Annotated in this window: 39 protein-coding genes and 7 pseudogenes; 23 read left to right on the forward strand and 23 right to left on the reverse strand. The window is 69.3% G+C overall.

Annotated features, from left to right (window positions below):
* Positions 1-184 (forward strand): transposase (locus ACZ7FF_RS42480; RefSeq protein WP_470819795.1); only part of this gene is annotated, 184 nt, incomplete at its 5' end.
* A 194-nt stretch (positions 185-378) separates the two neighbouring features.
* Here ACZ7FF_RS42480 and ACZ7FF_RS42485 read toward each other — a convergent pair.
* From ACZ7FF_RS42485 to ACZ7FF_RS42505, 5 genes and pseudogenes are all read right to left on the reverse strand, one after another.
* Positions 379-1,440 carry an amidase domain-containing protein gene (locus ACZ7FF_RS42485; protein ID WP_470819797.1) on the reverse strand — a complete coding sequence of 354 codons (1,062 nt, stop codon included), beginning with the start codon at positions 1,438-1,440 and terminating at the stop codon, positions 379-381.
* Between the two features lie 2 nt (positions 1,441-1,442).
* Positions 1,443-2,453, reverse strand: coding sequence for a hypothetical protein (locus ACZ7FF_RS42490; protein ID WP_470819798.1), 1,011 nt, complete (start codon positions 2,451-2,453; stop codon positions 1,443-1,445).
* Between the two features lie 10 nt (positions 2,454-2,463).
* Entirely contained in the window at positions 2,464-6,048 is a 3,585-nt protein-coding gene (locus tag ACZ7FF_RS42495; protein WP_470819799.1) for an IPT/TIG domain-containing protein, read from the reverse strand.
* A 33-nt stretch (positions 6,049-6,081) separates the two neighbouring features.
* Positions 6,082-6,207 (reverse strand): annotated as a pseudogene (locus tag ACZ7FF_RS42500) (effector-associated constant component EACC1); the annotation flags it as partial.
* A 297-nt stretch (positions 6,208-6,504) separates the two neighbouring features.
* Complete coding sequence (locus tag ACZ7FF_RS42505; RefSeq protein ID WP_470819801.1) at positions 6,505-6,831, reverse strand: helicase associated domain-containing protein; 327 nt, start codon at positions 6,829-6,831, stop codon at positions 6,505-6,507.
* On the opposite strand from ACZ7FF_RS42505, the gene ACZ7FF_RS42510 reads away from it, so the two are divergent.
* Entirely contained in the window at positions 6,830-7,702 is an 873-nt protein-coding gene (locus tag ACZ7FF_RS42510; protein ID WP_470819803.1) for a zinc finger domain-containing protein, read from the forward strand. The genes ACZ7FF_RS42505 and ACZ7FF_RS42510 overlap by 2 nt on opposite strands.
* Before the next feature lie 510 nt (positions 7,703-8,212).
* On the opposite strand, the gene ACZ7FF_RS42515 is transcribed toward ACZ7FF_RS42510, so the two are convergent.
* The 7 genes and pseudogenes from ACZ7FF_RS42515 to ACZ7FF_RS42545 form a co-directional block, all read right to left on the reverse strand.
* Complete coding sequence (locus ACZ7FF_RS42515) at positions 8,213-8,857, reverse strand: DUF7019 family protein (RefSeq protein ID WP_470819804.1); 645 nt, start codon at positions 8,855-8,857, stop codon at positions 8,213-8,215.
* Between the two features lie 751 nt (positions 8,858-9,608).
* On the reverse strand, positions 9,609-10,559 hold the full coding sequence (locus ACZ7FF_RS42520; RefSeq protein ID WP_470819806.1) for an NAD(P)-dependent alcohol dehydrogenase: 951 nt from the start codon (positions 10,557-10,559) through the stop codon (positions 9,609-9,611).
* Between the two features lie 320 nt (positions 10,560-10,879).
* Positions 10,880-11,665 (reverse strand): GNAT family N-acetyltransferase, encoded by a 786-nt coding sequence (locus tag ACZ7FF_RS42525; protein ID WP_470819808.1) that lies wholly within the window; start codon positions 11,663-11,665, stop codon positions 10,880-10,882.
* Positions 11,662-11,928: an NAD(P)-binding protein gene (locus ACZ7FF_RS42530; protein ID WP_470819810.1), complete on the reverse strand. Its 267-nt coding sequence runs from the start codon at positions 11,926-11,928 to the stop codon at positions 11,662-11,664. The genes ACZ7FF_RS42525 and ACZ7FF_RS42530 overlap by 4 nt, the downstream gene beginning before the upstream one ends.
* 39 nt (positions 11,929-11,967) lie before the next feature.
* Complete coding sequence (locus ACZ7FF_RS42535) at positions 11,968-13,956, reverse strand: ATP-binding protein (protein ID WP_470819811.1); 1,989 nt, start codon at positions 13,954-13,956, stop codon at positions 11,968-11,970.
* 16 nt (positions 13,957-13,972) lie between these two features.
* Entirely contained in the window at positions 13,973-14,683 is a 711-nt protein-coding gene (locus ACZ7FF_RS42540) for an NAD(P)H-binding protein (protein WP_470819813.1), read from the reverse strand.
* Positions 14,670-14,829, reverse strand: a pseudogene (locus tag ACZ7FF_RS42545) (VOC family protein); the annotation flags it as partial. The gene ACZ7FF_RS42540 and the pseudogene ACZ7FF_RS42545, both read right to left, overlap by 14 nt.
* Between ACZ7FF_RS42545 and ACZ7FF_RS42550 the strand changes: the two are divergent.
* The 6 genes and pseudogenes from ACZ7FF_RS42550 to ACZ7FF_RS42575 form a co-directional block, all read left to right on the forward strand.
* Positions 14,825-15,108 (forward strand): annotated as a pseudogene (locus ACZ7FF_RS42550) (MarR family transcriptional regulator); the annotation flags it as partial. The pseudogenes ACZ7FF_RS42545 and ACZ7FF_RS42550 overlap by 5 nt on opposite strands.
* 316 nt (positions 15,109-15,424) lie before the next feature.
* Positions 15,425-15,637: a hypothetical protein gene (locus ACZ7FF_RS42555; RefSeq protein WP_470819814.1), complete on the forward strand. Its 213-nt coding sequence runs from the start codon at positions 15,425-15,427 to the stop codon at positions 15,635-15,637.
* Between the two features lie 39 nt (positions 15,638-15,676).
* Positions 15,677-16,966, forward strand: coding sequence for an FAD-dependent oxidoreductase (locus ACZ7FF_RS42560; protein WP_470819816.1), 1,290 nt, complete (start codon positions 15,677-15,679; stop codon positions 16,964-16,966).
* A gap of 58 nt (positions 16,967-17,024) precedes the next feature.
* On the forward strand, positions 17,025-17,816 hold the full coding sequence (locus tag ACZ7FF_RS42565) for an alpha/beta fold hydrolase (protein WP_470819817.1): 792 nt from the start codon (positions 17,025-17,027) through the stop codon (positions 17,814-17,816).
* A gap of 616 nt (positions 17,817-18,432) precedes the next feature.
* Positions 18,433-20,031 (forward strand): acetolactate synthase large subunit, encoded by a 1,599-nt coding sequence (locus ACZ7FF_RS42570; protein ID WP_470819819.1) that lies wholly within the window; start codon positions 18,433-18,435, stop codon positions 20,029-20,031.
* Between the two features lie 60 nt (positions 20,032-20,091).
* A complete protein-coding gene (locus tag ACZ7FF_RS42575) occupies positions 20,092-21,225 on the forward strand; it encodes an FAD-dependent oxidoreductase (RefSeq protein WP_470819821.1) in 1,134 nt (377 codons plus the stop codon).
* Between the two features lie 104 nt (positions 21,226-21,329).
* Here the strand turns inward: ACZ7FF_RS42575 and ACZ7FF_RS42580 are convergent, their stop codons facing one another.
* Positions 21,330-22,235, reverse strand: a complete 906-nt coding sequence (locus tag ACZ7FF_RS42580; protein ID WP_470819822.1) for a LysR family transcriptional regulator — start codon at positions 22,233-22,235, stop codon at positions 21,330-21,332.
* 136 nt (positions 22,236-22,371) lie between these two features.
* On the opposite strand from ACZ7FF_RS42580, the gene ACZ7FF_RS42585 reads away from it, so the two are divergent.
* Positions 22,372-23,190: a 3'(2'),5'-bisphosphate nucleotidase CysQ gene (locus tag ACZ7FF_RS42585; RefSeq protein ID WP_470819824.1), complete on the forward strand. Its 819-nt coding sequence runs from the start codon at positions 22,372-22,374 to the stop codon at positions 23,188-23,190.
* A gap of 41 nt (positions 23,191-23,231) precedes the next feature.
* Complete coding sequence (locus ACZ7FF_RS42590; protein WP_470819825.1) at positions 23,232-23,828, forward strand: NADPH-dependent F420 reductase; 597 nt, start codon at positions 23,232-23,234, stop codon at positions 23,826-23,828.
* 671 nt (positions 23,829-24,499) lie between these two features.
* Here the strand turns inward: ACZ7FF_RS42590 and ACZ7FF_RS42595 are convergent.
* Positions 24,500-24,655: pseudogene (locus ACZ7FF_RS42595) on the reverse strand (TetR/AcrR family transcriptional regulator); the annotation flags it as partial.
* 51 nt (positions 24,656-24,706) lie between these two features.
* Here ACZ7FF_RS42595 and ACZ7FF_RS42600 point away from each other — a divergent pair.
* Together ACZ7FF_RS42600 and ACZ7FF_RS42605 are read left to right on the forward strand one after the other, a co-directional pair.
* Complete coding sequence (locus ACZ7FF_RS42600) at positions 24,707-25,648, forward strand: alpha/beta hydrolase (RefSeq protein WP_470819852.1); 942 nt, start codon at positions 24,707-24,709, stop codon at positions 25,646-25,648.
* Positions 25,649-25,922: 274 nt separating this feature from the next.
* Positions 25,923-26,354 (forward strand): hypothetical protein, encoded by a 432-nt coding sequence (locus ACZ7FF_RS42605; protein WP_470819826.1) that lies wholly within the window; start codon positions 25,923-25,925, stop codon positions 26,352-26,354.
* Between the two features lies 1 nt (position 26,355).
* Here the strand turns inward: ACZ7FF_RS42605 and ACZ7FF_RS42610 are convergent, their stop codons facing one another.
* A complete protein-coding gene (locus tag ACZ7FF_RS42610; RefSeq protein WP_470819828.1) occupies positions 26,356-27,567 on the reverse strand; it encodes an FAD-dependent oxidoreductase in 1,212 nt (403 codons plus the stop codon).
* A 182-nt stretch (positions 27,568-27,749) separates the two neighbouring features.
* Between ACZ7FF_RS42610 and ACZ7FF_RS42615 the strand changes: the two genes are divergently transcribed.
* The 3 genes from ACZ7FF_RS42615 (at position 27,750) to ACZ7FF_RS42625 (ending at position 30,710) form a co-directional block, all read left to right on the forward strand.
* A complete protein-coding gene (locus ACZ7FF_RS42615) occupies positions 27,750-28,355 on the forward strand; it encodes a TetR/AcrR family transcriptional regulator (RefSeq protein WP_470819853.1) in 606 nt (201 codons plus the stop codon).
* Between the two features lie 448 nt (positions 28,356-28,803).
* Complete coding sequence (locus ACZ7FF_RS42620) at positions 28,804-29,451, forward strand: hypothetical protein (RefSeq protein WP_470819829.1); 648 nt, start codon at positions 28,804-28,806, stop codon at positions 29,449-29,451.
* 179 nt (positions 29,452-29,630) lie between these two features.
* The gene (locus ACZ7FF_RS42625) at positions 29,631-30,710 is read left to right on the forward strand and encodes a MerR family transcriptional regulator (RefSeq protein ID WP_470819831.1); all 1,080 of its coding nucleotides are present in this window, start codon (positions 29,631-29,633) and stop codon (positions 30,708-30,710) included.
* Positions 30,711-31,000: 290 nt separating this feature from the next.
* On the opposite strand, the pseudogene ACZ7FF_RS42630 reads toward ACZ7FF_RS42625, so the two are convergent.
* From ACZ7FF_RS42630 to ACZ7FF_RS42655, 6 genes and pseudogenes are all read right to left on the reverse strand, one after another.
* Positions 31,001-31,363, reverse strand: a pseudogene (locus tag ACZ7FF_RS42630) (SOS response-associated peptidase); the annotation flags it as partial.
* Positions 31,364-31,447: 84 nt separating this feature from the next.
* The gene (locus ACZ7FF_RS42635) at positions 31,448-32,548 is read right to left on the reverse strand and encodes a protein kinase family protein (protein WP_470819854.1); all 1,101 of its coding nucleotides are present in this window, start codon (positions 32,546-32,548) and stop codon (positions 31,448-31,450) included.
* A gap of 214 nt (positions 32,549-32,762) precedes the next feature.
* Positions 32,763-33,461, reverse strand: a complete 699-nt coding sequence (locus ACZ7FF_RS42640) for a hypothetical protein (protein ID WP_470819833.1) — start codon at positions 33,459-33,461, stop codon at positions 32,763-32,765.
* Between the two features lie 245 nt (positions 33,462-33,706).
* On the reverse strand, positions 33,707-34,570 hold the full coding sequence (locus ACZ7FF_RS42645; RefSeq protein ID WP_470819835.1) for a GNAT family N-acetyltransferase: 864 nt from the start codon (positions 34,568-34,570) through the stop codon (positions 33,707-33,709).
* Between the two features lie 81 nt (positions 34,571-34,651).
* Positions 34,652-34,921 (reverse strand): annotated as a pseudogene (locus ACZ7FF_RS42650) (helicase associated domain-containing protein); the annotation flags it as partial.
* A gap of 205 nt (positions 34,922-35,126) precedes the next feature.
* Positions 35,127-35,438: a hypothetical protein gene (locus ACZ7FF_RS42655; protein WP_470819837.1), complete on the reverse strand. Its 312-nt coding sequence runs from the start codon at positions 35,436-35,438 to the stop codon at positions 35,127-35,129.
* Between the two features lie 219 nt (positions 35,439-35,657).
* Between ACZ7FF_RS42655 and ACZ7FF_RS42660 the strand changes: the two genes are divergently transcribed.
* The 5 genes from ACZ7FF_RS42660 to ACZ7FF_RS42680 all read left to right on the forward strand — a co-directional run bounded on the left by ACZ7FF_RS42660 (position 35,658) and on the right by ACZ7FF_RS42680 (position 40,466).
* Positions 35,658-36,466 (forward strand): IS5 family transposase gene (locus ACZ7FF_RS42660; protein ID WP_470819839.1). Its coding sequence is split into 2 segments (ribosomal slippage): positions 35,658-36,005 and positions 36,008-36,466, totalling 807 coding nucleotides; the frame shifts between segments, so codons are not numbered across the junction.
* A gap of 193 nt (positions 36,467-36,659) precedes the next feature.
* Positions 36,660-37,022: a DUF1304 domain-containing protein gene (locus tag ACZ7FF_RS42665; protein ID WP_470819840.1), complete on the forward strand. Its 363-nt coding sequence runs from the start codon at positions 36,660-36,662 to the stop codon at positions 37,020-37,022.
* Between the two features lie 5 nt (positions 37,023-37,027).
* Positions 37,028-37,585 carry a TetR/AcrR family transcriptional regulator gene (locus ACZ7FF_RS42670; RefSeq protein WP_470819855.1) on the forward strand — a complete coding sequence of 186 codons (558 nt, stop codon included), beginning with the start codon at positions 37,028-37,030 and terminating at the stop codon, positions 37,583-37,585.
* 169 nt (positions 37,586-37,754) lie between these two features.
* Positions 37,755-38,465 (forward strand): hypothetical protein, encoded by a 711-nt coding sequence (locus ACZ7FF_RS42675; protein ID WP_470819841.1) that lies wholly within the window; start codon positions 37,755-37,757, stop codon positions 38,463-38,465.
* 291 nt (positions 38,466-38,756) lie between these two features.
* Positions 38,757-40,466: an aldehyde dehydrogenase family protein gene (locus ACZ7FF_RS42680; RefSeq protein WP_470819843.1), complete on the forward strand. Its 1,710-nt coding sequence runs from the start codon at positions 38,757-38,759 to the stop codon at positions 40,464-40,466.
* A 2-nt stretch (positions 40,467-40,468) separates the two neighbouring features.
* On the opposite strand, the pseudogene ACZ7FF_RS42685 reads toward ACZ7FF_RS42680, so the two are convergent.
* Positions 40,469-41,161, reverse strand: a pseudogene (locus ACZ7FF_RS42685) (protein kinase domain-containing protein); the annotation flags it as partial.
* Between the two features lie 448 nt (positions 41,162-41,609).
* Here ACZ7FF_RS42685 and ACZ7FF_RS42690 point away from each other — a divergent pair.
* Both ACZ7FF_RS42690 and ACZ7FF_RS42695 read left to right on the forward strand, forming a co-directional pair.
* Positions 41,610-41,921, forward strand: coding sequence for an SDR family oxidoreductase (locus ACZ7FF_RS42690; protein WP_470819845.1), 312 nt, complete (start codon positions 41,610-41,612; stop codon positions 41,919-41,921).
* Positions 41,922-41,964: 43 nt separating this feature from the next.
* Positions 41,965-42,267, forward strand: a complete 303-nt coding sequence (locus ACZ7FF_RS42695) for a hypothetical protein (RefSeq protein WP_470819847.1) — start codon at positions 41,965-41,967, stop codon at positions 42,265-42,267.
* Positions 42,268-42,295: 28 nt separating this feature from the next.
* Here the strand turns inward: ACZ7FF_RS42695 and ACZ7FF_RS42700 are convergent, their stop codons facing one another.
* Positions 42,296-44,293, reverse strand: a complete 1,998-nt coding sequence (locus tag ACZ7FF_RS42700) for a hypothetical protein (RefSeq protein WP_470819849.1) — start codon at positions 44,291-44,293, stop codon at positions 42,296-42,298.
* A 559-nt stretch (positions 44,294-44,852) separates the two neighbouring features.
* Between ACZ7FF_RS42700 and ACZ7FF_RS42705 the strand changes: the two genes are divergently transcribed.
* Entirely contained in the window at positions 44,853-45,836 is a 984-nt protein-coding gene (locus ACZ7FF_RS42705) for an alpha/beta hydrolase family protein (RefSeq protein WP_470819850.1), read from the forward strand.
* Positions 45,837-45,882 lie beyond the last annotated feature (46 nt).

The following is a 45,882-nucleotide window of genomic DNA, read 5'->3' on the forward strand; positions in this document are numbered from 1 at the left end:
CGCCCGACGCGGCATCGAGAACTCCACACACCTGGGCCGACACCGCTGGGTCGTCGAACGCACCATCGCCTGGCTCACCGGCTGCCGGCGCCTGCACCGCCGCTACGAGCGCAAGCCCGACCACTTCCTGGCCTTCACCGCGCTGGCAGCTGCCCTCATCTGCTACCGCAGACTCCCCAAATGAAATGACCTGTTAGGGGTACCGGGCCGATCAGTCACCACTTGCGGCTGGTGGCACGGTTCGCACCGACGCCCCTCAACAGCACGAGGTCACACGGTGCGCTGACGGGGGTAGAGCGTCGGCGGCTTGTCGGTCGGGTTTGCGAGCATCCGGCGGACGCTGGCGGTTCCCAGCCGGTTCGGCCCAGAGGCGCGCCGTCACAGGCCCTTGGTGCCGGTGAGTTTGTCGCCGGACTCGGTGCCGGCGAAGCCGGTGCTGACCGCGTCCAGCGTGAACTGGTCAACCGTGCCGGTGGTCCAGACGATCACGGCCTCGCGTGCGCCTTTTCCGGCGTACCAGTGGCCCCGGCCGTCGAACTTCGTCGGCGCCGCCTGCGAGGTGGGTTTGGTGCGGGTCCAGAAGCAGGTGCCTGCCGCGGTCAGGAAGTAGAAGAAGGTGGCGCCCCGCCAGGTGACGGTCCACCAGCCGGCCAGGCTGGTGAGCGCGCCCGGCGGCGGGTCGTCCGCGCTGAAGTGCAGCAGGCTCACGAACGGGTGCTCGGAGCCGTTGGTCCGGATCTGCCAGGTACCCTCGCGGGGGCCGAGGTCCGGATGGTCCATGGTTGAGTGGCAGGTCATCTTCGCCTCCCCGGTCTTCGGGTCGACCGAGACGAGCATCCCGGCGTGCTCTTGGCGGCCGCCGGCGGCGAACGTCAGCGCGTCGCCGGGTTTGATGACGTGAGACAGGGCGGCGAAGACGACTTCGGTCGCCGCTCTCGGCGCCATGTCGACGATGAGCTTCACCTCGGTGGCGGGCCGGTCCTTCAGCCGGTACAACTGGGCCGCGTCGCGGGTGGGCCACACGTCACCGGGGTGTGCCGGGCCGAGGCCGGGCACCCCGCCGGCGGCGAGGCAGTGCGAGACGTAGGCGGTGCAGTCGTTGAGGCCGCCGGGGCTGCCGGGTACTCCGGCTGGACCAAACCAGTTATGTGCCAGGTGCCACTCGCCCCGCGGGATGTCGGACTCGCGGAAGTGCACGCCGACGTGGGCGGGCGCGACATAGTACAGTCCTTCGGCCGGGCCGCTGCTGCCAGTGCTTACGTCGGTAACCACGTTGCGCAGGAACACCGGTTCCCAGCTCGGCGGGATCACACGCAGCGCCAGCAATTGGGTCTTGAGGTTCCGAACGTCGATCGCCGCGCTCTTCGTCCACACGAGGTCGTCGTCGGTCGGCCGGAACCAGAAGCGCTTCGCGTAGGCGACGGCCTTGGTGCGGTCCACGCTCAGGCCCCGGGCGCGGCGAACTCGGTGCCGTTCCAGACCCAGTCGGTCTTCGCGGCGAACGGGGTGCCGTCCGTCTCGCCAGGAAACCGCACCAGGTCCAGTTCGTCACCGAGCCGGCTGACGCCGGGTAGCAGCCCGGAGAGGTTCGCCATGCGGCTCCAGCCCAGGTCGGCCGGCCCGGTCGGCAGTGCCGCGGCTGGTGCGGTGACCCAGCCGGCCGCGGCGAGGAGCGGGCGCAGCGGCAGCAGCCGGACCAGGCCAAGGTGGACCGTCATCGGCGTCGCACCCGGTGCCAGCACCACGCCCTCCATGTCCCGTTCGGGCAGCGCGGCGGTCGCCGGGTTGCCCGGGTCGGGCCGGGCGAAAAGGTCGTACCCGGTTGCCACGCCGCCGATCTCCCGGCCGAGCACGATCGAATCGGTGGTCGGGTCGGCCAGCGCCGCGGTCGGCAGGATCCGCAGCTGCCGACCGCATGCCTCCAGCGGATCGGTCCTGTCGGTCAGTGCCGGCAGGGAGGGGCTGGCCCACAGCGGCAGGACCGCGCCGACCTGGTGGACTGCGGCCAGCACCGTCTGCAGGCCCGCGACCAGGTCCGCGCGCACCGGTACCGTGGTCGGCGCGGTCGGCCCGGCGGCGCCGACCGGCCGGTCGTTGGTCAGCGCGGTGAAGGTGAGAAGGCGGCTGCCCTGGGGCGGCACCGCAGCGGGGCCGGCGATGCCGAGGACCGAGCTCAATGCCTGTAGTGCGGTGGTGCGTTGGCCCAGGTCCTCCAAGAGGTTGAACAGCCCAGCGGTCTGGGTGATGTTCAGCGGCGCCGGCGCGCGGGACGGGATCACGTCGCCTTCCAGCGCGAGCCGCCGCAGCAGGAGTAGCTGGGCCTCCTGCGCGGCCGGACTCGCTGCCGTCTGGATGACGTTGACCAGCGCGTCCAGCGCCCGGTCCTCGGCGGTGGCCGCCGGCGCATCGGGGATGGGCTGCGTGGGCTCGGTGGGCTCGGTGGGCTGGGACATGCGGTTCCTCTCAGGCGTCCACGGTGAAGCGGGATTTGGGCGTCGCGGCGCTGCTGCCCGTGGGCGTGGTGACGATGACGTCGACCGCTCCGGGCGCGATCGCCGGGACCTTGCCTTCGATCCGGGTCGCGTCGACGACCTTCAGGTCGACTAGTGAGCCGGTGCCGACCTTCACCCCGGTGGCGCCGGTGAATCCGGTGCCGGTGATGGCGAGGGCAGTGCCGGCCTTGCCGTGTCCGGGGGCCACGGTGGTGACCGTCACCGCGCTGCCGTCGGCACCGCCGCCCTTACCGTCGCTGCCCTTACCGTCGCTGCCCTTACCGTCGTCCTTCTTCTTCTCCTTCTCGAGCTCCATCTTGGCCTTGGCGAGGTCCGTGGCCTTGTCCATCGCCTTGTTGGCCATCGACTGTGCTCCGGCGAGCGCGTCTTTGCGGGCCGATTCCGCAGTGGCCAGAGTGTCCTTGAGCAGGCCGGCCAGCGCGGTCGAGCCGGTCAGGGCGTTGATGTCGAAGCCCTTGGCCTCCGCGCCGGCCTTGATCAGGGCCTGGAGCAGGCTGGTGTCCGTGGTGGGGCCGGCGTTGCTGAAGTTTGTGATGATCGGGTTCAGCCCGGTCAGCGTGTCCGGGGCCTGCAGCCCGGCGGTCAGCGACGACGACGGTACGGGGGTGTCGGCGATCACCGGCGCGCCGTCGGCCGGCGAGTCCTGCCAGTTCCAGAAGCGGGTCAGGTCGATCCGCTCGGCGGACGGGCAGTGGCCGAGTACCGCTTCGCCGAGCACGCCGTGCGTGGGCAGCGCAATCGTCGATACCGGCGGGGAGAAGCCGGTGGTGTGATACCTCGTCAGTGCCTCCTGGACCGTCGCGGTGGTGAACGCGACCTTGTCGACCGCCTCGCGTCTGGCCACCAGCTCCGCCGGAATCATGAACGGCAGCACCATGCAGTTGCCGTAGAAGCCGAGCAGCTGGTTGGCGACACAGGCCAGCAGCGGGATGGACTCGGTGTCATCCTCGACCCCGCCGGCCACGCCGATGGTGTACCCCTCCAGCATCATCACCCGCTCCTCCGGGGTGAGCGACATCCACACCGCCTTGGAGTAGGTGACCGTCCGCGGGATGACGTGCTGGAGCACCTTCTCGATTTCGAGCAGGGCTGAGTACCGCAGCTCCGGGGGGAGCTGGCGGGCGGCAAACGGCTCCGGCGCGGTGGACAGCACCAGGTCGCCCAGGTAGTCGTTCAGGTACAGCTTGTCGGCCGACACCACGTCGCCGATGTCTTCGGACGGGTCGACCAGGGCGGCCTTGACCCGGCGCAGCCGCGGCCCGCCGACCTCCTGTTCGAGCTGTTCCGCGCTGAACGTCACGTCCCGGCCCGGCAGTCCTTCGCCGAGCTTGTCGATCATCGCGGCGGCGGTGGCCGCGCCGAAGAGGTTGCTCAGCGTGGTGGCCTCCACCGTCGCCCCGCCTGGGAAGCGGTAGTGCAACGGTCGGAACTGTCGGCTCAGTTCCACCCCGACCACGTCGGTGCGGGGCAGCCAGTCGGGCAGCACGATGCCGCGCTCGATCACGGTCGACTGCCCGGCCCGCCGCTCCCGCAGGTATCCGAGCAGCTCCGCCTGGGAGGCCAACGCGTTCGCCGGATCGCTTTGGCGGGTGGGGATCGGTTCGATCGGCGCTCCGGTAGGCATCGGGTACGGACCGATCCGCCGGCCGCCGGTGGCGAGCAATGTCACCCAGACGTCCTCGTTGGGCAGGAAGGTGCCGTCGACGAACACGTTCACCACGTTGGCGGCGATGTCAGCCGGGGACTGCACCGTCGCCCGCGGGTCGGACGCGAACTCCTCCAGCAGTGCCAGGCCCTTTCGGTACGGCGTGTCGACGACGCGCCGCAACGTGTCGACGTGGGCCAGCAGCCGGCTGTAGCGGTACAGCACCTTGTCCCGGTCCACGGCCGCGTCGGCGAGCGTGACCGGCTCGTTCGACGGCAGGAACCGGATCGGGTCCAGCGGCACGAAGCAGACCAGCGTGACGCCGTCCACTGTGGACCGGACGTCGAACATCCGCAGCACTTCCCAGTACTGCATGGTCAGCGCCCGCGTCTTGTTGTGGTTGGTGACCACCTTGGTGACGACTTCGGTGCGTTCGGCGGCCGACGCCAGCCGCATACTCGTCCGCTGCGCGCTGCGCCGGGCGCTGGCCGAACGCTCCACCGCCGCGTGCGAGGACTGCACGGCGTCGGAGGTGTAGTTGCGCACCCCGCTCATCCAGTTGTTGGCGTCCCCGGAGGTGGTTGCGCTGCCACCGCCGCCGGCCGCCCCGCCGCCGATCACCACGGGCCCGAGGGCGAAGCCGATGCCACCCGCCGCGCCCCACGAGGAGGAGTGCGCCTCGGTGCTGAAGTGACTGCCGCCCGACGCGCTCTCGTTCATGCCGGAGGCGAAGGTGGCGCGGGTGGACGAGTCGTCGCGCTCGCTGAAGGTCTGCTGTTCCTGGACGTCCAGCCGCTCTGACTCGAACACCGAGGTGGTCGCCCGCCGGTCCACGACCGCGACGCGCTGCTGCTCGCCCGGGGCCAGCGGAAGGGAGTACACGAGGTCGCCGAGGGCCAGGCCCTTGGGCGTCCACCGCTGCGCCAGGTGCACCATGTAGCCAAGGCCCAGCGATCCGGCGACCGGTACGGTGGACGCGAAGGAACCGGTGCTGAATTGGTCGATTCCGGCCGCGCCGCTGCGGAAGGCGTCCACGTTGATCGGCTGGTCGACGGGCAGGCGCTCGGTGAAACGGTACGGGTGGTTTGTGTCGCCCATTGCCTCCAGGAACGCGGCCGAGATCTCCACCTCGCGGCCCTCGAACTCCAGCCGGATACCTAGCGAGCCGATACTGGGACGCGGCTCGACCAGCCGGACGAGCACCGCGTACGGGAAGCGGTCCATCGACAGGTCGCTGCGAAAGATCTGCTGGCACACATCGGCGCCGAGGGTCACCGTCGGCGCTGACGCCGCGTCGTCGCGGCCGCCCGTGCCGGAAGCCGGCATGTCAAGCTGGGTGACGATCTGCCCGAGTTGCGAGATGACCGACACCGGCAGCGGATCGACGCGCTCCGGGAGCGTCAGCGCGCCGGCCGCGCCGGTCGCGGTCAGCGTGGCGAGTTCCACCGACACCGTCACCGTCCGGGTGGCTCCGGTGACGGCGAGGGTGAGCGACCCGGTCGCCCGTCCGGTGCGGACCTGCGTGGGGATCGACACGGTGAACGCGCCGTCGGCGCCAGTAACACAGGTGCCCGGCCCCGGACCGCTGGCGAACGGCTCGACGATCGTCACCTGCACCTGCGCCGCGGGCCGCCCGTCCGGCTGCACCAGGGCGCCGGTCAACTGCCCCGGAATGCCCGGCACGAGCAACGTCGCGATGTCGAAGGACGGGTCCTTGATCAGGCCTCGCAGCCTGTCCCCGAAATGCGTGGCGGCCACCATCCGGCTCGCCGCCATTCCCTCGGCGAGCTGCGGGTGCGCCTCCAGCAGCCGGTTGACGGACTTGTCGAGGGGATCGAGTCGGGGCAGCGCGCCGCGGATGGGGCCCCGGTCGCTGGTGTCGTTCCGCATTTCGGCATAGTACGAGGTCAATTTACCCAGTATCTAATGATTCACTACCGACACGACGGCGGCACTCAATACGTCAAGAGCACCACCGAGATCTGTCTCTTCGATGTCCCTGCGCACGATCCGGACTGTGCCCTGCAGCTCGCGCTCCGCGCGAAGCCAGCCGGCAAGCGAGCCGCCCGCGCCACGAAGTGGACGCTGTCGGCGCGGAGGTTGCCCAAGTAGACGGTGGCCGCCTCTGCCTCGACGACGTGGGGGACCACACGGTCATGGTGGCGGCGCCTTCTCCCGGCGATAACCCATGACCGATCAGCTCTCCTTCCTGCTCCTCCCCGCCGACGTGGGGGTGTTCCGAGCACGACGCCGAATCTCGAAAAGCGGTTAGGGTCCTCCCCGCCGACGGGGGTGCTGCTTTCTGCAGCCGGGGCACGCGTACCAGGGGGGACCCCGCGTGCTTGGTCATGCCCAGTCGATGTCGAGCTTTTGTAGTGCGGCCTGCTGTTCCTGGGTGAGTTTGTCGCGTCTTGATCGTGTGTTGGATACCCATACGCCAAGCTTGTGCTGGTGCTCCTGGCCGTCGAGGACGACGCATTCGACGTGCCCCCTCGGCACGGGCCGCTGGCCTTCGCGTTCGATCCAGTGCGTGAGGGCCGTCAAGCCCCGCTGGAAGGCTTGGCACGGCCCGACGGGTCCGTATCGGCACGGAAGCCTTCGCGCGGCCCACCGAGTGGTTCGGCCTGGAGCAGTGCGAGATGACGGAGCGGGGACTGTCGAGTCTGTGGTCATGGTGAGGCAGGTGTGCGGTGAGATCGCTGATCAGTCCGGAGTGAGCCAGGAGATCCATGGCCAACTGGAGAGCGCTGTACGACACGCGTACATCTGGCTGGAGGAGCAGGCGGAGATTCGTCACAGGCTGTTCGCCCGCCTGGACAAGGCGGTGTCCGATCAGAGGCCCGGGCAGGTGCGCAGGCTCCTGATTCGCGTCAACATGACCGCCTCGCACGACCGCACGGAGGCCGAGGACGCGATCGTTGCGAGGGCGACCGACTACTTCGCCGGCCTCGACAGCCTCACACAGGAAGCAGTCGAGGCAGAGGCGGCTACCGAGCGGGAGGCAGCGGGGGCTGCTGGCCACCTTCGCACCATCCTCAGCGGCCTGCGCCGTCATGACGCGTACTCGCACGACCTGCGCTCTCAGGTGGCGGATCTGATCCGGACAGCGGCCTTGGCGGGAGACCGTGTGACCGCCGGACAGGCACGAGACGTCGCCACCTGGAAGCAGCGCGCTGCCGACGGGGCGCAATTGCCGTCGTTCCCATTGCACAGGCAGGTAGCGCGCCGGTACTGGATCCAGAGGAGCTGTCCGCGCTGTCATGCGGAGCAGGGTGAGCCCTGCGTACTCGCTGAGGGCACCGATGTCGGCAAGGTGCGCGAGTTCCCCCATGACGAGCGGCTGCAGCCGATCGTGGATGAGCGAAAGGCCCAGCAGAAGGCGAATCCGAAGGTCGTCCCGCGGCCTTGGCGGGTGTACGAAGTGACATGCCCGGACTGCGGCCAGGGTCCGGATTCGCGCTGCAAGAGCCCGGGCGGCCCACATCGTGCACGGGTTGAGAGGGCGAAGGAGTACACCCGCCTGCGGAAACCTCGGCCGCAGTGATTCATCACAGCCGGCGGCGGCACGTCCGGTGCCGTACGGTCCCGAGGCAGCGCCTGCGGGGCCGGCAAAGCTGTGGGAGAGGCAGCTGGCAGCGGCGCCGCCTGGCCAGGAACGTCACGTGCCAGGGGCTGGGACGGCGCGCAGGAGGCTGACAGCGATTGATCAGGGCTTCTGCCTCTCCGCGGGTGTAGGAGAAGTCTTTGGTCACCTCGTCAGCGTGTTCGGCGCCCGATGCCTGGTCGAACGCTGCCTTGTAGATCGCGCGCCATCGCTGTGCCGAACTGCGCTGGTGCAGGTCATCGCTCTTGCTGATCTGAGGCCAGTTGGCGACGGGGAGGGTCCGTTCCGTGGCCTGCCGGGCGCTGCCGATCGCCTTGTCGGGTTGTCACCACCGCACGTGCAGAGGGCTTCTACTGGCCTTCTGGCCTGCGATGTCCGGCCTTGGGGGGAACAACGTGACTTCTGGTGGTATGCCGACTACGCGTTCCTCCTGCTAACGCGGGCATGCCGTCAGTCGGCGAGGGCGACATAGATCGGTGTGGCGACGAGCACCCTGTTGTTGTGAAACAGAGGCTTGGCGAGAAACTCCAGCCGGAGACGAGTCGGTGGCAACACACCCGCGGTCAGTGCCGCGTCGACCGCCGCCTCATACGGTGCCCCGTCATCGCTTCCCCTGGCATTTTCGGCTTGCTGGCGCAAGAACTTTAGTACGTAGTAGTCGAGGCTGTGGTTCGCAGCTGTGTCAGCGGCGGCACCGATGAGGCTGGCAGGAGAGCCGATCAGTGCAAGCTTCACCCCGTCCACTTCTCCACCAAAGAAGGCCAGCTTGGCGGCGTAGTCCTGCATCACTCCGTACTGCAACGAAGCGACGCCCTTCACATAGCGTCCGGGATCGGCCAGGGTTCCCACCCAGCCTCTCTGCTTTTCCAGATAGTCACTGAGGACTCTAGCTTTGGCAGCAAGTTCCGGGGAGGGGGCGGAAGCGGACTTCTTGACGCCCGCGGCAAAAGCGGCGACGTTGATCTTGATCTCCGCTTCCAGAGAGCGCAGGAGCCGCGCTGGTATCTGAGGGATGAGGATCTCTAGCTTGGTCTGCGAGATGTAGATGTAGTACTGGAGCGGGCGATTCCCGGACCGCTTAAAGATGTTGGGCATGAACCCTCTTCCGGGTGCGTGACCGACGGGTCTGTCGTAGCACGTCTATGAGTGTGCCATCACGCGGGTCGGCACAGACCGGCCTTGATGCATATCGGTGGTTGGCCACGTGCTGGCGCACGATCCTCGGGCTCGGCCTGCGCTGGCGGGACTCCTGCCGCGACCGCATGGTGCCCACGGCCCGAACGAGTCCGGCACTGGGACCGAGGGGTGGCCTGCGCGGCAAACCAGGTCGGTTCTGCTCCACCCGCGGCAGCGGCCGGCTGGCCAGGGGCGGACGCGGTCACGCTTCGGGCGTCAACTGGCCTTCACCGCGTGCAGGGCCCCGTTGAGATTGCCTTCCCGCTGCGCGTAGTGGGAGAGGCCGAGGCCGATGAAGGTCGGTGCCCATTCGCCGACGAAGATGCCCCACCGGTCTGCGCGTTCAATGCTGGCTTGCTCGGCTTTCAGGCTCGTACACCATCGAGGGAGGCGCGGATGCCGCCGAGCTAGTCCAGGACCAGGCGGCCCCAGGCGTCCTCGGCGACGCGTTTCGCGTGGCGTTTCACCACTTCGTCCCGGGCACGGGTCATGTGCCGCAGCTCGGTAGCGAGCAGGATGCGCTCGTAAGCGATCCACGGCGCGTTCTCCCGAGAGCTGCCAGCCTTCCAAGCGTGACCAGGTGACGGGCCGGGTGCACGCTCAGGGGTGCAGGCCCAAGGCCAAGACGTCGACCCCGGTCTGGTCCTCACGAGTCCCGCGAACGACGGAGTCATGCGGACACCGTGACCACGTGCTTGCCCACGACGCCACCGCGCTCGAACGCCTCGTGCGCCGCAGCGATGTCCGCGAGGGGGTACACGCTGTCGACCACCGGACGCAGTGCACCCGAGGCGACGTGGTCGGCCACGTCGCCCAGCACGGCGCTGCCGGGGTTGGCGCTGAAGGTGCGGATGCGGCGGGAACCGTGCACGCTCGACGCGGCGATCGCGGCCAGGGCAGACAGGGACAGTCCGACGGTGACCATTCGGCCGCCCTTTGCCAACCGGCTCCGATAGCAGTGTAGTTCCGCGCCGACGGTGTCGACGATGACGTCGAACGGGCCGATTCGGTCCGGGGTGGTGGAACGGTAGTCAAGGACCTCGTCGGCACCGAGTCCGGTGAGAAGTTCTACATGGCGGTCGCGGGCCAGCGCGGTGACGTGGCCGCCCATCGCGTGTGCCAGTTGCACGGCGGCGGTGCCGACTCCGCCGGCCGCGCCCCGCACCAGGACCCGTTCCCCGCCAACGACGTGCACGCTGTCACGCAGCGCGATCAGCGCCGTGGCGCCCGCCACGACCAGGGAGGCAGCGCCGACCGAGGAGAGGCCCGCCGGAGCATGCGAGATACGGTTCGCTGCCACCGTGACGTACTCGGCCGCCCCCGCGGTGACGTGCCGCTGCCGGGGGTGCACCATGCCCCACACCCTGTCCCCGGCCCGGTAACCGCGGACGTCGGCGCCGGTCTCGACGACGGTGCCCGCGAAGTCCAGCCCCGTACCGATCGGGAACCGACGTCCCGACACCATCTTCAACTCCCCCGCGCGGAAGATCACATCGTGGCCGTTCACGCTGGTCGCCTCGACCGACACCAGCACCTCGCCCGCACCGGGAGCGGGAGGGGCGACCTCGTTGACGAGCAGGACGTCCGCCGCACCGTAACTCATGATCTGAACGGCCCTCATGTAGCTGTCCTTTCGTGACCGACAGCGGTGCCTCCGACGCTGGCCCCCGGACGCGACATCACGGTCGTTCCTCTCTTCCCTAGGTCTGGCAGACCACCCTCACCGGCCTCGCCCGCGTCGTACTGCTGCGGTGACCTACGACTTGCTCGCCCTGAAATTCACAATCCCCGCGCCACCGAGAGGCGTGCCTTGACGCACACACAACGGGAAGATAACCACGGCGGGAAACCTGTTCGACCCGCGCGTTCCATGATCGGTTGAGTTGCAGCTTCTTAAAAAGCCGGACCAGACCCCACTGCCACCTCGGGGCGCAGCTTTGGTCACAGTCCCGATGGCGGCGAATAGAGCGCGACTTCGCTTACCTGTGTGAATCCCAGCCGCTGGTAGACCGGCGCGCCCAGGTCACTGGCCTGCAGAGTACAGACGAGTGCTCCATGCTGGCGCCCAATGACCATTGCCGCTGCCGTGAGCGCCGCGCCTATGCCCCGCCCACGATACGCGGGATGCGTCCCGACCCAGTAGACACCTGCAACACCGTTGCTGATCAGCACGGCCGATGTAGCCACCGCGTGACCGTCAATCCGCCCGACCAAGCGGATCAAACGGCCGAGATTGGTGCGGAGGTTGGATTCAGCGTCTACTACCAAGGTCTGAAGCGTGGGGCCGACTCCGAAAGATGACGCGTAGGCATCGACGTAGTCCGTGACACCGTCCGGTCCGTCGACGGGTTCGATGACGAGGCTGGCGGGCGGAGGCGGTGCAGACAAGTGGTCGAGTCGGACTGCCATGATGGGCATGCTGCCGATGCGGCTGTAGCCGCGTTCCCGCAATGCCTCCGCCACGCCGAAGTCGCTGTCCGGGCCAACCCACCATCGCCAGGGCAAGTGGGCCAGTTGCTGCTCGGCATCGGCAGCGGCCTCGGGAACAGTACGACCGCTGAGCCTCAGGACACCATTGAGTAGTCCGTGCTGGAGGCCACTGCGGTAAACGACCAGATCCTCCTGGATCGAGTCGGATCCGCCCCAGGCGAGCCAGTGGGACCGAAGATTAGCCATTTGCGGAGAAATATCATGAATAGAAGCTGCCGCCGGTTCAGCAGTATTCATGATTCGACCTCAAAGCATGCCGGCGCTGCTTTTCGGTTGGGTTGACTTAGAGATTGTCCTACATAGTGCGTGACTCGCGCGCCGGCTGGAAGGAGGTTGTGGGCATGCCGGCCCTGAGGGACGCCCTGGCGGTACTGGCCGGAGGCGGGGTCGCGGTCGACGACCATGACCTGCCGATAGAACCTGGTGAGCACTGCGGCGGTGAGGAGACCGGCGAAGCCGGCGCCGACGACGACTGCGGTTTCGTTGCTTTCGCTTGGCACGAGACGAATGCTCGAGGCTTTCTCGTGCCCAGAAACAGGTCAAGCGGTGTCCATCTGGTGTCCGTAGACCTCGCGTTCCCACATCCAGTCCGTGATGTGAGCCACGGCCAGGTCCCGGTGTCGGCGGTAGGTGCTGAAGGACAGGTGCAGTGACTGGGCCACGCGTTCCTGCGGGCCGGCCGGGTGCAGGAAGGTGCGGTCGAGCACCTCGAACAGGCCGCGGCGGTCGGCCCGCAACGGCTCGGCGGCCATCGCGAGGAGCTCCTCGAGCCCTGAGCCGGACGACCGCACAACCCGCGATCGCATCAGCGGATTGCGCCGCAGTGCCTGCGGCGCGTGCAGATCGCGCAGCGCCGCGCGGACCGACTCGGCGAACTCGGGTTGAGAAAGGACGAGTTCGGCCGACTGCTCCTGCGCCGGCCGGGCCGGGGCGCCCACCTCGCGGGCCGCGGTGAGTTCGAGCCACTCGGTGAGGCCGGTGCGCCGCCAGTCGTGGACGAAGACCGGGTAGGTGGTCTCCCCGATCGTGTACGCTGCCTCGGCTGCCGGCCAGAAGTCCAGGTAGCCGAGTGTCGGCTCCCACAGTCCGGCATCCGCGTACGCCCCCACCAACGTCCAGGCGGAGTGGTCACGCGTGAGGATGTCGAGGATCTGGCACACGGCGAACAGGGTCAGCGACGGCGATGAGGCCTGCCCACGGTCACGGTCGAGGAAGAACCGCCAGGCCCGTACGTGCTCGCCGGGGCGCGCCGCGCCGTGCTGCTGGGTGTACTGCCACATGCGGTCGACGCCCGGATCCACCCCAACGTCCTCGGCACGCAGGTCGAGGCAGGCACCGAATCCCCGTGGCTCCCCGTCCGGCCCGCGAAAGACCCGGAAGGCTCCGGGCTGGCGCCGTATCCAGTACGCCACCAGCTCGGCCTGCTCCGCCCCCTGAGCGCTGGTCGTCATCTCGACGATCGAGGCCGTGTCTTGCGGCCGCAGTACATCGATGTGGTGGTCGACGGGCCGTGCGGCCGCGACGTATGCCGCGAGCCTGGTCCGCGGGCATGTCACGACGATGGCGTCGGCCAGGAGCCGTTGCTGCTCCCGTGCGTCCGGCGCCGAGCGGATCCGCGCGACCAAGTCGGCCCGCACCTGGGTGTGCACCTCGGCGTAACGCTCCGGATCGCGCCACCGCAGGTCGGCGTCAAGGATGTCGCGGACCGTGTCGTGCAGGAACAGGCCGTACGGACCCTCCTCGACGAACGACACCGTGCGCAGCCACGTGAACAGCTCCCCGGCCTTGTCGCCCACCACGGATCGCAGGACGCTCTCGGTGATGACGTTGGCGTGCGCGCAGACCTCCAGCGCCAGCCGATGGCGCGGACCCGGCACCTCGTCCAAGGTGCGGGTCAGCAAACCGCGTACCACGTCGGGCAGGTCTCCAAGCGCGCGCGGCGGAACGCCACTGCCCCGCCGCACCGCGTCGACGAGCATGGACAAGGTGAGCGGGTGGCCGTGGCTGATGTCGAGCAGATGCTCGTGGAACTCGGCAGGAACGTTCTGCCGCGCCAGATAGGCGCGGCCGTCATGCGGCGCGAGGTTGCGCAGCGCGACGACCCGGACCAGCTCGCGCCAGGCGGGATCGGCCAGCCACCGCGACGAGGGCGGTCGCCGTGCCGCGATGACCACGACCGCGTCGGCGGGCAGCCCGGGCAGGAACTCCTCCCGTACCCAGTCGTCGATGGGGGCGAGCAACTCGTAGGTGTCGAGCAACAGCACCGCCCGGCCGCCGATGGAGTGCGCCTGAAGGGAACCTGGGACCGGCGGCACATTGCGGCCGTCGATTGTGATCGGATCGGCGCCCGCAGTCACGGCGACATCGGCCAGGACGTCCAACAATGCGCTCTTGCCGATGCCGCCAGGACCGTGAAGGTAAAGCACGCCGCCTGCGCCCAGCATCGACCGGAACAGCTCGATCTCACCGGTGCGCCCCGCGAAGGCTCGCCGTCGTAGGTCCCTCAGCCGCTGCTTGATGATCGTCACACCGCGACACTACCTATCATCGAACAGCACGTGCTGGCAGCAAACGGCACACAGGCAGCACCGCGCCCAGAACCTGGTGATCACGTCGGCGAAGGTTGATCCAGAAGCGCGGATCTGCGGAAGGGGCGGTGCTCGCCTCGGCTGACCGCCGCCGCTGGCCTCGTGGCGCCCTCAGTCCGTCGACGAGCCTGGCCGTCGGCCGACCGAGGAGCCGGGAAAGATGGTCGCTGACACGCGCGAACGCCCCCGCAGCGATGGTCTCGTCGAGACTCACCAAGAAGCTCGCCACCTCCCCGTTCATCCCGAAGCCGGTAAGCATCGCCCGCAGCTCGTCGTGAGCGACCGGCGCGTAGATGACGTTTCGCTCCAGGACGACGGACATCGCCTCCGCGATGTCCGCGTAGGTGAAGCAGCCGCGCCGGACATCCGCGCTCTCGGCGGCATCGATGACAGAGAGGTGTTGAGCGCGGCGATTCGGGTCGCTGCCGGAGATCAGCACCACGTCGGTGTGCTGGGCGACCACGTCGGCGACGCCGGCTGAGTCGGACAAGTCAACGGCGACAGTGCCGAAACCCGCGGACGCGAGCTCACCGAGGCGCAGCCGGTTTCGCCCGACCGCGATGATCGACTCGGGAGCGGTCCCCCGGTCGAGCAGCACAGTCACGACGTAGTGGCCAAGTGAGGCAGTGGCCCCGAAGACCAGGATGGACGACTCAGACACGGTCATGGAGCGTCACCTGGTAGCTGTCGAGGCCGGCAACCGTGAAGATGCGACCGAAGGGGCCGTCGATCGGTGTGGAGATGATGGTGTGGCCGTCGGGCGACGAAAGCATCGTGGATGGCCTGGACGTCGGTGGCGTGCAGCCAGAGCGCAGAACTCGCACGAGGCGCCTTCGTGACACGACAGTCGCCGAACGTGCTGCTGCGGACCCTGGAGCGAGACGGCTACGTGACCGCGCCTGCGGAGGCGCCAGCGCGGGAAGGTCCTTCCCGCGCTGGCGCCTCTCGGCCGAGAGAGCCTGGAGAAGGCGAGCACGGCGGTCCGCTCCGTCGAAGTCAGAATGCTGGCCTGACCGAGGCCGAGCGTCGGACGCGCTCCGAATGCTACGGAGCATGATCCATTCCCTGGGCGATGACAATGACGGCGCATGACTACGCTTCCCGATGCACACCTCGGCGCGCAGGTTCAGGCGCGTCTGTGGCGTGGACACCGTGCCGGCTGTCCCAGAAGCGTTGTGTGCCAGGCCCAGCATGGCGAACACCATCGGCTCCGCCTGCATGAACGGCTGCTCCAAGCGCGCCTCGACCGCCGCCTCGGCGCAAGCGGCCGGGGTCACCACTGGCCGCACCTGGACCCGCGCGCCAGCCGGTGCGCCGCCACGCCCTCGGCCCCGACCCGGTCCGCGACCGACCGGATCGGCAGCGCGCCCGAACTGGCTGACCCTCAGGGCTCCAGGAGCTCCTCGGGATGGCCGCCGAGCCGTTGCGGGCCGACCGCCGCGGCCTGTTCGAGGTGCTCGACCGCACCTTCCTGCACCCGGCCGGCCCGCAGGAACGCGTGGCCCAGTCACTGCACCTGTCCTTCAGCACCTACCGCCGACACCGGGACCTGGCCGTGGCTCACATCACGGACTGGATGTGGGAACGCGAGGTCTACGGACACCAGATGGACACCGCTTGACCTGTTTCTGGGCACGAGAAAGCCTCGAGCATTCGTCTCGTGCCAAGCGAAAGCAATGAAACCGCAGTCGTCGTCGGCGCCGGCTTCGCCGGTCTCCTCACCGCCGCAGTGCTCACCAGGTTCTATCGGCAGGTCATGGTCGTCGACCGCGACCCCGCCTCCGGCCAGTACCGCCAGGGCGTCCCTCAGGGCCGGCATGCCCACAACCTCCTTCCAGCCGGCGCGCGAGTCGTCGACCAGGTCTTTCCCGGTCTGGTGGACGAGATGAGCGCCGACGGCGCGGTTGTGGCGGATGTGCTGTCTGACTACCGCCTGTACCTCGGCGGGAAGGAGTTGCCGCGGGTGCCGGTCGGTGCGCACTCCGTCCACGCCACCCGGCCGTTCTACGAGCGCCACTTGCGCCGGCGGCTGGTCGAACAGGACGGCCTGCGCATGGTGCTCGGCGCTGACGTGGTCGGGCTGATCGGCGATGACCGGCGAATCACCGGCGTACGCATCCTGCGGCAGGAGCCCAGCAGCAGCGAAGAGACCTTGGACGCCGACCTGGTGGTCGACGCGATGGGCCGGGGCAGCCGTACGCCAGTCTGGCTCGAGCAACTCGGATACGAACGTCCCGCCGAGCAACGCGTCAACGTCGACGTCGCCTACGCCAGCCGGCTTGTCCGGCTCCCGCCCCAGCACGACCGGGCACTGCTCATCGGCGGCGACGTCAAGACCAAGGGCCGCGGACTGCTGTTGCTGGCGGTCGAGGACGGCCAGCACATACTGACCGCCACCGGGACTGGTCCTGCCGCGCGTCCACCGACCGACGAGGCCGGATTCGCGGAGTTCGTCGCCGCGGCGGCCCCGGACGACATGGTCTCGGCGCTGAGGACCGCCGAGGCGCTCAGCGACATCGCCGCGTACCGCTTCCCCGCGACCCGGTGGCGCCGGTACGACCAACTCGCCGGTCTTCCGGACGGGCTGGTCGTCGTCGGGGACGCACTGTGCTCGTTGAGCCCGGTCAACGCGCAGGGCCTGACGGTGGCGGCGCTCGAAGCCAGCGCGCTGCGCGACACGCTCTCAGCCAGCCTGCGCGACGTCGCCGCGAACTTCTTCGCCCGGACGACGCGACTTCTGACCGCGCCGTGGGGCATGGCCGGCGAGCCCGGACGACCTGCGAACCTGACGCAGAAGATGCAGGGCGCCATGATGAGCCGGCTGATGACCGCGGCGGCTACCGACCCCACGGTCGCGGCCCAGCTCATCCGGGTCCTAGCCCTCCTCGATCCGCCGTCGAAGCTGTTGCGGCCGGCCGTGCTCGGGCGAGCGTTGCTCCGGGCAGCATGAGTCCTCGACCCTCTCGCGCTGACCCCCTACCAGAACCCACCACGAGGAGAGAATCGGCATGAACGACATCGCCGCACTCGGAAACGGCCGCGTCGGCAGCAACCTGGCTACAGCCGACAACCAGCTGGCCCACGACCTCGACGGCACGGGACCGATGCTCGTGGCCGTCCACGGCATCACCGAAAACCGGCGCTTCTGGGACCCCGTTGACCTGCAGCAGCACTTCCGCGTGCTGAGCGTCGACCTGCGCGGCCACGGTGACTCGCCTCGGGCCCGGCCCTACGGGATCGACGAGTCGGTGGAGGACATCCACCAGCTGATCGAGTCCCTGAGCGAGGACCAATCCCCGTTCATCGTCGGTCACTCCCTGGGCGGGGTGATTGCGACTGCCTACGCGGCCCGCTACCCGACTCGTGGCGTGGTCAATGTCGACCAGTCACTGCGGGTCGGTCCGCTTCCTGCGGAGATGGTCGCCGCCGTGCGGGGAGAGGGCTTCACCGACTTCGTTCGTACGGTTTTCGCCCAGCTGTACGGCGAGCTGGACCCTGCGCTGGTGGCCGACATCGAGCGCCGCCGCGCCCTCGACCAGGAAGTATTCAGCGGGTTTTGGACCCCGTTGCTTGATTGGGACGCAGCCATGCTGGCAACGTGGTCTCGACGTACCACGAGCCTCCCGCCCGACGTTCCGTACCTGTCCTTGCACGGAATCGATCCCGGTGGGGACTACGCCGACTGGCTCACCGACCGTATCCCCGGGGCCGTGGCCGAGCAGACACCGACCCGCACGCACTATCCGCATCTGGCACAACCCGAATGGTTCGCCTCCCGCGTCCATCAGTTCTTCAGCTGACCTGACTCTGTCGGGGCTCTCGGGGACTCCCGGCTGAGCTGGGCGATCAGTGGGCAGATCCGTGGCTGTGCTGCAGGTCAACCCAGTGGTGAGGTGCGCATTGTCCGTCCCTCCCCGTTCCGGCGAGCAGGTTCCCCCTCTGACCCTGCAGGTCGCACGGGCGAGCAATCCCAAGGGAACGACGGCGATGTGGGTGCGGGACCGGTTGGACGGGCTTTAGCACGACGAGGACTTCGCCAGCCGGTACTCGCGCGACGGCCGCCCCGGTCTCTCACCCGCTCAGCCGGCCATCGTCTGCGTGCTGCAGTGCCTGCTCGGCCTGTCGGGCCGTCAGGATGGAGCACATGGGCTGGGCTTCGGCCACCGCAGGCTATCGGGTGTCCAGACGGGGGCAGGACCACGCACGCGCACGGTACTCGCACCTTCGTTCGTCTCGACAGCACCACGTTGCAGCCCACGCCGTGGTTCGACCGAGCCCGTGAGGTGTCCCGGACCATCGAACTGCCGAGGACCAGCGATCAGCCCCGGGCGGGGACGGGGCCCGCCTCTTGAGTGACAGGCCTCCAACAGTGAGAACACCACGGCTCAAAAGGATCAGTGGAAGGCGATCAGCTCTATGAACGGTGCCGAGACCCTCCTGCGCACCCTGCTCAACAACGGCGTGGACGTCTGCTTTGCCAATCCCGGCACGTCGGAGATGCAGTTCGTCGCGGCACTCGACCGCCATCCGGCCATGCGCGGCGTGCTGTGCCTCTTCGAAGGAGTAGCGACCGGGGCCGCCGACGGCTACGCCCGCATGACCGGCCAGCCGGCCGCGACCCTGCTCCACCTCGGCCCGGGCCTTGCCAACGGCCTGGCGAACCTCCACAACGCCCGCCGAGCGCGCACCCCGATCGTCAACGTCATCGGCGACCACGCCCGCTCGCACAAGGAGCTCGACTCGCCCCTGGAATCCGACATCGATGCCGCAGCCGCGACCGTCTCCACCTGGGTACGCCGGCCGATGACCGGGGCGCACATCGGTCCCGACACCGCCGCAGCCGTGGCGGCGGCGATGAGCACCGGGATGCTCGGCGCCCCGGACCGGTCACGAACCGGCACATCCGGCGCGATCTCAACACTGATCATCGCCGCCGATCTTTCCTGGGAAGAGAGCGCCCCGCCCGCGCCACACCTCCCGGCACCGCCACCGCGTCGCGTCACCCGCCCAGACGTGGAAACCACAGCTGCATCGGTCGCCGGTGCCGAGCCCGTCGCGCTGCTGATCGACGGCGCCGGATTGGGTGAGCACGGCCTGCAAGCTGCCGCCCGGATACAAAAAGCCACCGGAACCGCCGTCTTCTGCCCAACCTGGCCGGCCCGGCTCCGGCGCGGTGCAGGCGTACCGGCGATCCAGCCCCTGGGCTACCGGGCTGAAACCGTCAACCAGCAACTGGCAGGCGTCAAGCACCTGATCCTGGTCGGAGCACGCGAACCAGTGGCATCGTTCGCCTATCCAGGCCGCCCGGGCATTCTCACTCCACCGGGAACGCGCGTGCACCACTTCGTCCCCGACGAGGGCTTCGATGTCATCGACGCGCTGAGCGAACTGGCAGACATCGTCGCGCCGGACACCCGCGCAGTGCTGCCAGCACAAGACGCCCCGCCTCCAATCGCGGACGAGCCGTTGGGCACAGAGAACTGGGCAAAGGTCATCGGCGCCCTGCTCCCACCGGAAACGATCATCGTCGACGAGTCCATAACCGAGGGAATGAACACCCTCTTCCCGGCGACCGCCAACTCTGCACCACACGACGTGCTCGGGCTGACCGGCCTCGCCATCGGGCAAGGCATCCCCGTCGCCGCCGGCGCAGCCATTGCATGTCCCGAACGGCCCGTCGTCTGCCTGCAAGCCGACGGCAGCGCGCTCTACACCATCTCCGGACTATGGACCCAGGCCCGCGAGAAGCTCAACGTGACCACCGTCATACTCAACAACCGCTCCTACGCAATCCTGCGCGCCGAACTGGACCGTGTCGGCGGCGGCCAAGCCGGACCGGCCGCCAACGCCCTCTTCGACCTCAGCCAACCCGACATCGACTTCACCGCCGTGGCCACCGGCATGGGCGTCCCCGCGACCCGGGCTGCAAGCACAACCGAACTGGCCGAACAATTCTCCACCGCGCTGGCCACACCCAGACCGCGCCTCATCGAGGCAATCCTCCAGCCCATCTGAACATCGTCGGGATTAGTGACAGCCAAAGACCTCGGCCGTCCGGCCGAAAGGGAAACCACCATGACCACTACCATCACGATCATCGGCGCCGGGCTCGGCGGCCTGACCCTCGCCCGGGTCCTGCACCTGCACGGCATCCCCGCGACCATCTACGAAGCCGAGACGTCGGCGGAGGCCCGCACGCAGGGCGGCCAGCTCGACCTCCACGAATACAACGGGCAGCTCGCCCTCGAAGCGGCCGGTCTCACCGACGAGTTCCACGCGATCATCCACGAAGGCGGCGAGGCCGTGCGCGTGCTCGACCAGCACGGCGCGGTCCTGCTCGACCAGCCCGACGACGGCACGGGCGGACGTCCCGAGGTGCTCCGTGGAGACCTGCGTCGGATCCTGCTCAACTCGCTGCCCGACGAGATGATCCAGTGGGGACACAAGCTCACCGGTGCCCGCCCCCTGGGAGGCGGAAGGCACGAGCTGGCGTTCGCCGACGGGTCGACCGTGACGACCAGCCTCCTCGTCGGCGCGGACGGCGCCTGGTCGAGGGTCCGGCCGCTGCTGTCCGACGCGAAGCCCGAGTACGTCGGCACCTCGTTCATCGAGACCTACCTGTACGACGCCGACCAACGCCACCCGGCGGCGGCCAAGGCCACCGGCGACGGTTCCCTGTTCGCCGTCACGGCCGGCAAGGGGATCCTTGGCCACCGAGAGGCCCACGCCGTTCTTCACACCTACGTCGCGCTCACCAAGCCGCAGGAATGGATCGCCGCCGTCCTCGCCAGTCCCGAGACGGCGGCGGCCCAGGTCGCGGCAGAATTCACCGGATGGGCACCCGAGCTCACCGCACTGATCACTCACGGGGAACCCACCCTCGCCCCACGCCCGATCAGTGCCCTGCCGATCGGCCACCGATGGGACCGCGTCCCCGGAGTGACGCTGCTGGGCGACGCCGCCCACCTCATGTCACCGTTCGCCGGGGAGGGAGCCAACCTCGCCATGTTCGACGGCGCCGAACTCGGCAAGGCCATCGCCGCACACCCCGGCGACATCGAAGCCGCCCTTGCAGAGTACGAGCAGGCTCTCTTTCCCCGCAGTGCCCGGTTCGCCGCCGAATCCGACAGGAACCACCAGCTCATCTTCGGCGACAACGCCCCCGCCGGCTTGCTCAACCTGCTCACCGGCCTGGAGCCGGCCGAGTGAGCTGGGCCCACCCATGGTGATCTGGTGCGGGCCCCACAGCGGCGGGCCGTGCGGCATCGAGGTGGTCGCCTGGACGTATGGGCGAAGCGACCTGAGGGCGCCGACTACGACGCTCCGCCCGTGGCCAGCGCGGTTCGCGCCAGCCCGCGCAACCAGGCGTGGGCATGGTCGGTGTCGTAGCGCTGATGCCATGACAGGTATATCGGTGCCGACGGCAGTTCGAGCGGGAGGGGGAGCACGACCAGGCCGAGGTCGGCGACCACGGAGCGCGTGGTGGCGTCGGGGACGCTGATCAGGAGATCGGAGCCACGCGCGAACTCCAGCGCGGCCGCTTCCGTGGGCGCGGTCGCCACCACGCGGCGGGTGAGGCCGAGCCGCGCGAGGGCGTCGTCGAGGGCATTGCTGAGGCTTCCACGTCGCGAGACGGTGACGTGCTCAGCGGCGGCGTACCGCTTTGCGGTGACGGTCCTGACGCGGGTGAGAGGGTGCCCCTGCCTGACGACGATGACGAGGCGGGACTCGCCCACCTTCTCGGAATGGACGTCCGGTGCGCTCGGTCGGTTGGCGTTCGCCTCCAGGTCCACCTCGCCGCGCCGCAACTCGGGGGTGTCGACGCTCGATTCAGCGACGAAGCGCAAGCGCACGCCCGGCGCCTCTTCACGCACGGCCGCGAGCAGCGCGGGGCCACTCAAGGCGACCAGGGAATCATGCCAGCGGAGTGTGAAAGTCCGCTCCAACGTTGCCCGATCGAGTTCACGGCTCGGTGCCAGCACCCCCTGGACCTGGTGCAGCAACTCGTGCACCTGTTCCCGGACGGCGATCGCATACGGCGTCGGCGTCATCGTGCGGCCGGTGCGCACCAGGATCTGATCCCCGGTCGTGCGCCGGATTCGGCCCAGACTCCGGCTCATCGCGGGGGCGGTGACATGCAGGCGCGCGGCCGCCCCGGCCACACTGCCCTCCTCCAGCAGCGCATCGAGCGCGGCCAGCAGATTCAAATCCAATTGCATGTGAGTAATCCTAGCCGTGCTTCACATGCATTTGAAGTTAATCAAGGGGCTGTATACCTTCGAAACCAGAGCGCCGAACAGAGCGCACAGTTCGGCCCGACGGCCTCATCAGCTGCTACTCACAGAGGAGTTCACCATGCCCGAAACGCTTCAGACCACAGACGTCGCCGCCTCCGATGCCGACCTGCTCGACCAGACCGCGACCGCCGTCCGCGCGGCCGGCTCCGCGCTGCGCGAGCGCTTCGGCGAGATCGTCCGCTACCAAACCCGCGACGAACTGATGCGCGCGCTCGCCGTCAACGACGACACCGCCCTCGACATCCTGCGCCCCCGCCTCACGCGCCTGCGCCCGGACGCCGACTGGGTGGAGGACGAGCTGGACGGCGGGGCCCTGCCGCCCGGCGAATGGTGGGTCGTGGACCCGGCCGAAGGCAACGTCAACCACCTGCACGCCCTGCCGGAATGGGCGGTCACCGCCACCCTCGTGCGCGACAACCAGCCCGTGCTCACCGCGGTCCACCTGCCGTTGACCGGCGAGACCTACACCGCGCTCACCGGCGGCGGCGCCCACCTCGACGGCCGGCCGCTGCAGGTCTCCCAGACCGCGGACCTCGGCCTGAGCATCGTGGCCACCAGCCAGGCCCGGCCCGACGAGGACGAGACGGTCGTGAAGCGCGTCGGCTCCTCGATCACCGCGATGCTCTTCGACGCGCTCGTCGTCCGCACAGCCGTGCCCGCAACCCTTCACCTGACCAACGTGGCCGCCGGCCGCATCGACGCCTTCTGGCAGTTCGCCGGCGCCCGCGCGGACCTGCTTCCCGGGGCGCTGCTCGTCACCGAGGCCGGCGGACAGATCTCCGATGCGGAGGGCCGCCCCTGGACCCCGCAGAGCGAGAGCTTCCTGGCAGCCGCACCCGGCATCCACGCCGAGGCCGTCGCCACGCTCTCACGCTGACCGCGCACCACAACCCGCACACACGTAAGGACCAGATCATCATGACCACGATCGCAGTTCTCGGAAACGGCCGCGTCGGCGGCAACCTGGCCACAGCCCTCACCCGGGCAGGGCATCGGGTGACCGTGGCGGACCGCACGCCGGGCGCCGCCGCCGACGCCGCCCGGACAGCCCAGATCGTCATCAACGCCACCCCCGGAGCCGGCTCACTGGAACGTCTCGCCGCCCTGCTCGAGGAACTGCACGGCAAGATCCTCATCGACGTCTCCAACGCCACCGTCGACGGACCGGACGGACTGCCCGCCGACCTGCTCTACCCCGGCTCCAGCCTCGCCGAACAACTCCAGGAAGCACTCCCCGAAACCCGCGTCGTCAAGACACTCAACACCATGCTCTTCCCGGTCATGACCGCGCCGGCCACGCTCACCCGGGCGCCCGACGTCTTCCTCTCCGGCGACGACCCGCAGGCCAAGCAGACCGCCCGCGAACTGCTCACCGACCTCGGCTGGCACACGGAGTGGATCACCGACCTCGGCGGAATCCAAACCGCCCGCGCCACGGAAGCCGCGATCCTGTTCGTGCCGCACGTGATCCGGTCCAGCGGATTCACGCCCTTCGCGATCTCGATCGCCCGCTGATCCGCACACGATGCACCGCCCCCGGCGGGCCCACATCCAGAGCGGATACGACAGCGCAGCCACGGCCGGCGATTCAGCGCCGGACGGCGACCTGTGGCCGCGGTTCCCGGGGCCGTCGGCCTCGCACCGAGGAATCGGCTCATCTCACGGCGGACGCGCTTGCGGAGCGGGTCGCGCGGGGCTCGAGCGGTTGCTGAGGGGACGTAGCTCTCGATGTGGTCGATCACCGCCGATACGGCATGTCGGTATGTGGTGTTTCGACCGGCGGACCTGGGACAGCAGCATGCCCTCTTGGATGGTGGCCAGCAGGGCCGTGGCCAGCAGGGTGACGTCGGCGCACTCGCTCGGCTCACCGCGAAGCCTGCATGCAGGCGAGCCCCGACCTGATGGGTGCTTCCCACCGCTCGAAGGACGCGGCAAGGTCGGTCCGGGCCAAGGTCGGTCTCGGCGAGTTCGCCGGCCAGCGAGCCGATCTCGCAGCCTCCTATCCACCCCGTGGCGTCCTGTCGGTCCGCCGCCCTGTCGCACCAAGCCGGCAGCGCGTCGATGCTGTCCAGGTTGTCCAGCAAGGGACTCTGCTGGTCGAGCTTGGTGTACGTCTGAAAGTCAACTACGGCCAGGACCAGGCCCTGCTTGTCGCCGAAGTAGTGGTAGATCTGCGACGCGCTGACCCCGGCAGCCGACTGGACGTCCGGGATGCTCGTACCCCCGACGCCGCGGTGGAACATCAGTTCCGCGGCGGCTTCGATGATGCGCTCACGGGTTTTCCGGCCGGGCTTGGTGAGTCGGCGCCCCTCCAGCCCTTTGACGTCTACAGGCGAGTTCATACGCGCACTTCCCCTCTGTGTCGTTCCGGCACCTCCAGGAAGGTCCTCATCATGTCCCTCGACCCCCAGATCGCTGCACTGCTCGAGAAGTTGGCCGAAGAAGGCGGACCGGCACCGGAGAGTCGAACGGTCGAGCAGAACCGCGACCTCGTGAGCAGCCTCTCCACCCTCGCGGGCGACGTCGAGCCGGTCGGCGGCGTGCACGACGCAGTGGCCGCCGCCGAGGGTCTCGAGGTCCCCGTCCGCATCTACGCCCCCGCCGCCGTCCCGCGCTCCGGGCCGCTGCCCGTGACGGTCTTCTTCCACGGCGGCGGATGGGCCCTCGGAGATCTGGACAGCCAGGACCACATCGCCCGCATCGTGGCCAACCGCTCCGGCACGATCGTCGTCTCCGTCGACTACCGGCTCGCGCCCGAACACCGCTTCCCGGCGGGGATCGAAGACGCCTACGCCGCGCTGACCTGGGTCGCGGCCAACGCCGGGAGTTTCGGCGGCGACGGGCAGAACATCGCGGTGTTCGGTGAGAGCGCCGGCGGCAACCTCGCCGCCGCCCTTGTGCAGGAAGCGCAGCGGCGCGGGGGACCTCACATCGCACTGCAGGTACTGGCGTACCCGGCGGTCGACCGGTTCGACGACAGCCCCTCCATGTACGAGAACATGGCCGGACCGCTGCTGAGCCGCAGCTGGCTCGAATGGTTCTGGGGCCTTTACCTCAACACGCCCGACGAAGGCGCCGACCTGCGCGTCTCACCGGCGCGTTCCGACGAATTGGCCGGGCTTCCTCCCGCCGTCATCGTCACCGCCGAACACGATCCGCTGCGGGACCAGGGTGACCGGTACGCGCAGATACTCGCCGCCGCCGACGTGCCGGTCAAGCACCTCCCGATCAAGGGTGCCACCCACGCTTTCTTCTCATTCACCGGGTCGGTGCAGCTCTCACGGGACGTCTTGAATCAGCTCGCAGATGCCGTGGCCACGGCCTTCAACCTCTGACCCGCCCAGCGTTGCCGCATGCCAGGCCCCCACCACGCGTGAGCGCGGCGGGAGACCTGGCGTCCCGCGAGTCGGCAACGGGCCGCCCCGACAAGAACTGCCACAGTGGCGGTCCCGAGGAAGATCGCGGTGGCGCTCGCGGGGGAGAGCGCCACCGGCGACGACGGGATCCGCGACGGGCTCGCCCGCCTCGGCGACCCACGTACGATCGCGGTGACCACCCTCAGAGGAGGCTCCCGCTCCGCAAGCGTCCCGAGGACGCACCGTCGTCACGTTGCTGGTGCTGGCAGGCCCCCTGACCTTCTACCTACCCCTCCTGGGCGGCGGCCCCGCCCTGATCGTCGCGCTCTGGTGGCTGTGGACCGCGCCTCAGTGGCGCAACCGGGACAAGGAGATCGGGACGATGGCCGCCCTCACGTCGCTGCTGTTCTGGGCAGTTCGTATGACGACGGGCTCGCGGGCGGGCCGGCGGAAGCCGTTCCAGGCTCACCAAGGGCCCCTGCCCGCCTCGACGGCTGAACCGCGGTCGTCTGATCGCGTGTACGTGTGGCGGTTCGGTGAACTGCTCGCAGGCACGTGGGTGCCCAGGGCGAGATGTCCGGCGCTGGTGACGCGCGAGCTGGTCACGGCGGCCGAGGCGGCGGCCCGGGGAAGGCTTCACCGGGTGGTCGACACGATGTCCCTGGCAGGTGAGGCGTGCCGATGACCTATGAGTGTTCGGCTTCGGCCTGACGGCGGCGGTATTCGGCCGCCCTGGTCACGTAGTTTTTGTGCTCCTGGGAGTGGTCCGGGGGAAGGTGCGGGGCGTCCGGGGACGTGGTGGCGAAGAAGCCCCGCAGTCCATTGTTGGACGCGGTGGCGAGCCTGCCCGACCGGGGGAACATCGTTGTTTCGTAGCGTGTGATGGCCTTGTCGATGGTGCCCTCCTTGACGATGGCGTGCGCGAGTTCGGCGCCGTCGAGGAGGGCGAGATTAGCGCCGTGTCCACCGAAGGGCGCCATCAGGTGGGCGGCGTCGCCGCACAGGGTGACGCCAGGGCGGTGGCTCCAGGTCAAGGGTGCGGGCAGGGCCCAGAAGGAACGCGGTACGTAGTCGCTGTCGTTGTCGGTCAGCAGCGGACGCATGGCCGCCGACCAGCCGCTGAACTCCTGCAGCAGAAAGGCGCGTACGGCGTCACGGGCGGCGAGGTCCACGCCGGCCTCGGTTGCCCATTCGGCTTCGGCGCGGAAAGCGATGTATCCGCGGACCACGTTGTTGCTGTTGCGTTGGACGATCACCGCACGGCCGGCGTTGTCGTTGGCGAACATGTGGCCGTCACCGACGAGCGCGGCGATCTTGGGGTGGCAGGTGTCGACGTCATCGAAGCGCACGTCAAGGAAACAGACTCCGAGGTACTGCGGCATCGCTTCGGTGAGCAGGGGACGGACCTTCGACCAAGCTCCGTCGGCGCCGATGACCAGATCTGCTTGCACATGGATGCCGTTGGCGAACTCCAGACGGTGTGTCCCGTCACCGGCCGGCGTTACCTCGAGCAGCTTGTGCCCCCAGCGGACGGTGCCAGGCTGGAGGTGTTCGAAGAGCATGGTGCGCAGCTGGCCGCGGTCGATCTCGGGGGCTGCCTTGTCGTCTTCGGCGGGGACGTACTCGGCCAGGACGGTGCCGTGGTGGTCCCGACGGGTCTTGGCCTGGCCTTCGACGCGGGCCAGCGCCAGGAAGGCGTCCATCAGGCCGGCGTCCTCCAGGGCGATCTGGCCGGCGTCGGCGTGCAGGTCGAGTGTGCCTCCCGGGTCGCGGGAGTCCACGGCGGAGTCGGCGTCGTAGACGGCTGGCTCGAAGCCGTATTGCTGGAGGATGCGGGCGCACATCAGTCCGGCGGGTCCCGCGCCGATGATCGCGATGCGGGGTGCGGTGATGGTCACGGGTGAGATTCCTTTTCTGTCGGGAGCGAACGCTCCGTGCGGTGCCGGGGCGCGCTGCCAGCGGTCGTCCCCCGACCGGCTTCGCCCGGGCGGAGGAGCACCGCCACCGTAAGTGAATCCGATAAGAAAGCACAACGGCTAAACTTAATTATCGGATGCGCTAGTGTGATGGCATGACCGAGATGGGGCGCCGCGAGCGCAAGAAGGCCGCCACCCGCCAGGCACTGGCGGACGCGGCGCTGAAGCTGTTCCTGGAGCGCGGCTACGACGCGGTCGGTGTGCGGGACATTGCCGAGGCCGCCGACGTTTCGGTGACCACGCTGTTCAAGCACTTCCCCGACGGCAAGGAAGCGCTGGTTTTCGACCAGGACACCGACCGCGAGGCCGCACTCGTCGCCGCCGTCCGCGACCGCCCCGCCGGCCAGACCATCCCCCAGGCACTGCGCGGACTCCTGCGCGAGGAACGCTCCCGCCAGGTCCGCACTGACCCCGGCTTCACCGACTTCCTCCGGCTCGTCGACACCACCCCGCCGCTGCGCGAGTATGGCCGCCGTATGTGGCTCCGCCACGAGAAGGCCCTGGCGGCAGCGATCGCCGCCGACACGGGCTTGCCCGCCGACGACCCCGGCTGTCAGGCACTCGCCCACTTCGCCCTCGACGCCGTCGCTCTCGTCCACGGACGTCATGACGCCGAGTCCGCCCTCGACCGGGTCTTCATCCTCCTCGACAGCGGCTGGAGTGGCATGACCCGTCCCGGCGGCGACGGCGGGAATGCTGGACATCCTTGAGTTCATTCAGAGGGGATGTACCTAGGTCACGAGCCGTACGCGATCAGGAACCGCCGACCCAGACTCAGCTTAGGAAGCCGGTGAGGCCGGCCCCCGCCTGCCGATGCCGAAGCCGTCATGGAACTTACGAGGGGGTCGTGCCGGTTGCCTGGGCGCCGGAATGGGTGGTGAACGGTGACCCGCGCCACCGCCGAGCGCCGGGCGGCCGGAACCGGACACCTCTGTCCGCCGTCTGCCCGGGTATGGACAGCCCGACGGAAGGGCGGACGGGGCGCGTGGGGCGTTCTCCGTGGACTTCACCGCTCCGGGCTCCTCAGCGCGAGGATTCGGCGTCTTGCGGCAGGTGTAGGACACACAGCTCGGCGACGGCTACCCGGGGCCCGTCTATAGTCCTGCCACGATCGCCGACCTCCGGATCAGGGCACGTGTCGCCAGGGTGCGGGACGTAATGCTCGGCGATCTCCACAACGTGCCGGCCCTCCGGACCGCCGACCCGCCGGGCGGTGATCAGGATCTGGTGGAACTGCACATGGTGCGGCGCGGTGCATGGGCAGTGGCCGGTCTTCCCGGTCTCCGCGACCACACCGTGCGGGCCGGGCAGTTCCTCGTCTCGCACATCGGACAGAAGCTGCCCGTCGAGCGGATGCCGCACACCACGGTGAGGTTCCTCCTCCTGCCCGCGGCGCTGTACACCCCTGTGCCCGGCAACCGGACCGTGACCGGGCCGGCGGACTCGCCCGAGATACGCCTGCTGGCGGCCCACACAGGCATGGTCCACGCCACCCTGGCCGACCTCGGTCCGGCCGGTGTGGATGCCGCCCGCAGCACGCTGATCGAGCTGGCCAAGGCGGTGGTGCTACGCCGGTTCTCGTCCAGGCCGCGAAGGACCTCGTCGTTCGCCGCCTGGCCGACGCCGAGTCATGTGCAGGTCCAGGCACTCGCCCTGGGCCGTGATGGTGTCGTCGGCGAGGTCCTCGACGAACCGCAGCGACCACATCAGCAACTGCTGCATCGTGGCCTCGGGAACGCAGCCCTGGCTGCTTCCGGCACCGGCGCCTCCGTGGTCTCCCGGCCCAGGCCAGAGGCTTCCCCATAGGCGCTTCGGCAGAGCGGACCGAACCTCCCCATCGGGCCAGTTCGTGGCCGATCGCGTTGTCAACGTCGACAAGAGACGATCGGGTGGGCCTCAGCACGACCCTTGGTTGACCTTCACCTTGGGGGAGGCCACAGCATCAGTGGGGCCGGGTGATGCGCTCGGCATGAGGAGGAGCGAGCATGGGGTTGCTGACCATCGGGGCGTTCGCGAAGGCGTCCCGGCTGTCGCCGAAGGCGCTGCGTCTTTACGACGAGCTCGGCCTGCTGACCCCTGCACGCGTCGACCCGGTGACCGGTTACCGCCTCTACGCACCGGACCAGTTGAACCAAGCCCGCCTGGTCGCCTGGCTCCGGCGCCTGGGCATGCCGCTGGCCCGCATTCAGCACGTCTGCGCGCTGGATGCGGGCCCGGCGGGCCAAGAGGTCCGCGCGTTCTGGGCCCAGGTCGAGGCCGACACTGCCGCACGGCGCGACCTTGCCACCTTCCTCATCGACCACCTGTCACGGAAGGACCCCGCCATGTCCCCGACCGCCAAGTCACTCTCAATCCGTTACGCCGCTCTTTCCGACAAGGGTCTCGTCCGCGAGAGCAACCAGGACACCGCGTACGCGGGATCCCGGCTCCTCGCTGTCGCCGACGGCTGCGGAAGCCAAGGAGCCCCTGCCAGCGCAGCCGCCATCGACGCGCTCAAGCACCTCGAAACCGACAGCGTCCCGGCCGGCAACCTCCTCAACGTCCTCGAAGACGTCATCGAACAGGCCAAGCAGGCCGTGCACGACGTCGCCGGGACGGGCTCTGCATCCGAAGGCACCGGCACGACACTCACCGCGATGCTCTGGACCGGATCACAGTTGGCCCTCGTCCACATCGGCGACTCCCGCGTCTACCTCCTGCGCGGCGGAGAGCTGTTCCAGATCACCCACGACCACACCATGGTCCAGTCGATGGTCGACGAAGGACGCCTCAGCCCGGAAGAAGCCGCCTCCCACCCCCAACGGTCGCTCTTGGTGCGGGCCCTGGGCCCAGGAGCCGACACCACCCCCGACATGCGCCTCCACGACGCCCAGCGCGAAGATCGGTATCTGCTCTGCTCCGATGGCCTGTCGACCGTCGTGCCGAGTCAAGACATCCACCGAGTGCTCTCCGAGATCAGCGAACCCGAGCAGGCTGTCCACGAACTCATCGCCCTCGCCAACAGCTCCGGCGGCCCTGATAACGTCAGCTGCGTAGTCGCCGACGTCATGGAGCTCCAGCAGTAGGAGCGAGCGGCATGCACCTCAATCTGCACCAGATCCGCTCTCAGGTACTCATCCGCGAAGCTGACGAGTACCGACTCGCCCGACAAGCCAGGGGGGCCAAGCTGGCTGCCCAGACCGGGGCAACCAGAACATTGCGACCTGCCCCCCGGCGCCTGCTGTCCTGGCTCCGCGGCTGAACATCATGCTGTCTGTAGTTGAGCGGGACGCTGCCCACCACCTGTCCCGCTCAATCACAGGCAGCGCAGGTCACCGCTCCGGCAAAGTTGAGAAAGAACGAGGGCGAGGTCGGCGTAGTGGTCCTCGGTGAGCGCCAGAGGCATGCGCGGGTGGACGTGGCCGGCTGCGTCGGTGGCCTCGGTGGTGATGATGGTGCAGGTCATCAGCCAGGCGGCCGGGTCATCGTCCTGGGTGACCGCGGGGTCGCGCCAGTACTCGTACAACCCGGCGAGCGCCATCACCCGGTCGTCCTCGGGGTGGATGAAATACGGCTGCTTGCGCGCCTTGCCGGTGACCGGGTCCTTGCCCGGCACCCACTCGAAGAAGCCGTCCGCCGGAAGCAGACAGCGCCGCTTGACGAACGCACGGCGGAACGCCGGCTTCTCATGCACGGTCTCCACCCGGGCGTTGATCGTCGTCCGTGATGACGACCAGGCGCAGCCGGGGCACCCCGTTCCTGTCCATGCAGTCACCGTACGAAGCGAGAACAGCCGCCGGGAGCCCCACCGCTGAGTTCCTCCTCAGCTGCGACGCGACCTGTCCGTATCGAGGGCCCGGCGGAGCGCATCCACCGGGTACGGAGTCTCCCTATTCTCGTCCTGGACCTTGCCGTAGAAGTCCGTCATCACTGCGGCGAGCGGTGCATGGCGGGAGAGGATCGCCCTGGCCACTTGCGGTCCGCCCGGCGGGTCCTCCCCATCCGCACATGCCCGAATGAGTGCCTCGCGTTCTTTCCGCTCGTATCCGTAAAGCTTCGTGATCAGCCTGTTCACCAGCCAGCTGCGCGTGTAACAGCGATCGTAGGTCCTGTGCAGTTCGAAGAAGCTGGTCTCGGACGGTGACAGATCGAATTGGGAGGAGAGGGCGAGGCCGTAGTCGGCGAAGTAAAGGCGTCGGCCGTCGACCAGGATGTTTTGAAAATGGGCGTCGAAGTGCAGCAGCCCACGAGCGTTCATGAAGGACGTGCCGGCCTCCAACTCGCCCTCCACCAGAGAACAAGCCCGGTCGGCAGACTCTTCACCAGCCTGTACCTGCTCGGTAAGCCACTCGTCGAGCGTCTGAGGGATGTACTCCAGAAACAGCGCCAGGCTCGCAGAGGACTGCTGAAGGGCCTCGATACGACGGCGCACCTCCGGCCCGCCTCCCCAATAGTCCACGGCCCGCTCCACGTCCGGGAGTTCCCCCGCAAGCACGGACGTGTCTGGCAGCACCCGCCAGTGGTACATCAGCGGAAACCCCTGGTACTGCCCTCCAAGAACCCAGTTCGTCGTCATGGTGTGAATGGCAAGCTCCCGCCACGCCCCGAAACTGGGCCCGACCGGCCCCGGCCCACCCACGCCGTACTGACAGAAGGTGGGAAGCTTGAACAGGTTGGCCGTAGACCGCACATGCTCCGGAAGAAGCTCCATATCCGTGAGCGGCACCCGCTTCACGAAGACCGGCTTCCCGCCGACCTCCAGCAGCGCGGACCTTCCGCCGATACCGGAGCCGAGCGGCACGGCCCGGTCCACAAGCTCGCCCAACTGGCGATCACTTCGCAGGGCAAGTGACGTGGAGACAGTGCTGTAGGCGGCCAAGCGCGCGACTTCCGACTTGCCGGGACGCTCGACCGCTACGGGCATCGGAATGCCGACCTCTTTTTCGTCATGTACGCGAGTGTCCACCAGCTGCCTAAGCACTGTACGTGAACATCGATGACGAGGAGTTGCAGTCAACTACACTGTCATGACCGGCTCAGGAACAGGCACTGAGCCGTTCGCGCTGTCCCGCTACGACGAGTCGCTCGCCTTCGGGGCCTCACACGCCGAGGCCCGTTGTCACTGCGGCTTGAGGCGGTCAGTGGGGAGTGAGGCAGGTTTCGAGGGCGGTTCGCTGTTGTGGGGGCAGGTGGTCGCCGAGGGGGACTGTGCGGGGGCTGTGATCGCCCTCGCAGATCCAGCTCTGCTCATCTGTGTCGAACCACCAGTCCTCGGCGCCCCACATTGGGTGGCCCTGAAGCAGGTGTCTGGCCAACGCCTCGCTCGTCTCGGGCGCACCATGAGCGACCAGAGCCTCGACTACCGCCGTCACGGCTTCCTCCGTAACCGCAGTGTCGCCGAGAACAGGCAGAAGGAGGAGACGGGCGTGTGGGTCCGTAACGCCCGCGGCACCCGGTGGTGCCTCCAGCAGGGCTGCGAGCTCGGGCCAGCACAGCCCGGGTCCGACGCGGTCCTGATCGTCGCTGGCCAGGACGAGATCCTGGCTCCAGTCGGGATGGGTGAGGAAGTAGTCCGTGGTCGTGAACTCCTCGCCGCTGTTGAAGTGCGCGACGATCGCGAAGCCGCCGGCCAGCGGAACCGTGAACCTGGGCCACGCGGACGAGTCGTGGAGCGTGTCCAGCATGGCGTCGGCGTCGCCCGCGTCCGATCCAAAGGCGTCCGGCGCGAACCCCTCAGCCAGGTCCGCCAAGTACGCAGGCCCAAAGCCCGGCCCGTCCAATAGCGGATGCCCGTCCACGACGGGTGAAGAGGAGTACCAGTGCCGTGCCATCACCATGCCGGGATTCTCTCCAAGTGCGGTCGGAACTGTTCGAAGACCCCGGCCCTTACAGCCGACCGGCTTGACGGCGTAGCAATGTCGTCGAGAAGTTGCATGCCGGCACTCTCGCTGGTCGTGCACGGCTGGGCCGAGCGGCCCGCACGTCCCGCGCCCAGCGCCGTCACGTACGCCTGGAGTACCGCAGGACGGGGTGGGGGTGGCGACGGCCATTGCTGTACCTGTGAGGGCGGGAGCCGTGTCCCTCAGCCCTCGAAGGCGTACACCGCGAAGTCCGCGACCTCCCGGTAGCCGAGTCGTTGGTAGAGCGCGTTGCTCGTCGGATTCGCCAGGTCGGTGAAGAGGAGCACCTCTGCCGCGCCCCGCTCCAGGGCGGCACGGCTCACCTCGGCCGTCACCGCGCCCGCGTAACCGCGGCCCCGCAGGTGCGCCGGGGTGTAGACGGGGGCCACGCGCACCTGGCCGGCGATCTTTGGGGTCGCGCCCGCCATGGAGACGGGGGTGCCGTCGGGGGTCTCCCAGAGGGTGATGCCGCCGTAGGCGAGGCGGGCGTCGGCCCACTCGCCCGGCTCCCTGCCCATGCGCAGGCCCGCCGCCTCGACGAACTCGTCGTGCCAGCGCGTCAGCAACTCCCGGTCACCGGCCGCGGCGACCCGTGCGTGGCCGGCCGGCAGCGGTTCGGGTACGGCCAACTCGGCCAGCCGGTACAGGCGCTGGCGTTCGTCGAGGCCGGCCGTCACCCCGGTGCGCCGCCGCCACGCCTGGGCGAAGGCCTCGGCCGTGTCCCGTTCGGCGCTGACGTGGGTCACCGGGTGTTCCAGGCCGGCCAGGCGGTCGGCCAGGGCCGCGGCGTCCCCGGCGGCGAGCGGGGTGAGGTTGAGGGCCTGCGGCGGGGTGTGGAACAGGACCGCCCGTACGCCGCCTTGGGCGTCTGCGAGTGTGCCGAAGAGCGGGGCCCCGTCGCCGTAGACGTGCAGGCCCTGCCGGCGCAGCGTGTCCGTCACGGACAGCGGGACCGTGTGCAGGGCCGGCCGGGAGCGCAGGAAGCCGGTGGCGCGGGTGAGGAAGTCGTCGAGGTCATGGGTGAGGTGCCAGGCAGCGGGATCCATGCCGACATGGTCCCGGTCTCACCGGCGGCCGGGACACCGGTTTTCCGTGCGGCGGCAGGGCCGGCACCCTGGACGACTCCCTCACATGCCGAGTTCTCGTAGTGCGTCGAGTTGTTCGGGGGTGAGCTTGTCGCGTCTCGCGCGGGTGTTCGATGTCCATACGCCGAGCTTGTGGTGGTGCTCCTGGCCGTCGAGGACGACGCGTTCGACGTGTCCCCTCGGCACGGGCCGTTCCGTGCCTTCGCGTGCGATCCACTGTGTGAGGGCGGCGAGGCCGCGTTGGAACGTCTGCTGCGTCTTGCTCGGCCCCTTTGCCGCACGCGATGCTGCCGGGGCGGGAGACGGAGCCTCCTCTGTGCGCGCTGGTACGGGCCGTCCCGACAACCCGGGCGTGCAAGTTCTGCAACCCGTTGGACCGGTGCACCGCGGGCGAGCAGCCACTGCCGCTCCCGTCCCGCCGCGCGCGGGGGAGCCCGCGCCGAGGACTGGCCGGGCCCGCCTCCTTGTCGAGGCCGTCTTCCAGGGGGCGTCCGACTCGCTGGTGGTTCCGCTCGGGTCAGGCGAGGGCGTTGCGCAGGTAGGCGGGTAGTGCCTGGCAGATGGCTGGATCCGCGCTCCAGGCGGGGTCGGCGAGTTGGCCGGGTGTGATGACGGCTTGGTCGCCGTTGTCGGTGCGGACGACGACGCGGAACGTTTCACCTCGGGTGGAGCGGCCGGCGAGGTACGCGGCGAGGACGGCCTGGCCCACGTCGGTGGGGTTGGCGACGGTGGTCGCGCGGCCGAAGTCTTTGCAGATCCATACGCCGCTGAACCGTTCGTGCATCAGGATTTCCCACCGCACGCAGCAGGGCATGTCTTCGCGGTACACGACCGCGATCATGCCCTCACCAGCCTGCCTCGCACACCGCTACCTGCCGGTACTGGCCAGAAGCGCACCTTTTCCCAGCCGAGACGGCCGGTTCACCCCAGCGCCCAGTGCCCTTCACTCCGCATTGCACGAACGCCCCGGGGCGGGCACCGAACCCTTCAAGGATCACCGCCATTAGACGCCATTTCAGTTGGCGTGATCTTGCGGCAGTCTGGGGTGATGACTGCTGCGCTTGTCGAGCGGATGGCGCCGGAAGATCTGTGGACGTTGTTCCAGCGGGTGGTGCCGCCGGCGCCGGTCCGCCCTCAGGGTGGAGGGCACCGGCGGCGAGGGGACCGGGAGGTGCTAGCCGCGATCATCTTCGTGGCCACCTCAGGCTGCACCTGGAACCAGTTGCCACCAGGCTTCGGGCTATCGGGCGTGACGGCCTTCCGCCGGTTCACCGAGTGGACCGAGGCCAGGGTGTGGGCCAAGCTCCACCGCCTGGTCCTGGATGAACTCGGTTCCCGGGGTGAGCTGGACTGGTCGCGGTGCGCGATCGACTCGGTCAGCGTCCGAGCCCTCAAAGGGGGCAGCTGACGGGACCGAATCCGACCGACCGTGGCAAGAAGGGCTCGAAAATCCACCTCATCGTCGACCGCCAGGGACTGCCCCTGTCGATCGGCATCTCCGCCGCCAATCTCCACGACAGCCAGGCCCTCATCCCGCTGGTCTGCGGCATACCACCCATCCGCTCGCGTCGCGGCCCTCGACGCCGGCGGCCCGGCAAGCTGCACGGTGACAAGGGCTACGACTATCGGCACCTGCGGCAATGGCTCGCTTCCCGCGGTATCCGGCACCGCCTCGCCCGCAAGGGCATCGAGTCCTCCCAGCGGCTGGGCCGGCACCGCTGGGTGGTGGAGCGGACCATATCCTGGCTGTCCGGCTGCCGCCGCCTGCACCGCCGCTACGAGCGCAAGCCGGAACACTTCCTTGCCTTCACAGCCATCGCCGCGACGCTCATATGCCACCGCCCACTAGCCAAGTGAAATGGCGTCTTTTAGTGGCCAGCTTCGGAAGGCCTTCAGGGACCGGCTGCGGGGCGGATGCCGAAGGGTGAGCGGTTCGTCCTGCCGGCGCCCGCCGGGGCGGACGAGGCGGTGACACTCGGCCTCGTGTCATGGACGAGTGTCCATGTATAGTGGACACCTGTCCATTATGCTTAAGGGTCAGGAGACCTCGATGGGGATAACGGCGAACGTGCTGGTGGGGCTTGTGGCCGCGTTGCACGCCTACTTCCTGGTTCTGGAGATGTTCCTGTGGGAGAGGAGGCCGGGTCGCAGGCTCTCCGGCTTCGACGCGGCCATGGCCCGTGCCAGCGCCCCGCTCGCCGCGAACCAGGGCCTCTACAACGGCTTCCTGGCCGCCGGGCTGGTCTGGGGACTGATCGCGGACGATCCGACCGGTTTCCGAGTCCGGGTCTTCTTCCTCGCCTGCGTGCTCGTCGCCGGGCTGTACGGCGGACTCACCACCAACCGGCGGATCCTCGTCGCCCAGGCCGCGCCCGGCGCCCTGGCGCTCGCCGCCGTCCTGCTCGTCCGGTGACCGACGTGCCAGCGGATCCCCGCACGGCACGGACCCGCGCCAAACTGCACCGCGCGCTGCTGGAAGAGTGCACGCACAGTCCGCTGGCGGCGGTCAGCGTCACCGCCGTGGTACGCCGGGCGGGAGTCGGCCGAGCCACGTTCTACCTCCATTACGGCGACCTGGAGGCACTCGCCGTCGACGCCTGCGCCGACATCGTCCGCGAAGCCGTCGACGCACTGCACGCCTGGCGCGGCACACCAGATCCCGGGAAGCCTCCGCCCGCCCTCCTGGCCTTTTTCGACAGCCTCGCCTCACAGGCCGGGCCCTATCGTGAACTGCTGAGTCCGGGCGGCGGCGGCCCCCTCGGCCACGTACTCCACCGGGATCTGCGCGCCCGCAGCCACACCGAGCGCACCCTGGCCGGTGTGCCGGCGCCGGACCTGTTCGCCTCTGCCGTGGCCGCCACCTTCGTCGGGGTCCTCGCCGACTGGCTCCACGGCCTCATCGAGGCGACTCCGGACCAGATCGCGCAACGGATCTGGCGCCTGCTCATCAACCTGCACCGCACCCCGATGTCCTGACCAGCCGCTCTGCCCCAATGGCCGTTTCCCCCCGCAGGGTTCGCCGGCCTGCGCCGGGGCGGGACGAGAACGCCGCCGGGGTCTCGCCCGTGCCGGCGACCGTGCACCGGGACTGAACGGTCCCCGGTGATCCTGACGGACGGTTCCCGGCCTGTAGTTGGCTGCGGGCATGCGTATGGAGATGATGACCGCGGGCAGGGTCGCGGCGTCCCAGCCGGACGTTCCGGAGCTGTGGGACCGGGCGTGTGCGCTGACGGTGATCGATGCGATCCTGGACCGTCCGGGGACCGCCGGCTACACGCTGTACCCGTCGGGGCGCTGTGCCGGCGCGGGCCCGGTCGTGCACCTCCTCGCCGACGGCGAGCGTTCGGTGGGCGTGCACGTCCACGAAGGCCTCGGAACACTGGTGCAGGCGTGGTCCATGGGCGCGAGCTTCTACCTCGACGGCCTCGGTTGCGACAAGGACGCCGCGGACGAGGCGGCCTGGGACGAGTTACTGCTGCAGGTGCCGGCCGGGCTTCGCGGGTGCCTGTGGCACGGACACGAGGAGCCCGGCGCGCACAGCCATCCCGTCCACGCGGAGAAGGGGCACATGCCCGGCGCCTCGGCGGTGTGGTGGCGGCAGCCCGGTGAGACCGCCTGGCGGACACTGGACTTCGGTTCGCCGAGCGGCTCCTGGCGCGAGTACCTCGGCACACACGGCGGTGAGGGCGATCACGCGGGTGCCGTGCTGGACGATCTGGTCGGCGAGGCGGAGAGCCTGACCCGCATGCCGAAGGGGGGCGACCCCCTCTCGTCGGCGACGGCCGACGCCGTCCGGCACATACTGGCGAAGCGTCCGCTGACCGAGGAGGTCGTCCGGACGCTCAACCCCGGGTAGCGCCTCGCCGGCATCGCGGACCGTGCCGTCGCGGCCGGATTCCGGATCGCCCCCGCCGCCGGCACCCTGCCACCGCACAGTGGCTGATCGTCGGCGAGGGCGGCGCATGGCCATGGACGGCCGGCCGGTTCGCCATCGAGCCCGACCGCACGGGCCACTGCCGTATCACGGTCCGGCAGCCGGGCGAGGCTCTCCGGCCGATGGCACCACCGCGGGGGCCTTGGAGACCCGGGACGGGCGCCACCGTCCTCCGGGGCGTTCCTGTCCCCCCGATCCGTGTGAGGTCCGATCATGCATACCGAACCCGTCACCAGCGGAGCCGACTTGGACGCCCTCGTCGCGCGTCTCGCCTCGGGCGAGCGCACCTGGGCGCACACCCCCCTGTCCGAACGGCGCGAGCTGCTCCTCCGGGTCGCCGCCGCCACGGCGGCCGTGGCCGACCGGTGGGTGCGGACCGCGGCGGAGATCAAGCGGCTCCATCATGCCTCGCCCGCGCTCGGAGAGGAGTGGCTCAGCGGCCCGTACGCGGTGCTCACCTACATCGATGCACTCCAGGAAACCCTGCGGCGTCTGGATGAGAAGACCGACGTGCTGGAGGGCATCCCTGTCACCCCGGCCCCCGGAGGCCGGCTCGCGGTCCGGGCCCTGCCGCACGACGTCTTCGACCGCCTGCTCCTCAGCGGCATCCACGCCGAGGTCTGGACGATGCCCGGCGTCACCGAACAACAGCTGCGGGCCGGAGCCGGACTGGGGCAGAGAATACCGGAGAAGACCCATGGTGTGGCCCTGGTCCTCGGAGCCGGGAACATCTTCTCCATCCCGCCGCTGGATGTGCTCTACCAGCTCTACGCCGAGAACCGCACCACCGTCCTCAAGCTGAACCCCGTCACCGCCCCCCTGACCGAGGTCTACCGGTCGGTGTTCCGGCCGCTCACCGACCGGGGACTGGTCGACATCGTCAACGGCGGCCCCGAGACGGGCGCGGCCCTCGCGGAGCACTCGGGGATCTCGGCGGTCCACATGACCGGCGGCGAGGCCACCCACGACGCGGTCGTCTGGGGGACGGGCGACGAGGCGACCAACAGGGCAGCAGGCACACCCAGGCTGGCCAAGCCGATGACCAGTGAACTCGGCGGCGTCGCCCCGGTCATCGTCCTGCCCGGCGAGTGGTCCGCCGCGGACCTGCGCCACCAGGCCGAACACGTCGCCGCCATGCGGCTGCACAACGGCGGCGCCAACTGCGTCGCCGGCCAGATCCTCGTTCTCAGCTCCGACTGGCCTCAGAAGCGGGCCTTTTTCGCCGCCCTGCGTCGGGCACTCGCCACAACGCCCATGCGCACTGCGTGGTATCCCGGAGGCGAAGCCCGCGTCCAGTCCGCGCGCGACCTCCACCCCGGCTTCGAACAGCCCGGCGGCACGACCGAGCGCACCCTTCTCATGAGCCTGGATCTCAGCGACGGGACGGAGTCGGCCTTCTCCACCGAGTACTTCGGACCGGTCCTGGGCGTCACCGAACTGCCTGGCTTTGGCGCTGACTTCCTCGACGCCGCGATCGCCGCCGCCAACGAAAGGCTGCACGGCACCCTCGGTGCCAACCTCTCGTCCACCCGAACACGATCAAGGCTCTCGGCAACCGGTTGCCGTAGGCGGTCGCCGCCCTGCGCTACGGCACGGTCGCGATCAACGCCTGGACCGGCGTCGGCTACGGCACACCCCGCGCCACCTGGGGCGCTTTCCCCGGACACACCCTCGACGACGCGCAGAGCGGCATCGGTGTCGTCCACAACGCCCTGCTCCTGGCCGACACCGAGCGCACCGTCGTCACGGGCCCCTTCCGTACCCCGCTCGCTGCTGCTCGGTGAGACGTCTCTCGCCCCGAAGCCCCCGTGGTTCGTCACCAATGGGACGGCCGCCCGCACCGGCAGACTCCTCACCGGGTTCGCCGCCCGTCCGCGTTGGCGCGCGCTGCCCGCGATCCTGGCATCCGCCCTGCGCGGCTGACTTTCGCGGACGTGCTGGTAGACGACCGCCACCGGGGAGTCACCGACGAAGGGCGGCCGTACCGTCAGCAGCTCATAGAGCAGGCAGCCCGTCGAGTACAGGTCCGAACGGGCGTCCACCTGCTGGCCCTTCGCCTGCTCCGGCGACAGGTACTGGGCCGTGCCGATGACGGCCGCCGTCTGGGTCATGGTCATGCCGGAGTCGCCCATGGCCCGGGCGATGCCGAAGTCCATCACCTTGACCTGGCCGTTGCGGGTCAGCATGACGTTGGCCGGCTTGATGTCACGGTGGCCGATGCCGCTGCGGTGGGCGTACTCCAGGCCTCGGAGGATGCCGACGGTCATCTCCATCGCGCGCTCGGGCAGGAGCTTGCGACCGGAATAGAGCAGTTCACGGAGCGTGGAGCCGTCGACGTACTCCATCACGATGTACGGGATCGAGACCCCGTCGATGTAGTCCTCGCCCGTGTCGTAGACCGCGACGATCGCGGGATGGTTGAGCGAGGCGGCCGACTGGGCCTCCCGGCGGAACCGGGCCTGGGAGAAAGGGTCGCGTGCCAGATCGGCGCGCAGGGTCTTCACTGCCACGGTGCGGCCGAGGCGGGTGTCATGCCCGAGGTGCACCTCCGCCATGCCACCACGACCGAGCACCTGGCCCAGCTCGTACCGGCCGCCGAGGCCATGCGGCTCTGCCATGGATCCCTACCAGCCCTCTCCGTCGGTCCCGGCCTCACGAACGTGTGCGACCCCGAGCAGTTGCCTTCCCCCACCGTGCCGGCCGCGCCCTGCGCCCGCTGGGGTCGAGGTTCGCAGGTGCCCTCGCCCGGTCACAACCGGCTGTTTCGCGCGGCAGATGTCCGTGGACCGGGCCGTCCGGGTGCCTCGCCCTGCTCGGCGTTGCTGCCGCGACCCTCGCATCCCACCGCCGGACCGCCGGAACGAACGCGTGCCGCATCCGAAACCGTTCACCGGATGCGAGCGATCACGTTCCGGGCCGGGGCCTCCGTCGGAGCGTCTGCCGGTATACGACGACGGGGGGAGCGCGCGGCGATCTGGTAGAGGCCTCCGCTGTTCAGGCCCGCGAGGTCGAGGGCGACCAGGGGGAATCCGGCCGTGCGTACGGCTTCCAGCACCTCGGTGGCCCATGACGAAGTTGCGCAGGGTCGGCGAGCCCGGTGACGCCGCCCGGGTCATGGCTTTCCTGGCCTCGGACGACGCCCGTTTCGTCACCGGAGCCTCGATCCCGGTCGACGGTGGCCCGTCCGTAAGGCCGGCGACCGCGGCGGACCGTGGACCACCGATGCCCCCGCACGACCCGGCAGCACCCGGTGCGCTCCCTCCTCGGGGCCGGCCGATGTCCCGAGGGCTGGAGTGTGTGCCCTCCAGCCTGCCCGGACAGCGGGGTGAGCCCTGGTGGCTGCTCTCTACGATCCGTTCGCAAGCAATCCGCACATGAGCTGAATCCCGTTCGCGCGGGGACAGCCGAGGGGAGCGTGGCCATGTACAACGATGCGAGGCTGGACGACTTCGTGGCGTACAGCCGCCGTGACGCGAACAGCGTCCTGTACCGGCTTTCCCAGCTGGACGGGGAAGTGGCACGGCAGCTCGACTGGATGATGGGTCGGAGCATCGGCCAACTGGACGCGGACGGCGATGAAATGCGCAGGTCGCTCTCGGCCGACGTCGTGATCGTCATGCACCAGTCGATGTCCAGGATCGAGATGTGCCATGGGACGGTGCCTCCTGAGGCGGAGCAGGTCTTCAGGGACGCGAGCCACCTGGCCGACATCAGCTATCAGTGAGCACTCTTCAGTGAGGTCACCGGTCGGGTCAGTGTCCCAGCCGCAGTCTCTCCGCCAGGGCCGCGCGGGCCTCGTATGTCCAGTGCGGGTACAACTCGTCCGGCCGGCCGTCCTCCGTGAGCCAGTGATGCGTCCGCACACTGTCCCGCAGGGCCGTGTGGTCGGCGTGCCGGACGAACTCGGCGAAGTGAGGAGCGTCCGGGGTGCCGTTGGCCAGCAGGATGTGCTGCAGCCGTTCGCCGACGACGGTCCGGGCCGTCTGCGTGGGCCACGCATGATGCTCGTTGAGCCCTCTCTCGCCGAGCAGGCCCTGCTCGTAGCCGGTACGCAGGAAGTCGACGTCCCCTGCCATGGCGGCGAAGTCGGTGTACGTCCTCTCCTCGGCCGGGACCGGATGCGTGTCCGCACCGGGCGGGCCGCCGGCCGGTGCGGCGTCACTCAGCGCCGCCCATGTCGCCTCGTCGACGTGCAGCACGCCCTCGGGCGTCAGTGTCCACCTGCCCTGCACCTCGTGGCGGGCCCCGTGCACGTCGCAGACAAGCGGGCCCGCATAGGCGAAGCAGCCGTTGGCCACACCGTCGAACGTGACGCTCTCCAAGGGAAGGTGGAGCGGGTTCTGTAACCAGAGGCCCTCGGCCGCGGCCAGCCACGGGCCCGCGTCCATGGCCCGCAGCGCGTTGAACCAGACCTGCTCGGCGGCCGGCGGAACCCGGCCTGGGCGGTCGCCCCGACGCAGTTCCTCGTGGTGCGCCAGGAGCCGTGCGGCGGCGTCCCTCCGCTCGTCGCCGTCCGCGCTCTGCCCAAGGGGCTGTGGATGCCGCAACTCATGGATGTGCACGGCCGTGTTCGCCAGCTGGACCACCGCGGCGGCCGCACCGGCGGCGTGCCCGAGAGGCACGCTCACGTCCGCCACGGTGTCGAGGGCCGTGTGCAGCGCCCGCCCCGGCGAGAGCGCGTGGGCGACCGTGCCCGCCTGACGCCCGGCGCAGGCCAGGAACCTGACGGCCGACGTGGGCGCCGACACCCGTTCGGCCAGGTGGCCGGCCCGGGTGTCCGGGGACAGTCCGATGTGGTCGAGGATCTGCTGGTCGGTGTGCACGGAGTGCCGAACGGTGGCCTCGACACAGATCGTGTCGACGGCGGCCAGCAGACCCGCGATTCCCGACAGCGCCGCCGCGACCGCTGCCGCTGGGGTGAACGCGAGCACCGCGGAAGCCGAGAGCAGCACCGTGCGGACGGCTTCGCCGGCGACCCGCAGGCGCTGGAGATCGGCGTGGAACAGTTCCAGGCGCCTGCGCTCCAGTTTCCGCCCCTGCCGTTGCAGGTCCTTGCGCACATGGGCGAACCAGTTCGACACGGTCCGGGCGAACTCCTCGTCGGCCCGGTACATGGCGGCGTACGTCTCGTCCACGGCCGGCTGGCCGGCCTGGTAGTGCGCGGCCCGCCACGACCGTACGGCCGAGCGGCAGTCGGTGCACGCCCTCAGCAGGGCATCGTGCGGAACGAGCGCGGTGCTCCCGTCCCCGTGGGCGAACACCTGGATGCAGCGGACGCTGGTCTCCGTCAGCTCCGCGGCCCACAGAGTCAGCCGCTGGGCGGTGTCATGGATGGTGTCGGCGATCTGCTCGGGCGGCACGCCGTCGGCCGGCCGCGCCGCCCGGAAGCCGTTCGTGCCGCGGTCCGGGGCCGGCGGACCCGTCTGCCTGCCGTACTCCCGCACGAAATGGTGCAGTTGGGGCTCCACGCGTGCCAGGACCTGCTGGTACCGGTGCGGTGCGGCACGGTTGTCCCGGCCCGCGCCGTGCAACGGGTGCCTGAGGTCCGACGCGGCCCCTTCGAAGGCGTCCGGGTGCGCCGCGAGCCAGTCGACGTCGGCGGTCAGTGCCGCGGTCTCGGGCCGCCCGGCGAGGAAGGCCCGGAGGCAGCGGCCCCACGGGCTGCCGTGGCTCAGGTAGGGCGGCAGGCTCGTCGGTGGTGCACCGCCGGGTAACGGGCCCGGTGGTAACCAGGAGCGGGAGGACGTCATGGCGGCAATCACCTCGCCGGGTCGACCGGGCGAGGCGGGCGGACGGCACCGTCGCGGCGCCCCGCGCATCCCGGGCCGGTGTGCGGGTTCCGGTGTGTCCGGATCGCAGGTGATGCTTCCAGCGTTCCGCTGCTCGTAACCGTGTCCTTCAGGCAGTGATCCGGGCAGGCGCCTGCTGCCCCATGATGCGCACGGGGACCGGCGGGGCACCCAGGCGGCCGCTGACCGGGCCGGGCGGTGGACGCCGCGCTCCGCTCCTGCCCAGCGCCGCCGGACCGGAAGGGCCCCATGGCGGCGTCCGCAACCGCGCGCCATTCATGAGCGCTTCGTACCGCGGCACCCGGGCGACCCGCTCTTGGAAGGACGGGGGTGTTTCCGCCTCTTCCCCCCCGGCATCTGCCGGCGGGCAGGGCGGGGAGGGGTTCGGCCAGTCGCCGGATCCGTTCCTTGACGGATCATCACCGTTGCTTCTATCTTCCGCCGCCATGGCAGACAACTCGAGTGATCGGCCGAGGAGCCTCGCACGACGTACGGCGCTCGCCGTCGGCGCGGGGGCGCGGTGCTGGCCGCCGGAAGCGGTCGTGCCGCCGCCGCGGCGGACGCCCAGGCCCCGGACACCCAGGCCGGTGCGGGTGCGCAGGACCTCGACCCGACACCCGGAGTGATGACGCTCTTCAAGGATCCGGGCCTCAACTTCAACGCACTCCTTGCCCTCGGGGCGTCCACCACGGGCGCCGCCGAAGTGGGCGAAGTGGTCACGGCTGTCAACGCGGTCAACGCGGCGGGCCCGTCCGCGCAGACGTACGTCGAGACCTTCAAGAACCTCGGCGACCAGCTCATGACCCAGCACAGCAGCAGTGACCAGACCATCCGGTTCCGTGCCCTGCGGGCCGCGCAGTACTACGGCCAGGCACTCTTCTTCGCCCTCGGCTCCGACAAACCGGGCCAGGAGCGGCATCTCTACTGGGCGGGGCGTCATGCCTGGGACAAGTTCTGCGGACTGTGCGATCCGGTGCCGGTGACGGACCACGTGCCGTACCGCGACACCCCGATGCCCGTCTGTTTCTTCCGGCCCGACAGGTCGAACCGACGACGCCCCACGGTCATCCTGACCAACGGCAGCGACGGACAGAACGTCGACATGTGGACGTACGGCATTCCGGCGGCGCTGAACCGGGACTGGAACGTCCTCATCTACGACGGGCCCGGACAGGGGCAGTTGCTCTTCGAGGAGCGCGTGCCCTTCACACCCACCTGGGAGAAGGCCGTCGGCCCGCTGATCGACTGGCTTTCCCGGCGGCCGGAGGTGAACCCCAGGAAGATCGCCCTCACCGGTCTCAGCCTGGGCGGCAACCTGGTTCCCCGGGCGGCCGCCTTCGAGCCCCGGCTCGCCGCGGCGGTGGCGATGCCGGGATGCGTGGACCCCTGGCGGGCCTACCCCGCGGAACTCCGGCAGATCCTCCTGCCCAGCAAGGAGGCGACGAACGACATCTGTGAGGCGTCCCCCGGAGTGTGGACACGGGGGTTTATGCCGCGAGGGTGAGTCTATGCTCTGCCCGATGCTGCTGTTCGAATTCGACGGGTGAGAG

It is taken from the genome of Streptomyces sp. NPDC037126, assembly GCF_055605965.1.

What these genes read in the sequence shown, in the direction of transcription:
- ACZ7FF_RS42590 (WP_470819825.1), top strand. Translation starts at nt 23,232, where the DNA reads ATGACCACGATCGCAGTTCTCGGAAACGGCCGCGTCGGCGGCAACCTG.
- ACZ7FF_RS42495 (WP_470819799.1), bottom strand. Translation starts at nt 6,048, where the DNA reads ATGCGGAACGACACCAGCGACCGGGGCCCCATCCGCGGCGCGCTGCCC.
- ACZ7FF_RS42505 (WP_470819801.1), bottom strand. Translation starts at nt 6,831, where the DNA reads ATGACCACAGACTCGACAGTCCCCGCTCCGTCATCTCGCACTGCTCCA.
- ACZ7FF_RS42625 (WP_470819831.1), top strand. Translation starts at nt 29,631, where the DNA reads ATGGGGTTGCTGACCATCGGGGCGTTCGCGAAGGCGTCCCGGCTGTCG.
- ACZ7FF_RS42510 (WP_470819803.1), top strand. Translation starts at nt 6,830, where the DNA reads ATGGTGAGGCAGGTGTGCGGTGAGATCGCTGATCAGTCCGGAGTGAGC.
- ACZ7FF_RS42645 (WP_470819835.1), bottom strand. Translation starts at nt 34,570, where the DNA reads ATGGATCCCGCTGCCTGGCACCTCACCCATGACCTCGACGACTTCCTC.
- ACZ7FF_RS42700 (WP_470819849.1), bottom strand. Translation starts at nt 44,293, where the DNA reads ATGACGTCCTCCCGCTCCTGGTTACCACCGGGCCCGTTACCCGGCGGT.
- ACZ7FF_RS42565 (WP_470819817.1), top strand. Translation starts at nt 17,025, where the DNA reads ATGAACGACATCGCCGCACTCGGAAACGGCCGCGTCGGCAGCAACCTG.
- ACZ7FF_RS42635 (WP_470819854.1), bottom strand. Translation starts at nt 32,548, where the DNA reads ATGCCCGTAGCGGTCGAGCGTCCCGGCAAGTCGGAAGTCGCGCGCTTG.
- ACZ7FF_RS42680 (WP_470819843.1), top strand. Translation starts at nt 38,757, where the DNA reads ATGCATACCGAACCCGTCACCAGCGGAGCCGACTTGGACGCCCTCGTC.
- ACZ7FF_RS42555 (WP_470819814.1), top strand. Translation starts at nt 15,425, where the DNA reads ATGGCCGCCGAGCCGTTGCGGGCCGACCGCCGCGGCCTGTTCGAGGTG.
- ACZ7FF_RS42585 (WP_470819824.1), top strand. Translation starts at nt 22,372, where the DNA reads ATGCCCGAAACGCTTCAGACCACAGACGTCGCCGCCTCCGATGCCGAC.
- ACZ7FF_RS42675 (WP_470819841.1), top strand. Translation starts at nt 37,755, where the DNA reads ATGCGTATGGAGATGATGACCGCGGGCAGGGTCGCGGCGTCCCAGCCG.
- ACZ7FF_RS42570 (WP_470819819.1), top strand. Translation starts at nt 18,433, where the DNA reads ATGAACGGTGCCGAGACCCTCCTGCGCACCCTGCTCAACAACGGCGTG.
- ACZ7FF_RS42515 (WP_470819804.1), bottom strand. Translation starts at nt 8,857, where the DNA reads ATGCCCAACATCTTTAAGCGGTCCGGGAATCGCCCGCTCCAGTACTAC.
- ACZ7FF_RS42695 (WP_470819847.1), top strand. Translation starts at nt 41,965, where the DNA reads ATGTACAACGATGCGAGGCTGGACGACTTCGTGGCGTACAGCCGCCGT.
- ACZ7FF_RS42525 (WP_470819808.1), bottom strand. Translation starts at nt 11,665, where the DNA reads ATGAATACTGCTGAACCGGCGGCAGCTTCTATTCATGATATTTCTCCG.
- ACZ7FF_RS42690 (WP_470819845.1), top strand. Translation starts at nt 41,610, where the DNA reads ATGACGAAGTTGCGCAGGGTCGGCGAGCCCGGTGACGCCGCCCGGGTC.
- ACZ7FF_RS42615 (WP_470819853.1), top strand. Translation starts at nt 27,750, where the DNA reads ATGGGGCGCCGCGAGCGCAAGAAGGCCGCCACCCGCCAGGCACTGGCG.
- ACZ7FF_RS42640 (WP_470819833.1), bottom strand. Translation starts at nt 33,461, where the DNA reads ATGGTGATGGCACGGCACTGGTACTCCTCTTCACCCGTCGTGGACGGG.
- ACZ7FF_RS42620 (WP_470819829.1), top strand. Translation starts at nt 28,804, where the DNA reads ATGCTCGGCGATCTCCACAACGTGCCGGCCCTCCGGACCGCCGACCCG.
- ACZ7FF_RS42575 (WP_470819821.1), top strand. Translation starts at nt 20,092, where the DNA reads ATGACCACTACCATCACGATCATCGGCGCCGGGCTCGGCGGCCTGACC.
- ACZ7FF_RS42540 (WP_470819813.1), bottom strand. Translation starts at nt 14,683, where the DNA reads ATGACCGTGTCTGAGTCGTCCATCCTGGTCTTCGGGGCCACTGCCTCA.
- ACZ7FF_RS42580 (WP_470819822.1), bottom strand. Translation starts at nt 22,235, where the DNA reads ATGCAATTGGATTTGAATCTGCTGGCCGCGCTCGATGCGCTGCTGGAG.
- ACZ7FF_RS42600 (WP_470819852.1), top strand. Translation starts at nt 24,707, where the DNA reads ATGTCCCTCGACCCCCAGATCGCTGCACTGCTCGAGAAGTTGGCCGAA.
- ACZ7FF_RS42520 (WP_470819806.1), bottom strand. Translation starts at nt 10,559, where the DNA reads ATGAGGGCCGTTCAGATCATGAGTTACGGTGCGGCGGACGTCCTGCTC.
- ACZ7FF_RS42665 (WP_470819840.1), top strand. Translation starts at nt 36,660, where the DNA reads ATGGGGATAACGGCGAACGTGCTGGTGGGGCTTGTGGCCGCGTTGCAC.
- ACZ7FF_RS42490 (WP_470819798.1), bottom strand. Translation starts at nt 2,453, where the DNA reads ATGTCCCAGCCCACCGAGCCCACCGAGCCCACGCAGCCCATCCCCGAT.